The sequence below is a fragment of the Pseudomonas sp. RC4D1 genome (assembly GCF_018390395.1).
GTDB lineage: Bacteria > Pseudomonadota > Gammaproteobacteria > Pseudomonadales > Pseudomonadaceae > Aquipseudomonas > Aquipseudomonas danubii.
Window position 1 is genome coordinate 1050001 of record NZ_JAHBAW010000002.1, and the last position, 57671, is coordinate 1107671.

Below are 57671 nucleotides of genomic sequence, written 5' to 3' on the forward strand. Positions count from 1 at the left end.
TCGACCTAGTGGGCGCAGGCTACGCACTCGGGGCTGGAGTCTGCTGGGCACTGTACATCCTGTTCGGGCAAAAGGCCGGGGCCGAAAACGGTATCCAGACCGCAGCCCTGGGAGTCATGATCGCGGCACTCTTCGTCGCCCCTATTGGCATCGTCCACGCCGGCTCCGCACTACTCACACCTTCCTTGATCCCCGTAGCCCTGGGCGTGGCCATCTTGTCTACCGCGCTTCCCTATAGTCTGGAGATGGTCGCCCTGACTCGCATGCCCGCGCGCACCTTTGGCACCCTGATGAGTATCGAACCCGCTTTCGGTGCACTTTCCGGCCTGCTATTCCTGCACGAATACCTTTCCCTCGCGCAATGGATGGCCATCGCCTGCATCATCCTAGCTTCCGTAGGGGCAACCCTGACCATGCGCCGCGAGTCCAAACCATTAGTTGCGGTTGATTGAGATTCAACTCTGGTAATTGCCGTTCAATTAGGCCATGTTTAGTCGGCTACTCAACGTCAGCCATGGAGTTGTCAGACAGGGATATCGCAAACGCAAAAGACCATAGCTAATGCAGTCACACTCGGGCGTTAGATCCGGGGCTAGCGATAAGGACGGGGATGAAACGATTTTTGATAATGTTGGCCGTACTTGCCATTGCAGGCTGCGCTGCGACCGCGAAAACTGAAGTCAAACGGGGTAAGAAAGGACTCCACATCAACTGCTCGGGTTTGTCTTCTTCCTGGGACAAGTGCTACACCAAGGCCACCCAGTCCTGCGGCCCCAAAGGCTACAAGGTGATCGCCAAATCTGGTGATGCCGTGGAGGACCCGGGGGATTACCCCTTCGGCCTGAACCCAGCCGGTTACACCAGCCGCAGCATGATCATCATCTGCAAATAGTGGCACCGTTCAATCTTCGGGCAGCCCTTCCAGCTGCCCAATGATCTGTTCATGGCTCGACGCCAGCACCTGCTGCTGGATACTCGGGCTCACCAGCATTCGCGCCACCACCAACGCGCCGACACACTGCGACAGAATCGACCAGGCCAGGCTTTCGCTACCTAAAGTCTGCGCCCAAGCCTGATGCAAACGGCAGATCCAGTCTTGCGCCTCCTGTCGGACTTCGACACTGCCCCGAGCAATCTCCGCACCCAACGCTGGCAACGCACAGCCCGCTCCCGGCTGCTGCAGATGCGCCACACTCAAATACTGCTTCAGACAGCGCCGCAGCTTTGCCTGATTCTGCCGCCCCTCCCCGCCCAGGCGCTCCAGGCTCTGGCTCAACTCGCGCTCGACGATGGAACCGAACAACTCATCCTTGGACGTGAAGTGCGTATAAAAAGCCCCGCCACTGAGGCCGATGGCCTTCATCAACGCATCCACACCGACAGTAGAAAAACCGTTGTTCTTGGCCTGGGTGGCACTGCTCTGTAGCAGGCGTTCACGGGTTTCCTGCTTATGGCCGACTGAATAACGCATTCCTGATGGACTCCCCTGCTCGCTTGACGACAGAAAAATCATAGCATAACGTTCGTTTAGTTAACGATCGTTTACCCAATAGCGAGCCTCCCATGACTACAGCCTCGAACAAGAACAAAGTCGTACTGGTGGTCGGTGCCGGTGATGCCACCGGTGGTGCCATTGCCAAGCGTTTCGCCGCAGAAGGCTTTACTGCCTGCGTGACCCGACGCAGCGCGGACAAACTGCAGCCGCTGGTGGAGGCCATCCAGCAAACCGGTAGCCAAGCCCATGGCTTTGCCTGCGATGCGCGCAAAGAAGAAGACGTGGTGGCACTGATCGAACAGATCGAAACCCAGATCGGTCCGATCGAAGCCTTCGTCTTCAACATCGGCGCCAACGTGCCCTGCAGCATCCTTGAGGAAACCGCACGCAAATACTTCAAGATCTGGGAGATGGCCTGTTTTTCGGGCTTCCTCAATGCCCGCGAGGTGGCCAAGCGCATGGTCACCCGCAAGCGCGGCACCATCCTGTTCACCGGCGCTACCGCCGGGGTCCGCGGCGCCGCAGGCTTTGCCGCCTTTGCCGGCGCCAAGCACGGTATCCGCGCCCTGGCCCAGAGCATGGCCCGGGAGCTGGGGCCCTTGAACATCCACGTCGGCCACATCATCGTCGACGGCGCCATCGACACCGACTTCATCCGCACCAGCTTTCCCGAGAAATATGCCCTCAAGGATCAGGACGGCATCCTCAACCCCGAGCATATCGCCGAGAACTACTGGTACCTGCACAGCCAGCCCCGTGATGCCTGGACCTTCGAACTGGACCTGCGCCCCTGGAACGAACGCTGGTAATCCCCTTCCATAACAACAATCAGGGAATCTGCATCATGAATAAAAAGGTGGAGTTCTTCTTCGACCTGGGCAGCCCGACTTCATACCTGGCTTACACCCAACTGCCGAAGATCTGTGCCCAGACCGGCAGTCAACTGGTCTACCAACCCATGCTGCTGGGCGGCGTCTTCAAGACCACCGGCAACGCGTCCCCCATCAGCGTCCCCGCCAAAGGCCGCTACATGCTGCAGGACTTGGCGCGCTTCGCCCAGCGCTACCAGGTGGAGCTCAATTTCAACCCGCAATTCCCCATCAACACCCTGCTGCTGATGCGCGCCACGACCGGAGTGCAGATGCATTTACCGGAACGCTTCATCGATTTCATCGACTGCCTGTTCCGCGCACTCTGGGTCGACAAACGCAACCTCAACGACGCCGCCAGCGTCGCCCAGGTCCTGGAGCAAGGCGGTTTCGCCCCACAGCAGATCCTCGATTTGAGCAATGCCGAGGACGTCAAGACCGCTCTCAGGAACAACACCGAACAGGCGTTGCAGCGGGGAGTATTCGGTGCTCCCAGCATGTTCGTGGGTGAGGAATTGTTTTTCGGTCAGGATCGGCTCGACTTCGTCCGGGAAGCCTTGAGCAAGTGACCACCGGCATCTGCGGCGACGCTTGAGTCGCCGCAGCCACCTCACCCGCGTTGCGCGGGTGAGGCCTTGCATCAGATCGCCGCAGTGCGCGCCTGCAACCACTCCAGCGCCGCCCCTTCCAACAGTGGACTGAGACGCCGGCGAACATCACCGTGATAAGCGTTGAGCCACTCGCGCTCATCCTGAGTCAGCAACGACGGTTCCAGGCAACGGCTGTCGATCGGGCACAACGTCAGGGTTTCAAACTTCAGGAACTCACCAAACTCGGTCGTACCTGCCTCACGGTTCAACACCAGATTCTCGATCCGCACCCCCCAACGCCCGGGACGATAAGTCCCCGGTTCGATGGAGGTAATCATCCCCGGCTGCATCGCGGTTTGCGGCGCCGGTGCGGCCTGATAGGCAATCACCTGCGGCCCCTCATGCACATTCAGGAAGTAGCCGACACCATGCCCGGTGCCATGTCCGTAATCCACGCCTTCGGCCCAGATCGGCGCACGGGCGATGGCATCCAGCAGCGGCGAAAGAATGCCCCGAGGGAACTGCGCCCGGGACAAGGCGATAACCCCCTTGAGCACTCGGGTGCAATCGCGCTTCTGCTCGGCACTTGGTTTACCGATCGGCACCATGCGGGTGATATCGGTGGTGCCGCCCAGGTACTGGCCGCCGGAGTCGATCAGCAACAGGCCATCGCCCTCGATCACCGCGTGTTCTTCAGGTGTGGCGTGGTAATGAGGCATCGCCCCATTGGCATTGAATGCGGCAATGGTATTGAAACTCAGGGAGACATAACCCGGACGCCGCTCACGGGCGGCGGTCAGGTGTTCATCAATGGTCAGCTCGGTGACTCGTTCACGCCCCAGGGCACTCTCCAACCAGGCGAAGAATTCACAGAGGGCCGCGCCATCCTGCTCCATGGCCTGACGAATGTGCTCGGCGTCCGCCAGGCTCTTGCGCGACTTGGCCAAGGTAGTGGGATTGAGCCCTTCCAGCAGCTTCACCCCGGGAAGCAGATTGTCCAGCAGGCCGCTGGTGACCCGTGCCGGATCAATCTGCAAGGTCGCGTCTTCAGGCACTGCGCGCAGCGCCGCCGCCACTTCCGAATAGTCCCGCAGGCTCACGCCATCCGCCTCAAGCACCCCACGCAGGTGGTCATCGACCTTGCTCAAGGCCACGAACAAAGTGGCCTGCTGCTGGCTGATCAAGGCGAAGGACACAAACACCGGGTTGAACGAAACGTCCGCCCCACGCAGGTTGAACAGCCAGGCGATGTCGTCGAGGGTGGCGATGAAATGCCAATCCGCGCCACGCTCCTTCAGGGTTTCCCGCAGCTTGCCGAGCTTCTCCACCCGGCTCTGCGTCGCCTGTGGCGGCAAGTGTTGATACACCGGCTGATCCGGCAACGCGGGACGATCACTCCACACTTCCTGGAGCAGATCGATGTCGGTCCGCAGACGGGCTCCGCGCTCCTGCAACTTGGCGCTCAGGGTGCGGGCCGAGGCCACAGCCATCACCGCGCCATCCACCGCCACCACCGCGCCTTGCGGAGTCTGCTCCGCCAGCCAGTCCAGGGGGCCAGGCTGGCCCGGCTGCAACTTCACCAGTTCGATACCACTGCCCTTGAGCTCCTTGCTGGCCTGTTCCCAGTAACGGCTGTCGGCCCAGACTCCGGCAAAATCCGCGGTCACGATCAGCGTGCCCACCGAGCCATGGAAGCCCGACAGCCACTGGCGCCCCTGCCAGTAACCCGGCAGGTATTCCGACAGATGCGGGTCGGCCGACGGCACCAACAAGGCATGAATGCCCTCGCGGCTCATCAACTGACGGACGTGCGCCAAGCGCTGGGGGACCACTCCCTGGGTCGAAGGCTGGGTACTCATTGTGTCTCCTTAACCGGCTTATTCATTGTTATGGAAGATCGAGATCACTCGACCCTCAAGACTGGGCTCCGGCCCAGAACGCCGGAGCAGTGGCGCATGACGCCTTGATCAATTGTGCGGCGCGATCCACATCCTCCTCGGTGGTAAAACGCCCGAGGCTCAAGCGAATGGTACGACTGGCCTGCAGTGCATCGTGCCCCAGGGCCAGCAGCACATGGGAAGGCGCATTGCTCGCCGAATTGCAGGCCGAGGTCGCGGAAAACGCCAGGGACGCACTCAGAGCTGCCGAGTCGAAGCCCCCCTCGCTGAAAGTCAGGCTCAAGGTATGGGGAATGCGCTGGCTGACACTGCCATTCAAGCGCAGGCCGGCAATGCCCGCCAGTTGCTCCAGCAGTCGCTGGCGCAAGCGGACGATGGCCGCGGTTTCTTCCTCGAACAACTCACCCGCCAGGGCAAAGGCCGCGCCCATGGCGGCGATCTGATGGGTGGCCAGGGTCCCGGAACGCAATCCGCCTTCGTGACCTCCGCCATGAATCTGTGCCAGCAGCCGCTGCTGCGCCCGCGGCCCGACATACAACGCGCCGATGCCCTTGGGGCCATACAATTTGTGCGCGGAAAACGACATCAGGTCCACCGGCCAGTGCCCAAGATCAATCGCCACCTTGCCGGCACCCTGGGCCGCATCCACATGCAGCAGCGCACCTCGCTCACGCACCACCCGGCCAATCGCCGGGATGTCGTTGAGGGTGCCCAGTTCGTTGTTGACCAGCATCAACGACACCAGAAAAGTGTCGTCGCGCAAGGCTTCACTGACCGCCTGGGCCGTGATCAACCCGTCCGCATCCGGCACCAGATAGGTCACCGCCACGCCGGCTTCCTGCAACTGGCGGGCGGTGTCGAGCACCGCCTTGTGTTCGATCTGGCTGGTGATGATGTGCCCACCGCTCAGGCCCCGGGCCTGCATCACGCCCTTGAGCGCCAGGTTGTTGGACTCAGTGGCGCCGGAGGTCCAGACGATCTGCTCCGGCTGCGCGCCCACCAACTGTGCGACTTGCTGCCGGGCGCGCTCGACACTGCGCCGCGCCTCCTGGCCAAAAGCATGGGAACTGGACGCCGGGTTGCCGAAATTGGCGTTGAAACCCAGACATTCCAGCATGACCTGGATGACCCGCTCATCCACCGGCGTGGTGGCGGCGTAGTCGAAATAAAGAGGACGTTTGTTCATGACTAAAGACCCGCAGAGCTTGTTCCAGGATCGGCATTGGCTCAGAGAAGATGATGCACAAGCGCGCCGTACAAGAACGGCGCGTCAACAGCGGGCACTGAGCAATACGCGATCGGATGCAGTTAAAGAAGAACACCTTCGTTTAAAAGTGCGTAGGAACGCTCCTGGGACGCAGCTTAACAGGCTCGGGGCAACGCGTTGAAGCGCCGCTTAACTGATGTTCTCCAGCAGCAAGGGCGCCAGGGAAATCACCAGCAATCCGGCCATTCCCAGATTGAACAGGCGCAGCCAGCGAGGGTTGCGCAGCACATTGCGCAACAGGCTGCCGCATGCGGCCCAGAGGCTGACCGTAGGGGCGTTGATCAAAGCGAACACCGCCGCGATCACCAGCACATTGGTGAAGTAGCCCTGCAACGGGGTGTAAGTGCTGATGGCCCCCACCGCCATCACCCAGGCCTTGGGATTGACCCACTGAAACGCCGCAGCCCCCCAATACCCCAAAGGTTGCCCCTGGCCCTGTTGCTCCTCTGACATGGGCCCGGAACGGGCGATCTTCCATGCCAGGTACAGCAGGTATGCCGCTCCGACATATCGCAGCACGCTGTACAGCAACGGATAAGCCTCGAACACCGCCCCCAGGCCCAGGCCAACCGCCAGCACCAGAACGAAAAAACCGCAGCTGATGCCCAGGATATGAGGAATGGAACGGTTGAAGCCGAAGTTCACCCCCGAGGCCAGCAACAGGGTGTTGTTAGGGCCGGGCGTGATGGAAGTGACCAGGGCAAACAGGGCGAACGCCAACAGCAGGTCAACGGAAAGGGTCATGAATGCAAGGTCCTGGGCAAGGGCGATCAGGCCTCGACCCTAACTCAGGGCCTGCCTGAAACCCACGGACAGTTACGCAAAACTTCGACCCGTACAGTTCTCTTCAACTGGCCGGATGGTGTCGACTGATATTGCGCTGGGCGCTCATCTCGCCCTGGCGGTCGAACGCCGCAGGACGGCCAAGCAACTCGGCCTTTTTCTGCTGGTACTCATCGAACGACAAGCCGCGGCGATTCAAGGCTTCCAGCGCCAGTTCGCGGGTTTCCTCGGCCGTGTAGGGACGCAGCTCAGGAGTGCCCGGGCTGGCGCAGCCGGCAAGCACGCTAAAAACCAACATCGACAGAACAACGGAGGAAGCCTTCATGGCGAGCACCTGGAGCGGGTTGCGAACAATGAACAAAGGCTACTCGCGCACCGGCACTGGCAAAAATCATCCCGCTCGATAGTCGCTATTGACCGTTCCAAGGCCTTGGCAGTCGCTCCTTATATTCCATAAAGACCTATAAATATGGAAACAAGCTCTTTTGAGGAATAACAGCAAGCCTTTATAACAGCTGCATTGCGTTGCCCAACTGTTGCCCTGGCAACTGTTCGTCCGGCAACAGTCGATCAACAAAACAGTGCCTGCGCAACAGCAGCCAATACGCACCGGATCGCCGGAAAGCCCCGTAATACAAGGCTTTAACGGATTGGTACAGCTCTTGCTCCCGATCCAGGACACCTGCCATTGCTCGTAGAGCCACTGTTTAAAAAGGAACCGATCATGTCCCGTCCCTTGAACGTCGTTGCCCTCTCCGGTGGAACCTGGCGCCCGTCCCGCACCTTGGTGCTGACCCAGGCCCTGCTGGACGAACTGTCCGGGCACCTGCCGATCAACAGCCACCTCATCGAACTGGGCGATATTGCCCGTCCGCTAGGCGCAGCCCTGTCGCGCCAGGAACTGCCGGCCGAGGTCGAGGCCGAGCTCCAGGCCATCGAAAACGCCGACCTGTTGATCGTTGCCGCCCCGGTCTATCGCGGCTCCTACCCCGGGCTGCTCAAGCACCTGTTCGACCTCATCGACCTGAACGCCTTGATCGATACCCCGGTGCTGCTGGCCGCCACCGGAGGCAGCGAACGCCACGCCCTGGTGCTGGATCACCAGTTGCGTCCGCTGTTCAGTTTCTTCCAGGCCCTGACCCTGCCGATTGGCGTGTACGCCACCGAAGCCGACTTCAGCCATTACCAGATCACCAGCGAACTGTTGAAAGCCCGCATCCAGCTGGCCGCCGAACGGGCCGCGCCGCTGTTTGGCGCTCACCCGAAAAACCTGCTGAAAATCGCTTAAGGACCTGTCATGGATGTGTTCTGGTTTCTTCCGACCCACGGCGACGGCCACTTCCTGGGCACTGCCCAGGGCGCCCGCCCGGTCACCCTCAACTACCTCAAGCAAGTCGCCCAGGCTGCAGACAGCCTGGGCTACCACGGCGTGCTGATTCCCACCGGACGCTCCTGCGAAGACTCCTGGGTCATCGCCTCGGCCCTGGTGCCGCTGACCGAGCGCCTGCGCTATCTGGTGGCGATTCGCCCGGGGATCATCTCCCCCACTGTTTCCGCGCGCATGGCCGCCACCCTGGACCGGCTGTCCAACGGCCGCCTGCTGATCAATGTGGTCACCGGTGGCGACCCGGACGAAAACCGTGGCGACGGCAGCTTCCTCAGCCACAGCGAACGCTACGAAGTGACTGACGAATTCCTGCAGATCTGGCGCCGGGTGCTGCAAGGCGAAGCCGTGGACTTCGAGGGCAAGCACCTGCATGTGCAGAACGCCAAGGCCCTGTATCCACCGGTGCAGAAACCCTACCCCCCGCTGTACTTCGGCGGCTCCTCCGAGGCCGCCCACGAATTGGCCGCCGATCAGGTGGACGTGTACCTGACCTGGGGCGAGCCTCCGGCGGCGGTGGCCCAAAAGCTGGCCGACGTGCGCGAACGCGCCGCGCGCAAGGGCCGCACGGTGAAGTTCGGCATTCGCCTGCACGTGATCGTCCGCGAAACCGAGGACGAAGCCTGGAAAGCCGCAGATAAACTGATCGAACACATCAGTGACGACACCATCGCCGCCGCCCAGCAATCCTTCGCGCGCTTCGACTCCGAAGGTCAGCGGCGCATGGCCGCCTTGCACGGCGGTCGCCGCGATCAACTGCAGATTGCTCCCAACCTCTGGGCCGGGGTCGGCCTGGTGCGTGGTGGCGCCGGCACCGCCCTGGTGGGCAACCCGCAACAAGTGGCCGAGCGCATCAAGGAATACGCCGACCTGGGGATCGAGAGCTTTATCTTCTCCGGCTACCCGCACCTGGAAGAGGCCTATCGCTTCGCCGAACTGGTGTTCCCACTGCTGCCGGAACCCTATGCCAGCCTGGCCGGCCGCGGTGTGACCAACCTCACCGGGCCGTTCGGCGAAATGATCGCCAATGACGTGTTGCCCAACAGCCGCTGAAATCCCCAAAGCTGTTGTAGGAGCCGGCTTGCCGGCGAAGGCGATCTTCCGGCCCTCTTCGCTGGCAAGCCAGCGCCTACAGCTCGCAGCACCTTTTCCCGGCCGCCGCAACGGCCACGAACGAGGAACACCGCGTGACTGCCAAACCGCAAAGCGCCCTGTTGTCCCCCTTGCAGACCGCCCGCCAACTGGCCGCCGAGTTTGCCCTCACCGCCGTCGAACGCGATGAACGTGGCGGCACCCCCAAAGCCGAGCGTGATGCCCTGCGCCACAGTGGCCTGCTGGCCCTGAGCATCCCCACCCAGTTCGGCGGGCTCGGCGCGCCCTGGAGCGAAACCCTGAACATCGTCCGCGAGTTCGCTCGGGTCGACAGCTCCATCGCCCACGTCTTCGGCTTCCATCACCTGATGCTGGCCACCGTGCGCCTGTTCGCCAAGCCTGAGCAATGGCAACCCTGGTTCGAACAGACCGCGCGCAAGAACTGGTTCTGGGGCAACGCCCTCAATCCACTGGACACCCGCACCCTGGTGAAGAACCTCGGCGGCTGGCGCGAGTTCTCCGGCAAGAAGAGCTTCTGCTCGGGGGCCAGCGATTCGGAAATGCTCATCGCCTCGGCGGTGGATGAAAGCAACGGCGGCAAATTGCTGATCGCCGCCATCCCCAGTGGTCGCAGCGGCATCACCCTGCACAACGACTGGAACAACATGGGCCAGCGCCAGACCGACAGCGGCAGCGCCACCTTTGAACGGGTCAGGGTGGAAGAGTCGGAACTGCTGCTGGACCCGGGCCCGCTGAGCACCCCGTTCGCCTGCCTGCGCCCGCTGATCGCTCAGCTGACCTTTACCCACATGTTCCTCGGCATTGCCGAAGGCGCCTTCGAGGAAGCCCGGCAATACACCCTGAGCGAGACCCGGGTCTGGCATAAGTCCAGCGCCCAGGATGTGCGCCAGGACCCTTACATCCTCAGCCACTACGGCGAATTCTGGGTGGCCCTGGAAGGCATCCGCCTGCTGGTGGAACGGGCCGCCGGGCTGCTGGACCAGGCCTGGGCCAAAGGCCCGAACCTCAGTGCCGAGGAGCGCGGGCACCTGGCCACGGCGATCGCCACCGCCAAGGTTGCCGCCAGCCGCCAGGGCCTGGACCTGTGCAGCCGGCTGTTCGAAGTCACCGGCGCACGTTCGACCCACGCCTCCCTGCGCCTGGACCGCCATTGGCGCAACCTGCGCACCCAGACCCTGCACGACCCGCTGGATTACAAGCTCCACGAACTGGGTGACTGGGCACTGAACCAGTCCCTGCCGACCCCGACTTTTTACTCCTAGCCCTTTTGTTCACGGAGAGTGCCGATGCAGCTGCTGACCCTACCCCCTTCGCCTGCCCTGGCGACCTCGATCCGCGCCACCGCCCAGGTGTTCGAGGACCCGAAATCCCAGGCCCTGCTGGCGCACCTGCAACAGGTGGCACCCAGTGAAGCCAGCGTGCTGATCATCGGTGAAACCGGGACCGGCAAGGAACTGGTGGCACGCCATATCCACAACCTCAGCGCCCGGCGCAACCGGCCGTTCGTGGCGGTGAACTGCGGCGCCTTCTCCGAATCCCTGGTGGAGGCCGAACTGTTCGGCCATGAAAAAGGCGCTTTCACCGGCGCCCTCAGCGCCAAGGCCGGCTGGTTCGAAGAGGCCGACGGCGGCACCCTGTTCCTCGACGAGATCGGCGATTTGCCCATGGCCATCCAGGTCAAGCTGCTGCGGGTGCTGCAGGAGCGCGAAGTGGTGCGCCTGGGCTCGCGCAAAAGCATTCCCATCGATGTGCGGGTCCTGGCGGCCACCAACGTGCAACTGGAAAAGGCCATCAATGCCGGGCACTTTCGCGAGGACCTGTATTACCGCCTGGACGTGGTCAGCCTGGAACTGAGCCCGCTGCGCGAACGCCCCGGCGACATCCTGCCCCTGACCCGGCACTTCATCGAGGCCTACAGCCAGCGCCTGGGCTACGGCAGCATCAGCATCAGCAAAGAGGCCGAACACAAACTCAAGAGCTACAGCTGGCCGGGCAACATCCGCGAACTGGAAAACGTCATCCACCACACCCTGTTGATCTGCCGCAACGGCGTAATCGAGCGCGATGACCTGCGCCTGTCGAACATGCGCATCGAGCGTGCCGACGACAGCCATCCCAGCCACGACGACTCCGCCGAAGCGCTGCTGGACCGCGCCTTCCAGAAACTCTTCGCCGAGCAGGCCGGCGCCTTGCATGAAAAGGTCGAGGACGCCCTGCTGCGCGCGGCCTATCGCTTCAGCCACTACAACCAGGTGCACACCGCCAACCTGTTGGGCCTGAGCCGCAACGTCACCCGCACCCGGCTGATCAAGATCGGCGAACTGGCGGTCAACAAGCGGCGCCCGGTGGACGCCCACAGCGAACGCACCCTGCAGTTGTCGATCTAGAGCAGGTTGCAGTGCAAGGCATTGTCCTGGCTGCGGGCAATACTGCTCAGCACCTGGAACGAACCGAAGGTCACGGTCTTGGCCTGATGGGTCAGGATCAACTGCCAGAAATCCTGCTCGCCGCTCTCGAAACGCTCGAAGGCCGCCTCGCCGGCTTCCCGGGATTGCCATTGCAGGTAATTGAGCACCCGCCGACCGTCGTCGCTGGCCTGCACACTGGCACTGAGAAAGCCGTCATAGCCCTGGGCCAGGCGCTCGGTCTGCGCGGACAAGGCCGACACCAGAGCCTCCTGCTGGTGCGGTTCGATCTCGAACTCGATCAACTGGGTGAAACTGCGGTTTCTCTCAAATGCGGTCATGAACAGCTCCTTACAGCGGTCGGACAGAATCTTGCGATTGAATGCGCTGCAGGGTAAAACCTCTAGTTAAGTCAAGGTCAAGCCTGTTTTTCATCCTGGTGCCCTTTAATGATCGAACCCGACGCCCTCCACAAAGAACTGACGGTGGGCCAGCTCTCGGCTCGCAGCGGCGTGGCCGTGACCGCGCTGCACTTCTACGAAAGCAAAGGACTGATCAAGAGCAACCGCAACGCCGGCAACCAGCGGCGCTATCCGCGCTCGGTGCTGCGTCGCGTGTCCCTGATCAAGGTGGCCCAGCGCCTGGGCATTCCCCTGGCGGAGATTGGCCAGGCCCTGGCGACCCTGCCCGCCGACCGCGCGCCCACTGCCGCGGACTGGCAGCGCCTGTCGGAACAGTGGAGCCGCGAACTGGACGAACGCATCCGCCAACTGAGCCTGCTGCGCGAGCGGCTGAACCAGTGCATTGGTTGCGGCTGCCTGTCCATGGAAGGGTGTCCGCTGCGCAACCATGGGGATGCCCTGGGAGACGCCGGCCCGGGCGCCCGCCTGCTGGAGCCCGACGCCACCACCCCGTAGCCGGCTTCCCTCGAAGGAGCCGGCTTGCCGGCGAAAGCGATCTCGCGGGCCCCTTCGCTGGCAAGCCAGCTCCTACGGCCGGGGACGGGGCGATGCTCAGAAGCCGGGGGCGATCTGGCCTTTGTAGCGGGTCAGGATGAATTGGCGCACAGCGTCGGAGTTCAGCGCCTTGGCCAGTTTCTGAATCCGCGGGTCGTTGCGGTTGTCCGGGCGGGCCACCAGGAACTCGATGTACAGGTCCTTGCCCTTCTCTACGATCAAGGCGCTGTTGGTGTCGATCCCGGCCTCCAGGGCGTAGTTGGCGAACACGAACGCCAGGTCCACCTGGCTCACCGAACGGGCCAGCAAGGCGCCTTCCAGTTCACGGATCTTCAGGTGCTTGGGGTTGTCGACAATGTCACGCGGGGTGGCCAGGGTGTTGCTCGGGTCCTTGAGCTTGATCAGCCCCGCCTCATGCAGCAGCACCAGGGCACGGCCGGTGTTCACCGGGTCGTTGGGAATCGACACCGTGGCGCCGTCCTTGAGCTCGGCAATGTGCTTGATCCGGGTGGAATAGGCACCGAAGGGCTCGATGTGCACCCCCACCACCGGCACCAGGTCGGTGTGCCGGGTCTTGTTGAAGTCGTCGAGGAACGGCCGGTACTGGTAGTAGTTGGCGTCGAGGTTCTTCAACGCCAATTGCTGGTTGGGCTGGATGAAGTCGGTGAAGACCTTGATGTCCAGGTCCACGCCCTCCCTGGCCAACTCGGGTTTGACGAATTCGAGGATCTCGGCGTGAGGAACCGGGGTGGCGCCCACCACCAGTTTCTCGTTGGCATGCACGCTCAAGGACAGCACAGCGGCCAATACGGCCAGGGTCTTTTTCATGGAGTTGCTCCTAAGGCAGATGACTGACAGCCGTCGTGAGGCGCACGTGGGCCGTGTGTTTTGGGGATTTGTTATTCACGGGTTTGATTCAACGTCGGCTGTAGCGCGCCACCAGGCGGTCGCCGGTCATCTGCAGGGCCTGCACCAGCACCAGCAGCAAGACCACGGTGACCAGCATCACGTCGGTCTGGAAACGCTGGTAGCCGTAGCGAATGGCCAGGTCCCCCAGCCCGCCAGCGCCGATCACCCCGGCCATGGCGGTGTAGTCCACCAGCACGATGGCGGTCACCGTGACCGCTGCCAGCAGGCCGCCTCGGGCTTCGGGCAACAACGTGTAGCGGATGATCTGCCAGGTGCTGCCGCCCATGGCCTGGGTCGCCTCCACCACTCCACGGTCCACCTCCCTCAGGGCGGTTTCCACCAGCCGGGCAAAGAACGGTGTACAGCCCACCACCAGCGGCGGGATGGTGCCCGGCACGCCGAGGGAGGTGCCCACCAGCAGGGTGGTCAGCGGAATCAGCACGATCAGCAGGATGATGAAGGGCAAGGAGCGCAGCACGTTGACCAACACCGACAGCACTCGATAGATCCCCTGGGCTTCATGCAACTGGCGCTGGCCGGTGAGAAACAGCAGCACCCCCAGCGGCAGCCCCAATAGCACGGTAAAGCCCAGGGCCGCACCGAGCATGCTCAGGGTGTCGAGACAGGCCTGGGCGATATCGGCCCAATAAATGTTCTTGAACCACTCGGCCATGGCATCAGGACCAATCGTGGCGCGGTGGCTTGATGTCGTTGAGCAGCCAGTTGCCCACCACGTGGTACTTCCAGCGCACCGGGTCGTGCAGGGTGTGCACCCGGGCATTGCGCCAGTGGCGGTCGAAGTTGTGGCGCTTGAGGGTCGAGCGGGTGCCACCCAACTCGAACAGCTTGTTGCTGGCCTCGATGGCGATTTCGGTGGTCAGCACCTTGGCCTTGGCCACCGCCAGGGAAGCCCGGGCGACACTGTCTTCATCAGGTGCCGGACGCGCCGCATCCAGGGCCAGGCCGGCCCGTTCCAGAAGGGCTTCGGCGGCCTCCAGGCGGATCTCCAGGGCCCCCACCTGGATGATGGTCAGCGGATCTTCACTGGCCTTTTCCACCCCGGCATCGATCCACGGCCGGGCGTGCTGACGAACAAAGGCGATGGTGTCCCGTAGCGCCGCCCGGGCGATGCCGGCGTCGATGGCCGCCGTGGTCAGCTGGGCGAAGGGCCCGGCCAGGGTCGGGCTTTCATAGGAGCGATAGGTGGGGAACAGGTTGAAGGTCGGCACCAGCAGGTTTTGCGCCAGCACCGTGCCGCTGGACGTGGTGCGCTGGCCGATGCTGTCCCAGTCATCGATCACCACCAGCCCTTCGCTGCCCCGGGGCACAAAGGCCAGTTGCCCGCGGCCCTGCTCGTCCAGGGCCAACACCGCCAGCCAGTGGGCGTACAGCGAACCGGTGCAGTAACCCTTGCGGCCGTTGATCACGTAACCGTCACCTGAGCGCCGGATGCTGGCCTGAATGTCCTGAACGTTCTTGCCGCCGGTTTCCGACAGCGCATTGGCAAAACGGTGGCCTTGCAGGGCCAGGGCAAAAAAATGCGCCTGCTGCTCCGGGGTGCCTTGCAGGCGGATGTCTTCCAGCAGGCAGTAGTGATTCTGCGGGATCTGCCCCAGGGACGGATCGGCGGCGGAAATGATGGCGATCACCTCGGCCAGCACCGCGTAGGACACCTGTGCACCGCCATATTCCCGGGGCACGCTGATGCCCCACAGGCCACTGTTGGAATACAGGTCGACCACCTGCGACGGCACCTCACGAGTGCGGTCGCGCTCGGCGTCCTGCTCCAGCAGGACAGCAGCCACGCGCCGGGCCACGATCAACGCTTCGGCGCCATCGCGGATCACATGGGCGGCCGGGGTATGCAGGGGATAAAAGGCAGATTCAGGCAATGAAGACATACAGCACTCTCGGGCGAATGAAGGTTCCACCCCGCCATTGCAGCTTCTGTGCCGAAAGATCAGCCCTGTGAAATCAAGGACTTACAGGCCGTTCCTGGCGGTTGCCCAGCGGGCCGCCAGACAAATTGCTGGAGGGCTGTTGTTGGGCCAACAGTGAGTCGCTGTTGCCTGGACGACACCTCGTCAGCCCACACCGGTACCGAAGGTTCCCGGGTATAGAGTGAAAGCTGCTCGATCCAGCGACGGACCCATTTCCAACAACATCAAGGAGAAACCCAGATGAGCGTCAAACCCATTCCCGAAGGCTTCAACGGCGTCACTCCCTACTTGGGCATCAAGCGCGCCGCCGAGGCCATCGAGTTCTACAAGCAGGCCTTCGGCGCGGTGGAAACCATGCGCCTGGAGATGCCCGACGGCAGCGTGGGCCATGCCGAACTGCGCATCGGCGGCTCGGCCATCATGCTCGGCAGCCCCTGTGAAGAAACCCCGATGGAAAGCCCGGACAGCCACAAGACATCGGTTGGGCTGCATCTGTATGTGGAAGATGTCGATCGCAGCTTCGCCCGGGCATTGGCCGTCGGCGGCACCGAGGTGTCGGCAGTCAAGGACCAGTTTTACGGCGACCGCAGCGGCAGCCTGCGTGACCCGTTCGGCCATGTGTGGTTCCTGGCCAGCCGCAAGGAAGACCTGAGTACCGAGGAAATCAGCCGGCGGGCGCAGGAAATGTTCCAGCAACAACCCCATTGACCCGCCCTGACGCCCAGCCGGCGAAGGCGATCTCACGGTCCCCTTCGCTGGCAAGCCAGCTCCTACACTGGTCAGCCGCCCCTGATGCACAAATCGAACGACCAGGAATCCCCGTTTCACGGGGCTTTCCTGGCTTCGTAACATTTACTTTCATATCGCCTTTCAGGATTTACGATTCTCATTCGTCTTAATTAGATGCAGCAGGCCGCGTTGGCCAAGGCTATGCCCGGCACCTTTGCGCCGGGCTCGGCCCAGGGTTCCAGTGCCGCTCCATTCCTCGAATCAAGACGCCCACTCCATGTCGAAGAAGTCCCGTTCAAAAATCTGGTTTCTGGTGCACAGCTGGCTGGCCCTGCCCATCTGGTTCTTCGTGCTGATCGTCTGTGTCACCGGCACCCTGGCGGTGGTCAGCCAGGAGATCGTATGGCTGGCCAATCCGGATATCCGAGCCAGTAAACCCAGCGATGATGCCCAGCCGCTCAATTACGACCAGATCGTGGCGGCCATCCAGCAGGCCGACCCCAGCACCCGCATCGATACCATCGTGACCCCGGACGAAAGCCATTTCGCCCTGAGTGTCAGCGTCAGCTACCCGGACGGCCGTTCCCCAACGCTGTACGTCAACCCCTACACCGGGGCGATCCAGGGCACCAGCCCAGTGTTCGACTTCCAGGGCTTCACCCGGGCCCTGCATGGCTGGTGGCTGGTGCCCTTCACCAACGGCTACAGCTGGGGTTGGTACCTGGTGTCGTTCCTCGGCCTGCCGCTGCTGATCTCGTTGATCACCGGGCTGGTGGTCTACAAGAAGTTCTGGAAGGGCTTTCTCAAGCCGACCCTGCGCCTGCGCCATGGGGCACGGATCTTCTGGGGCGACTTCCACCGCCTGAGCGGCATCTGGTCCATCTGGTTTATCACGGTGATCTCGATCACCGGTATCTGGTTCCTGATCGAGGCCGTGCTCGCCGACAACCACATCAGCATTTCCAGCCAACCCATTGTTCCGGTCATCGCCCGGGAGCAGGTGCCGACCACCACCGACGGCAGCCCCGCGCCGATGATCGGCCTGGACCAGGCCATCGGCATCGCCACCCAGAAGATCCCCGGTTTCGACATCAGCTTCGTCAGCCTGCCAAGCAATGCCTACAGCCACCTGTACGTAGGCGGTCGTGGCTGGTACCCGCTGATGTACCAGACCGCCAACATCAACCCCTACACCGGCTCCCTGGACACCTCTCACCTGCTGGGGGACCGCAGCACCCTGGAGTTCGTCACCGAGTCCATGCGCCCGCTGCACACCGGAGATTTTGGCGGGATCTGGGTCAAGCTGATCTGGTTCTTCTTCGGTCTGGTGCTGAGCATGATGGTCCTCAGCGGGCTGTTGATCTGGACCAAGCGCACCGCCCTGGCCACCGCCAACGCCCTCAAGCGTGAGGAGAAGGCCGCCCGGGCGCGTCCCGCGAGCAAACCCGTGCCGACGCCCACCCCGGCCATGAGCATCGAAACTTCGGAGAGCCACCCGTGAGCCAGACCCACAGCGCAACCGCGCCTTCGCAGCTGAGCCGGCTTTGGCATAAATGGCGCTTTCACCTGAACATCCTGCTGTTGCTGATCCCCCTGGGCTTCATGCCCAAATACCTCGCCGATGCCTCGTTGTTTCGCGGCGACAGCGGCCTGGGGGAACGGGAGATCGGTGAAATCCAGGTCGGCCCCTGGAGCCTGCGCCTGGCCGAGATGCGCAACGAAGCGCCGCGCAGCGATGGCCCCGCCGGCTACCTGAAAAGCTTCAACGCCGCCCTGTGCCAGGCCTGCATCGAACCGGTCAAGGCGACCTACCTGCGCATCGGCAAACCCCGCAGCCTGCGGGCCGCCGGGGTGATCTTCTTCGGTAGCCCGTACCGCATGGGGGCCAGCCTGCCGATTCCGCAAAAGACCAAAGCCGACGCTGAGCTGTGGATCACCCTGGAAGGCTGGGACGGCAGCATGCACCAGGCATCCATTCCCCTGAGCCAGGCGTCCCCCGCCACCGTGGCCTGGCTCGAAAAACAAGGAGGCAAATGATGATTCGCGCAGTATCTACCCGGCGCCTCGGCGCCGCTGCCCTGTTGCTGCTGAGTGCCGCCTTCAGCCACAGCGCCCTGGCCCACAACCCGATGTGCGAGTGCAAGGCCATCGACGCCGAGCAGATCCGCTGCACCGGCGGTTTTTCCGATGGCAGCGGCGCTCCGGGGGTGACCCTGGACGTGATCGGCTACGACGAAACCATCCTCGTGCCGGGCAAGCTCGGCAGCGATTCGACCCTGACCTTCAAGAAACCCTCCAGCGAGTTCTACGTGCTGTTCGATGCCGGCCCCGGTCACGTGGTCGAGATCGACCAAGCGGATATCGAGACCCCATGACTCCTGCCACCACCCAGGTCGTGCGCCCCGCCGGCGCCGGTCACGAAACCCTCTACGTCCTGTTGCTGTGCCTGCTGATTCTGTGTGTCGCCGGCAGCGTGGTGCTGTGGCGCGGCGAAACAGTCGAAACCGCCAGCGTCGCCAGCCACCAGCTCGACGCCCGCCGCGATCTGAGTGCCGGCGAACAAGGCATCTACGCCGACCTGCGAGTGACCCTCGACGAGATCCATCTGCTGCAGGCCGAAAGCCAGACGCTGCCGAGCCCGGAGCAACTGGCCGAGGAAGGCTTCGCCCCCTTTGCCCAGGACGCCAGCTCGGTGAGCCGTGGTGGCCATGCCTGGCAATTGCAGGACCAGGCCTACCTGGGCCTGAGCCAGAACCCGCAAGTGGCCGGCTCCTTCCTGATGCGCCTGGACACCGAAGATCAGGCCAAAGTGGACATCTGGCTCAACCGCGCCCCGTCCGTCGCCGTGCCGGTCGATCTCAGCGACGCGACGCTGGCCGCCGCCGGCTGGCAACAGGTGGTCGCGCAATTCGATGCCGGGGTGACTCGCCAGCATCGTCACTGATCTTTTTGCATTCACCCGAGAGAAGAACGCTAGCCATGCCCATTTCATCGCAACGCCGCCCATTCCTGCGGGTGCTGCTGGTCAGCCTGCTGGCCCTGGTGCTCAGCCCCCTGGTCAGCGCCGACCCGGCCAAGCGCCTGCGCATCGGTATCACCCTGCACCCTTATTACAGCTACGTGGCGAACATTGTCGGCGACAAGGCCGAGGTGGTGCCGCTGATTCCCGCCGGCTTCAACCCCCACGCCTACGAGCCCCGGGCCGAGGACATCAAGCGCATCGGCAGCCTGGACGTGATCGTGCTCAACGGCGTGGGCCACGATGACTTCGCCGACCGCATGATCGCCGCCAGCGAGCGCCCGGACATCCCGGTGATCGAAGCCAACGAGAACGTGCCGCTGCTGGCCGCCACCGGCGTCGCCGCCCGGGGCGCCGGCAAAGTGGTCAACCCGCACACCTTCCTGTCCATCAGCGCCTCCATCGCCCAGGTCAACAACATCGCCCGGGAGCTGGGCAAGATGGACCCGACCAACGCCAAGACCTACACCCAGAACGCCCGGGCCTACGGCAAGCGCCTGCGGCAGATGCGCGCCGACGCCCTGGCCAAGCTGACCCAGGCGCCCAACGCCGACCTGCGGGTGGCCACGGTACACGCGGCCTACGACTACCTGCTGCGCGAGTTCGGCCTGCAAGTCACCGCGGTGGTGGAACCGGCCCACGGCATCGAGCCCAGCCCAAGCCAGTTGAAGAAGACCATCGACCAACTGCGCGAGCTAGACGTCAAGGTGATCTTCTCGGAGATGGACTTCCCCTCCACCTACGTCGAGACCATCCAGCGCGAATCCGGGGTCAAGCTCTACCCGCTGTCGCACATTTCCTACGGCGACTACAGCGCCGAGAAATACGAGAAGGAAATGAAAGGCAACCTCGACACCGTGGTCCGGGCCATCCAGGAGGCCGGGGCATGACCGCCATCGAGACCCTGCTGCGGGGCCCGGCCATCGAGTTCGACCAGGTCAGCCTGACCCTGGGCCGCACCACCATCCTCGACCGCGTGACCTTCCAGGTGCAGCCCGGCAGCGTGCACGCACTGGTGGGGCCCAACGGCGGCGGCAAGAGTTCGCTGATCAAGACCCTGCTAGGGCAGATGCCGCACCAGGGCCAACTGCGCCTGCAATGGCCCGGCGCGGCCGGCACCATCGGCTACGTGCCCCAGGCCCTGGAGTTCGACCGTGGCCTGCCGATGACCGTGGACGATTTCATGGCTGCCATGTGCCAGCGCCGCCCGGCCTTCCTTGGCCTGAGCCGGCATTACGCCCAGGCCATAGGCGAGGCCCTGGAACGGGTCGGCATGCAAGACAAGCGCAAACGGCGCATGGGCGCCCTGTCCGGGGGTGAACGCCAGCGCGTGCTGCTGGCCCAGGGCCTGATCCCGGCCCCGCAACTGCTGGTGCTGGACGAACCGATGTCGGCCCTGGACGAAGCCGGGATCCAAGTCTTCGAACGCCTGCTCCACGATTGGCGCCAGAGCGGCATCACCCTGCTGTGGATCGAGCACGACCTTGAGGCGGTGGGCCGCCTGGCGGACCGAGTCACCGGCCTCAACCGCCGGGTGCTGTTCGACGGTCCGGCGCAACAGACCCTGACCCCGGAGCGCCTGCTCAGTCTGTTCTCCACCCATCCACGAGCCGCCGGGAGCGCTGCCTGATGACCTATGAAGCATTTCGCCTGATGGTCCAGGGTTGGGCCTCGGCCGGCTACCTGCCCGAAGCCCTGGCCTACGGCTTTGTGGTCAATGCGTTGCTGGCCGGCCTGCTGATCGGACCGGTCCTGGGCGGCCTGGGCACACTTGTCGTAGTCAAGCGCTTCGCCTTCTTCTCCGAAGCCGTGGGCCATGCGGCGCTGACCGGTGTGGCCATCGGTATCCTGCTGGGCGAACCCTACACCGGCCCCTACGGCAGCCTGTTCGGCTATTGCCTGCTGTTCGGCATCCTCCTCAACTACCTGCGCAACCGCACCGGGCTGGCTCCGGACACCCTGATCGGGGTGTTCCTCTCGGTGTCCCTGGCCCTGGGCGCCAGCCTGCTGCTGATCCTGGCCGGCAAGATCAACGTGCACATCCTGGAAAACGTACTGTTCGGCTCGGTGCTCACGGTCAACGGCAACGACCTCTTGGTGCTGTTGATCGTCGGCGCCCTGGTGCTGGGCCTGAGCCTGCCGCTGTACAACCGCATCATGCTGGCCAGCTTCAACCCGCAGCTGGCGGCCGTGCGCGGAGTGGCGGTGAAGACCCTGGACTACCTGTTCGTGGTCCTGGTGACCCTGATCACCGTGGCCGCGGTGAAGGTCATCGGCGCGATCCTGGTGGGCGCGCTGCTGGTGATTCCGGCCGCAGCGGCCCGCCTGCTCAGTCAGTCGCTCAAGGGCTTCTTCTGGATCTCGGTGAGCATCGCCACCGTCAGCACCTTGTGCGGCATCTTGCTGCCCATCGTCTTCGACCTGCCGGTGCCTTCCGGCGCGGCCATCATCCTGGTAGCCGGCGTGGCCTTCGCCCTGGCCGCCATCGCCCGCGGCACCGTCCCCAGCCTGAAAGGGAATATCGGATAAATGCACAGTTCACTGCGTCACTTGTCATTGCCTCAACTGAGCCTGGCCCTGATCCTCGGCGGCCTGATCAGCAGCCCGGCCCTGGCCGAGCGCGACCACTTCGAACCGATGCGCGTGGTGGCCAGCCACGGCATGGGCAATACCGCGCTGCACAGCGCCGCCTCGCAGAAACCGCTGACGGTGCTGGCCTCGCTGCCGGTGACCTTCGGCCTGGGGCAGGTCCTGCTGCAGGGCACCCACGTCAAGCTGGAACGGGCGGCCCCGGCCAATCTTCCCGGCTCGCGGCAGACCGCCTATTTCACCGGGCGCGGCGCTGCGGCCCTGAGCAAGCTGGCGCTGGATGCCGACGCGGTGATCGGCCTGCGCTCGATCTGGCCGGACGACCCGCTGTACCCCAATGCCCGGCGCAGCAATATTCGTATCGTCGAGATCGATGCCGCGCGCCCGGTGGATGGCGCCCTGGCCGGGGTGGCCCTGCAACCGGGCCAGAGCGACGGGCTCAATGCCCAGCCCTGGCTGTCCAGCAACAACCTGGGACGCATGGCCGACGTGCTCGCGGCCGACCTGGTACGCCTGGCCCCCGAAGCCAAACCGCAGATCGAGCGCAACCTGGCGGGAATCAAACAACGCCTGCTCAAACTCAGCGCCGACAGCGAAGCGCGCCTGGCCGAGGCCGACAACCTCAGCGTGCTGAGCCTCTCCGAGCACTTTGGCTATCTGGTCAGTGGCCTGAACCTGGAACTGGTGGGAGTCGACGCCCGCGCCGACAACGAATGGACGCCCGAAGCGCTGCAGAAGCTGCAAGCCCGGCTCAAGGACAACGACGTGGCCCTGGTCCTGCACCACCGCCAGCCGTCCGAGGCACTGAAAGCCGCCATCAGCGCCGGTGGCAGCCAGTTGCTGGTCCTTGAAACCGACGGCGCCGACCCGCTCAGCGAACTGGAAGGCAACCTGCAAAAAGTCACCCAGGCCCTAACCCTGTAGCCGCTGCCGCAGGCTGCGAACGGCCTGGGCGGTACTCCGGCGCAGGGACGCGGTGCTCGACAGACAATCGCCAGGCAAGGTCCTGCGGACCTTTGCGCAGCTTCGCCATGGCTCAGCAGCGGCTACAGCACCCATCTCGATCCGGGCTTTTGTAGCCGCTGCCGCAGGCTGCGAACGGCCTGGGCGGCACTCCGGCGCAGAGACGCGGTGCTCGACAGACAATCGCCAAGCAAGGTCCTGCGGACCTTTGCGCAGCTTCGCCATGGCTCAGCAGCGGCTACAGCCGGGGTCGGGGGACCGGGGCCGCTTACATATTTGCTCAAGATCGCGGTCATTTCCCGGTGCTAGTCTGCGCGTCGCAACAATGCCCAGACAGGAAGACCACGCCATGAGCGAATACCTGACACTCAACAAGACCAATTGGGACGAACGCGCGCCCTTGCACGCCGCCTCGGCGGATTACGCGGTGCAGCGCTTTGTCGACGACCCGCAGTTTCTCTCCGACGTGGTGCAGTTCGACCGCCCTCTCTTGGGCGACATCCAGGGCCTGCGCGGCGTGCATCTGCAATGCCATATCGGCACCGACACCTTGTCCCTGGCGCGCCTCGGCGCGCGGATGAGCGGGTTGGATTTTTCCTCGGCCTCCCTGGCTGAAGCCCGGACCCTGGCCCAACGCTGCAATACGCCTATCGACTACCACGAGTCGGACGTGTTCCTGGCCGCCGAGGTGCTGCCCAAGGGCAGCTTTGATCTGGTCTACACCGGCATCGGCGCGCTGTGCTGGCTGCCGAGCATCGAGCGCTGGGCACAGACCGTCGGCGCCCTGCTCAAGCCCGGTGGCCGGCTGTTTATCCGCGAGGGGCATCCAATGCTCTGGGCCCTGGATGAAGAACAGCGCGATTCGCTGCAAGTGGCGTTTCCCTACTTCGAACGCAGCGAGCCGCTGGTCTGGGACGAGGACACCACCTACGTGGAAACCGAGAGCAGCCTCAAGGCCACGGTGACCCACGAGTGGAATCACGGCCTGGGCGAAATCATCAGCGCCTTGCTGGCCCAAGGCCTGGAAATCACCGGACTGGTGGAACACCAGAGTATTCCCTGGGAGGCCCTGCCCGGGCAAATGGTGGTGGATGAACGCGGCGAATGGCGACTCAAGGAAGCGCCATGGCGCCTGCCACTGAGCTACACCCTGCAGGCCGTCAAGCGCCTGGCCTGATCGCCGGGCATGAAAAACCCGCCAAGCTCAAGACGCCAGCGCCCTTGTAGCCGCTGCCGCAGGCTGCGAACGACTCCGCAGGAGGCGCTGCTCTTGAGAACGCAAAAGGGCCTGCGGCCCTTTGCGCAGCTTCGCCGTGGCTCAGCAGCGGCTACACAACAATCTCGATCTGGTTTTTTGTAGCCGCTGCCGCAGGCTGCGAACGGCTCCGCAGGAGGCGCTGCTCTTGAGATCGCAAAAGGGCCTGCGGCCCTTTGCGCAGCTTCGCCGTGGCTCAGCAGCGGCTACACAACAATCTCGACCCGGTTTTTTGTAGCCGCTGCCGCAGGCTGCGAACGGCTCCGCAGGAGGCGCTGCTCTTGAGAACGCTGAAGGGACTGCGGCCCTTTGCGCAGCCTCGCAGGCTCGGCAGCGGCTACAGGTCTTGCAGATCAGCCGGCCACGGCCTGCTGGTCCATCTTCTGGCGCAGGCTCAGGGGCCGCATGTCGGTCCAGACTTCTTCGATGTAGGCCAGGCACTCTTTCTTGAAGCCGCTCTTGCCCACGGTGCGCCAGCCCTGGGGCACGGCCTTGTAGTCGGGCCAGATCGAGTATTGCTCTTCGTGGTTGACCACTACCTGGAACAGGATGTCCTCACGGTCGAATACTGAAGTCATTGCTTGTCTCCGTCGTTAATAAGGTGTGCCGCGCCCCAGGCGTGGCAGTTGTGTAGAAGGAACGAACCAGGGCCGCGAAAAATTAAAGACTGGCCACCGCGGCGGCCACTGCCTTGCTGAAGATGTCCGCCACCTGATCGATCTGCGCCGCGCTGATGATCAGCGGCGGCAGGAAGCGCACTACGCTGCCATGGCGCCCGCCCAGTTCGAGGATCAGGCCGCGCTTGAGGCATTCACGCTGCACCAGCGGCGCCAGGCGCAAATGTTGCGGCGGATGGCCCTGGGCATCCGGGGCGCCGGCAGGGTCCACCAGCTCGACGCCAAGCATCAGGCCACGGCCACGGACATCCCCCAGTTGCGGGAAGTCCCGCTGCAGGATCAGCAGGTGCTCGCGCAAGCGCTCGCCCATCGCCGCCGCATGCTCGGGCAGCCGGTGCTGCTTGAGGTAGCGCATCACCGCGGAACCGGTGGCCATGGCCATCTGATTGCCACGGAAGGTCCCGGCGTGTGCCCCCGGCTGCCAGGTGTCGAGCCAGTCGCGATAGACCATCACCGCCAGCGGCAGGCTGCCGCCGATGGCCTTGGACATCACCACCACATCGGGAATGATCCCGGCGTGCTCGAAGGCGAACATCTTGCCGGTGCGACCGAAGCCGCTCTGGATTTCATCGACGATCAGCGCCACCCCGGCCTGCTCGGTGATGCGCCGCAACCCTCGCAGCCAGTCCAGGTCCGCCGGGATCACCCCGCCCTCGCCCTGCACCGCCTCGACGATGACCGCCGCCGGCAGGGCCACGCCCGCTTCAGGATCGCTTAGCAGGTTTTCCAGGTAATGCAGGTTGACCTTGACCCCCTCGGCGCCCCCCAGCCCGAACGGGCAGCGGTAGTCATAGGGAAAGGGCAGGAACTGCACACCATTGTTCAAGAGTCCCGCCAACGCACGCTTGGGCCCCAGGCTGCCCATCAGGCTCAGGGCGCCCTGGCTCATGCCGTGGTAACCGCCTTGGAACGACAGCACGGTGCTGCGTCCGGTGGCGGTGCGCACCAGTTTCAGCGCGGCTTCCACGGCATCAGTGCCGGTGGGGCCGCAGAACTGGATCTTGGCTTCGGCGGCCAGGGCCTCGGGCAACAGGCCGAACAGGTCCTGGACGAACTGATCCTTGACCGGGGTGGTCAGGTCCAGGGTCAACAGCGGCAGTTCATCGGCCAGCACCTGCTGGATCGCGGCGATCACCACCGGGTGGTTGTGGCCCAGGGCCAGGGTCCCGGCCCCGGCCAGGCAATCGATGAAACGCCGGCCTTCAACATCCTCGACATGAATGCCACTGGCCCGCTTCAGGGCCAGGGGAATGCGCCGCGGATAGCTGCGGGCATTGGATTCCTGACGGCTCTGACGGGCCAGCAGGGGCGACTCCTCGAACTGGTAAAGCGCCTCGGCCGGGGCGGGAGCAAGGCCCACCGGCTGATCGTCCATAAGGCTGGTAACGGCTGACATGTCTCGAACCCTCGCGCTGCAATTTGAGCAAAACGACCACCGGCCGGATGCGCAGCCCAAGCGCGGGTGCGCACTGACAGGTTTTCCTGTTCTAAAAACGCATCAGCGCGGTCGGGATTTACACCCCAGGACGAGGAAATTGCACATACCGCCCCGTGGGAGCCAACTTGCTGGCGAAGGCGATCTCAAGAGCCTCTTCGCTGGAAAGCCAGCTCCTGCGGCGGGCGGTGATGGGTCAGGCGCGGTGGGCAGGCAGGGTCAGCTCGACCCGCAGGCCATCAGGAAGACTGTCGAAGTGCAGCTCGCAAGCGCAACGCTGGACAATGGCCTGGACAATCGCCAGGCCCAGGCCGCACCCGGTGCTCTGGCTGTTGCGCCAGAAACGCTGGGTCAGGTGTTGCAGGTCTTCCTGGGCAATCCCCGGGCCATGGTCACGCACCTGGAAACGCAGGCGACCGGCCACCAGCTCCAGGTTCAACTCCACCGGGCAGTCTTGCGGGGTATGGCGCAGGGCGTTGTCCAGCAGGTTGCGCAAGGCGGCAATCGCCAAGGTCGAGGGCATGGCCACCGGGGCCTCGGCGGTGTGCTCTCCCAGGTGCACCTTGACCCGCTGCCGGGCGCCCACGGCGGCATCCTGGATTGCCAGGCGAACCACTTGCTCGGCATTGCAGTGCACGCCGTCATCGAACGACAGACTGCCCTCGACCCGAGCCAGTAACAGCAGTTGCTCCAGGGTCCGGTGCAGGCGGTCGGCGCCCTCCTCCGCCCGGGCCAGGGATTGATCACGGGCCGCGCCGTCGGTCATGCGCGCCACCTGCAGGTGGGTCTTGATCGCGGTCAGCGGGCTGCGCAATTCATGGGCGGCGTCGCCAGTCAGGCGGCGTTCGCGTTCGATGGTCTTGGCGATGCGCTGGAACAGCTGGTTCTGGGTGTCCACCAGCGGCCGCAATTCGCTGGGCATGGGCCGGATCTGCAACGGTTCCAGGGAATCGGCGCTGCGGCGCATCAGCGCGTCGCGAATCCGGTTCAGCGGCGCCAGGCTCTGGCCGATGCCCAGCCACAACAGCCACAGACAGCCCAGCAAGGCCACCCCCACCGGCACCGAGGCAGCCAGCAGAACCGACATGTTCAGCGCCTCGCGCTCCACCTGGCGGTCGGCGGTGGTGATGCGCAGATCACCGCGCACCAGGGTGAAGGTGCGCCAGGGCGCGCCGTCGATCATCTGGTCATGAAAGCCCAGTTTCTCGGCTTCCAGGGTGTGCTCCGGAGTGCTGTGGCTGCGGGCCAGGACCTGCCCGCGCAGGGAGCTGACCTGACAGGCCATGCCCCCGGGAATGGTCAAGGCCGCGCTGGCAATCGGATGGGCATGGGTATCGGAGGGCAGCGCCGGCATCTGTTCCAGCAGACCGGCCACCATGCGCGCCGAAGCCACCAGCCGCTGATCCAGGGAAAACATCATCTGATTGCGCAGATCGCTGAGCATCCAGGCCGCGGCCAGGGTCCAGATCAGAATGAAGGCGGCGCCCAGGGTCACGCTCAGGCGCAGGCGCAGGCTCCTCACTTACGACTGCTCCTGGCCATCGGCCGGCCCCAGGCGATAACCCAGGCCGCGCACCGTCTCGACGATGCCGTTGCCCAGTTTGCGCCGCAGGTGGTGGATGTGCACGTTGAGGGCGTTGCTTTCCAGTTCGTCGTTGAACCCGTAGACGCTGTCCTTGAGCTGTTCGCTGGACAGCACCCGGCCGCGGTTGTGCAGCAGGGCCTGAAGCAGCGCCTGCTCGCGCCGGGACAGATCCACCGGCTCGCCGCCCAGGCGGGTTTCCCGGGTGCTGGGGTCGTAGGTCAGGCGTCCGTGCTCGATCAGGTTGACGCTGCGCCCCGCCACCCGGCGCAACAGGGTATGCAGACGCGCCGCCAACTCCCGCAGGTCGAACGGCTTGAGCAGGTAATCGTCGGCCCCGGCCTGCAGGCCGTCGACCCGATCGGTCACCGAATCGCGGGCGGTGAGGATCAGCACCGGAATCTCCAGGCCCTGCTGGCGCTGTTGCTTGAGCAACTTCAAACCATCTTCATCCGGCAGGCCCAAGTCCAGTACCATCACGTCGAAATCGGCCACGCCGAGCATGGCCCGCGCCGCCGAGGCGGAGGCCACATGCTCGACCGTCAGGCCCTGGGCCGTGAGGCCGGCGACTATTCCGCTGGCAATCAGCTCATCATCTTCACAGACAAGTACGTGCATGGTCGGTCCTGTAACAAAGGCGTTGATTAGACAGGCGGCGGATTAAGCGGACATTATGCCCGCCACCGCCGTGCAACAACCCAAGTATGGTTAATCATCGGTTAATCAGGACCCGCCATTGTGCATCCCACTTGCACCGGTTTAAGGCTTGACCATGCGTCGATTGCTCATTTTGCTGTTTATGCTGTTCACCACCCTGGCAGAAGCCAGCAACAATCCGTTCGAGGTCAAGCCCGACTTCCTGCCGGTGGACAAGGCCTTCACCTTCACCTCCGAGCGCCTGCCTTCCGGAGAAACCCAGCTGTTCTGGCAGATTGCCGACGGCTACTACCTGTACCAGAAACGCCTGAAGTTCGATGGCCTGGCCCAGGAGCATCAGCCGACGCTGCCGGACGGCGAACACCACAGCGACGAATTCTTCGGCGAGCAGACCGTGTATCGCCAGGGCCTGGAAGTGAAGCTGCCGCCCGCCGCCAGCGGCAAGGTCAAGCTGGGCTGGCAGGGCTGCGCCGACGCCGGCCTGTGCTACCCGCCGCAAACCCTGGAACTCGACCTGGGTGGTGCACCCTCCGTCGCCGCCAGCAGCCCAGTCGCCGCCGGCCCTGGCACGGCCCAGGACCAACTGCTGGCCAACGACCTGCAACAAAAATCCTGGGGCCTGGGCCTGCTGGCCTTCTTCGGTTTCGGCCTGCTGCTGGCCTTCGCCCCTTGCTCACTGCCGATGCTGCCGATCCTCGCGGGGATCGTTGTCGGCAGCGGCGCCAGCCCGCGCCGGGGCTTGGCCCTGGCCTCCAGCTACGTGCTGTGCATGGCCCTGGTGTATGCCGGCATGGGGGTGATCGCCGCCCTGCTGGGCAGCAACCTGCAGGCCTGGTTGCAACAGCCCTGGGTGCTGGGCAGCTTTGCCGCGTTGTTCGTGCTGCTGGCGCTGCCGATGTTCGGCTTCTTTGAATTGCAAATGCCCGCGTTTCTGCGCGACCGCCTGGAAGGCGCCAGCCGCCAGCGCCAGGGCGGCAGCCTGATCGGCTGTGGCGCTCTCGGCGCCCTGTCGGCGCTGTTGGTAGGTCCGTGCATGACCGCGCCCCTGGCCGGTGGCCTGCTGTACATCGCCCAGACCGGCAATGCCCTGTTTGGCGGCCTGGCGCTGTTCGCCCTGGGCCTGGGCATTGGCCTGCCGCTGCTGTTGCTGGTGACCGTGGGCAACCGCTTCCTGCCCAAGCCGGGGCCGTGGATGAACCTGCTCAAGGGCGTGTTCGGCTTCCTGTTCCTGGGCACCGCTATCTATATGTTGCGCCCGGTGCTCGACACCAGCCTGTGGATCGGTCTGTGGGGCGCCCTGGCCCTGGTACTGGCCTATTGCGCCTGGCAGCAACGCGCCATCGCCGGGCGCCTGCTGCACCTGTTTGGCGCCGCCGCCGTGCTGTTTGGCCTGTGGGGCAGCGTGCTGCTGGTGGGCGCCGCTGGTGGCAGCGATGACCTGTGGCGACCGCTGAAGGTCTACAGCGGTGGCAGCGTGGCCAGCAGCGCCACGGCCCACGATGCCTTCACCACCGTCAAGTCGCCTGCGGAACTGCAACGTGCCCTGGACAGCGCCCAGGCCCAGGGCCAATGGGTGCTGCTGGACTACTACGCCGACTGGTGCGTGTCCTGCAAGATCATGGAGAAAACCGTGTTCGGCCAGCTCCAAGTCCTCGACGCCCTGAAGGACGTGCGCCTGCTGCGCCTGGACGTCACCCATGACAACGCCGACGGCCGCGAACTGCTCAGCCGCTACAAAGTGCCCGGCCCACCCAGCTTCCTGTGGATCGGCCCGGACGGCAGCGAGCGCCGCAGCCAGCGCATCACCGGCGAAGTCGATGCCACGGCCTTCCTGCAACGCTGGACTCAGACCCGGGAAGCCCGTTGATGCTGACCTTTACCATCGGCACCTTCGCCATCGCCCTCAACCACCTGCTGCTGATCAGTGCCCTGGCCCTGGCCACCCTGGTGGGCTGGCGGGTGGCCAAGCGCGGCGGCGACAACCCGGAATCGGTGCTGTTCATGCTGTTCCTGCTGGGCATGCTCGCGGCGCGGATCTGCTTTGTCATCGCTTACTGGAAGCACTACCAGCACAACCTGTGGCTGATCATCGACCTGCGCGACGGCGGCTTCCTGGCCTGGCCGGGGGTCATCATCATGCTTCTGGCAGCCCTGGCCTGGGGCTGGAAACGCCCACCGCTGCGCCGTCCGCTGGGCGCCGGTATCGCCAGCGGCCTGGCCTTCTGGCTGCTGGCCAGCCTGTCCCTGACGCTCTACGACCAGGGCACCCGCCTGCCGGAAATGCCCCTGCGCAATGCCACCGGCGACACCGTGCAGCTCACCGACTACCAGGGTGGGCCACTGGTGATCAACCTCTGGGCCACCTGGTGCCCGCCGTGCCGGCGAGAAATGCCGGTCCTGGAGCGCGCCCAGCAGCAACGTCCGGACCTGACCTTCCTGTTCGTCAACCAGGGTGAAAGCATGCAAAGCGTGGCCACCTTCCTCGCCACCCAGGAACTGAACCTGAACAACGTGCTGTTCGACAGCGGCGGCCGCCTGGGCCAGGCCGTGGGCTCCATGGCCCTGCCCACTACACTGTTCTACAGCGCCGACGGCCGTCTGCTGAGCAGTCACCTGGGTGAACTCTCGGAAGCCAGCCTGGCCCGTGCCCTGGAAAACTTCGACGACGCCCATCCGACCCCGGTCGCCCCTGCAAGGAAACTGCCATGCCCTTCATCCGCCACCTGCTGAGCCTGTCCTTGGGCGCAGCCCTGCTCAGCGCGCCGCTGCTGCACGCCGAAGAACTGCCCGCACCGATCCGCAAGATCGAAGAAAAAGGCGCCAAGATCCTCGGCAGCTTCGATGCCCCGGATGGCCTCAAGGGCTACGCCGCGCAGTACCAGAACCGAGGGATGGCCCTGTACCTGACCCCGGACGGCAAGCACGTGCTGCTGGGCAACCTGTACGACGCCGACGGCAAGGACCTCAGCGCCGAGCCGCTGCAGAAACTGGTCTACGCACCGATGGCCAAGGAAGTCTGGAACAACCTGGACAAGAGCAACTGGATCGGCGACGGCAAGGCCGATGCGCCACGCATCGTCTACCTGTTCAGCGACCCCAACTGCCCCTACTGCAACATGTTCTGGCAACAGGCGCGGCCCTGGGTGAACGCCGGCAAGGTGCAACTGCGGCACATCATGGTGGGCATCATCCGCGAAGACAGCCCGGGCAAATCCGCCGCCCTGCTGGCCGCCAAGGACCCGCAACAGGCCCTGCAGGACCACGAGAAAGCCGGCAAGGCCAGCGCCCTGAAACCCCTGGGAAGCATTCCAGCGGCGGTGCAGGCCAAGCTCGACGCCAACATGAAACTGATGGAAGAGCTGGAGCTGTCGGCGACCCCGGCGATCTTCTACCTCGACGACAAGGGCGAACTGCAACAACAGCAAGGCGCCCCGGCCCCGGGCAAGCTGACGCAGATTCTCGGCCCGAAATAAGCGAGATGCACCCATCCCTGAACCAGTAATGGCCTTTAGCCTTATCGACAGCGTTACACTATTGTCTTTTTTACACTGACAGGGATGTGACGCTTTGACAGCTCAAGGACAAGCCAGGCTTCTAGAGATTCTCGACTACTGGCATAAGGTGGAATTCTTTTTACCTTATGCCCTTGAGAAATATGTCGAGGACTTAAAAAAATGGGAGACCCGATGGCTCTCACGGGAAGATCTCCAGCACAGTCATTGGCGCACTTTCTCCATACCCGATGACCTAAAAATCACAGGCTTCAACCTCTATATTGGGGTTTTTGACGCCTCCGTCATTGCTACCCTTTGCGAACCGCACCTGGCCGCCTGCTCAATCGACGAAAACACGTTCTACGAAGAACAGGAACGAGTGGAGCTTGAAGGGCTGACCTGCTTCGCCAAGATCAAGCTCAATGCTCAAGCGGTTCCTCAACTCGATGCATTCTCACTGTCCACCGCTCCTTGGGCGTTGGGGCAAACAATCACCAAAGGGCTTGATGCCCTGGGCCACCAAGCCTTCGAGGAAGCCAAGGAGCAGTTGACAAAACTGCTGCACAACTTCCATGGACAGCGCCAGCAAAATGATGACCCCGCCTTGACGGCCGACGAGGTCATTTATTTGCATCAACTGCTGTGCAACTGGGCCCGTTTTACCCCGGACCAGGACGGCCGCGCCCCTCTTGCGCTGCTTCAGGTGCTGACTCAGCCCAAGGTCGAAAAGCCGCTCACTCAACCTTCAGCAGCACAGGTCGCGAAAGTCGAGGACGAAGAAGAAGCCGATACCGAGATCGACATACTCAACAGCTTTTTCATAAAAGATATCGAGCGTGCGATCGCCAGCTTGCAGCGTGGAGAACAGCCCCCTGCTCTGTTGCAGTACCTGGCTGAAGCCGATCCAAGCAAACGAATTGACCTGTATACCGAGAATGGACGCAAGGCCATCTATCAGGCCTTGCAACCGCAATGCATCAACCCAGGACACTGGCCGGATGAACCGGGCCACGCCATGAGCCTGATGCAACAGTTCGCGATCAACAGCGCACTTGGCACGTTGGAAGACAGCGGTGTGTTCACCGTCAACGGCCCGCCGGGGACCGGTAAAACGACTTTATTGCGTGATATGTTCGCAGAGAACATTGTTCGTCGGGCCCGGGTCCTGGCGGGATACAGCGACGCAGCGGATGCATTCGTTGGCGGAAAAAAGCCTCAGGTCACCTTCAAGGGCATGGCAAATACCTACACCCTCCGCGCGCTCAAACCCGAGTTGACCGGCTATGAAATGGTGGTGGCCTCCTCCAACAATGCCGCCGTAGAAAACATTTCCCGAGACTTGCCCAAACGCAAGTCGCTGGGAAAAGGCTGGAGCAACGTTCAGTACCTGCAACCGGTTGCCCATAAAGTTGCCGCACAGAACAGTGATGGCAGCATCAGCGAACTGTCTGATGAGGACAAACCCTGGGGACTGATCTGCGCCGCACTGGGCAACAGTGGCAACCGTAAAGCGTTGCAGGAGCGCATGTTCTTCAACCCGGTAGATTCCACCGCCCCCCATAAACCACTGACGATTCGTCAATGGGTGGATGAATACAAAGGGCCCAGCTTCAAGGAGGCCCGCGCAGCATTCAAAAAAGCCGATGAGGCTGTCAGCAAAGCGCTGGAGGAACGGGCCCGTTATGCCAGCCTGCTGAGTGAGATGTCGGCTACCGATGAGCAAACCTTCCTGGGCCTTCAACAACAGGCCTTCCATCAGGCCGAACAGCTCAAGGCATCTGCCCAGCAAGCGCTGGACCAACACCAGCAGAAACTCCAGGCGTCCAAGCAACATCTGGGCAGCCTTCAGGAACTGGAACGCCTGATAGATCGCGGTCGCCCGGCATGGTGGAAGCGCTTGTTCAACACGCCAGCAGCTAGGACGCATCGAGATGAACAACAGGAAAATGCCCGGTTGCAGCGTCAGGCGCACGAAGAGATCAACAGCGCAAAAAGCCTGCTCGACAATAGCCTGATCCCGAAACTTGAAGAGGCGCAAACCTCATTGCTGTTCTGTGAGAGCGAACTCGACACGCGTAGAACACAGTGGCAGGGCAAGTGCCAATCCCTGGATGATTTCGCCGTCCGCCTGGGGCGTCCGAACTTGCCAGGTCATCTGAGTGAACTGGAAGACCGTGACTTCCAGATAAACGGGCTTTGGCACGATGCCGCACTCAATCACTTGCGTTCGACGTTATTCGCCGCGGCCTTGACCCTGCATGAAGCCTGGCTTGCCGAGGTTGCCCCCTCGGGCTCGAACGGCAAGGGCTTTAGCGCCAACCTCACCGCCATCAGCCTATTGCTGAGCAACAAGACGCCCGAGGATGAGCGACTCACACAGGTGCTCTGGCAAAGTCTGTTCATGGTGATACCGGTGGTTTCAAGTACTTTTGCCTCCTTTGCCAACCAGTTCCGCGGGATGGGGGCCGGCTCGCTGGGCTGGCTGTACATCGACGAAGCGGGACAAGCCGTGCCTCAGGCAGCCGTCGGCGCATTGTGGCGGGCTAAACGAGCCATGATCGTGGGCGACCCTCTGCAAATCGAACCGGTCTTCACCTTGCCGCAACGCCTGGTCAAGGCACTCGGCCAGCTGTCAGTACACACCGCCAACCAAGCCTTCGCCCCCAATCGCGTGTCGGTGCAGAGCCTGGCGGACCAGAACAATCGCTATGGAAGCGTTTTCAGGAACGATACCGACGAAGAACTGTGGATCGGCAGCCCGTTGAGGGTCCACAGACGCTGCATCGAACCCATGTTCAGCCTGTCGAATCAAATCGCCTACGGCAACAAGATGGTCTTTGGTCTGCCCAATGCCCATGCCGAACAGGGCGCCCCTGTCTACAGCTCCAGTTGCTGGGTCGACATCCCTGGCCATGTCGAACACAAACAAGTCGTGCCTAAACAGATCGAGTTCATGGTCGATCTTCTCGGGCAACTCTACTTACGCGACGGAGAACTGCCGCAGCTGTACGTGATTTCACCGTTCAAGGCCGTGCGCCTGGCCCTGCAAAAAGCCATACGCGCGGCTGCTTGGGCCAGCCCCAACCATCGTCCGAAATTGCCCTCGGGGGAATTGAAGCAATGGTTGAAATCCTCCATCGGTACCGTGCATACCTTCCAGGGTAAAGAACAAGACACCGTCTTCATGCTGCTGGGGGCCGACCTTGATCATGCTGGAGCTGCGCAGTGGGCCGCATCCAAACCCAATCTGCTGAATGTTGCACTCACCCGGGCCAAACGTCGGGTCTATCTGGTGGGGGATTTTGAACTCTGGGGGTCACTGCGGTATTTCGAAGCCGTGAGCCGTGGCAAATACCCCTTGAAAAGAATGGGCGCGGCTTCATTTCTGGCGCAACTGAACCCTCTGGAAGAACAGATTTCAAGCTGAACACCGTCACTCCATTCCAGCGACCTTTCAGTGTGTTAGCTGGCGACGGCCTCCGTCAGCTTGGCGCATGGCTTGCGGGCCTTTTGGTCGGCAAGCCAGCTCGGAAGAATCGGGCCTCAACCGTGGCGCTGTAAAAACGCCAACAAGGCCCGGGTCACGAACTCCGGGTTCTCACGGCTGGAGATATGCCCCGCCTCAGGCACCAACTGATAAGGGCAGCCGATGCGCTCGGCCATCTCGATGGTTTCCGCAGGTGGCCGCGGCTGGTCCTGATCACCACACAGCAGCAAGGTGCTCTGTCGATCCAGGCGCGCCAGCTGATCCAGCACATCCGCCCGGCTGAAGGTGATGCGCCCCATGGGGATCACGCTCGCGCGCAGGCGCTCGGTCGGCAGCGCCGCGAGGCTGGAACGAAAATCCTGGAACAGCGCCGACTGCCGGTCGATGCCCGGACGGAAGAAGATCGGCACCACGATGTCCAGCAGCGGCTCGGCGATCAGGCCGCTGTCCTCGATCTGCTGGAACAGGGAAAAGTAGTACTGCCGGGTCGGCTCAGGCTCGGCGCCCAGGTAAGTGTCCATCAGCACCAGACCGTCGATGCGCTGCGGCGCCGCCAGGGCCATACGGGCGCCCCACATGCCGCCCACCGACAAGCCCACCAACGTCACCCGCTCAATCTGCAAATGGTCGAGCAAGGCCAGCATCTGCCGCGCCACATCGTCCAGCGACGCGGTGCCTTGCGGCAACGGCCCGGACTGGCCATGGCCCCACAGGTCCACGGCAATCACCCGGTACTGCGCCGACAACGCCTCGATCTGCGGCGCCCACATGCTGGTGTCCCATAAATAACTGCCGGCCAGGAACACCACCGGCCCCTGGCCCTGGTCAAGGTAGTGCAACGGTTGTCCATCGATGGTCGCGAAAGGCATTGGCTAGCTCCTGCAGGAAATGACGAAAAAGGTCCGACAGACTGTGCCGTGAAAAAAGCTCAGTCAATCGGACCGGGGCGACAAAAACGTATCAGGAAATGCCCGGATTCAGGGCCCGCGCTGGCCGTCGAGCAAGGCTTCGACCACCGCCCGCGCCATCTCCACCGAATGCACCATGGACCAGATCAGCCCGCGCTCCAGGCCGCTGCCCTGCTGGGTGATTTCATCGCAGACCTCTTCGGCGCATTTGAGCAACAGCGCCACGTGCACCAAGGCCTCTTCGGCGCTGACGCCTTCGCGCACGCTGAACAGCGAGTCGGGGGAAACGGGTTTGGCTTGGGTTGTGAGCTGGAACAGCGCGGGGTCCAGCGGTTGCTGAGCCAGGGCCACGCGCAGGGTGGCATTGGCGGCCTTGAGTTCGGGATCGCGATAGGACGTGGGGGGATCGGGGACGAGCTTTTTCATGGTCAAACTCCTGGTAATGACAAGGAGCCGACACCGTTCGCTTGCACACGAATAAGGTGGCAGCCGTACGCGGGTGTGCAAGACCGAGTTACCAGAACCCCGGCAGATCCGAAGATCTCCCGCGCACGGCCGCCATAACACGGCGAACATGAAATCGCTCAGGCATGACTGAGCGCTTATGCGTCTGGTAACAGTCGGACTTGCACATCCGAGCCATCGATTGGGCGATGGCTCCGGAACCCTAGCCCGCCCACCAGGCGCATTCAAGCGGCCCGCAGTTTCTCGGATTTGCCTTACAAAAGAAAGCGACTAAACGCCATTCCAGCGACCTTCCAGCCCGTTTCCGAAACCACCTTGCCCCAATCGGCATTGGCCTATGGACCTATGGAACTGTGGCCCTGTAGCCGCTGCTGAGCCTTGGCGAAGCTGCGAAAAGGTCCGCAGGACCTTGCTTGGCGATCTCCCGTCAAAGAGCGCTGGCGGCCTTGAAATCGCCGCGTCTGCTGCGCAGCCGTACGCAGCCTGCGGCAGCGGCTACAAAAAACCGATTGGCATCAGCCGCAAGCATGACTCAGCGGTATTCTTCCGGCGCCTCGCGCTCGAGGATTTCTTCAAGATCGCTCAGGTCACCGCGTTCCTTGAGGATGCCGCTGACCTGGTCGATCCACGTCTGCTCCGAGGCAATCCCCGCCCAGGACTGGCTGCCGAAGCCGTGATACGGCCGGTCGTCGAAGGTGCTGATCAGCAACTGGTTGAAGCGCCCGGTGTCCAGTTTTTTGCGCTGGATTTGCACTTGCAGCGCCCCCAGCACCTTCTGCTGCTCTTGCGGGTTGGGGCGATAGCGGTAGAGCCGCGGCGAGCTGAGCACCAGAAACTCCGGCGGCAGGTTTTCATCGATGGCCGCCTGCAGGCGGTAATGGCCATCGAGAATCAGATAGCAGCTCAGACCGGTGACGTACCACAGCAGGATCGGCGGCAAGCTGCCTTCGCGGGCTTTTTTGCGCCACCACTTCAAGCGCCCGGAATGCGGGTCCACGGCATGCAGGCCGACTACTGCGCCACCGTACTCCCCCAACCCGACCCAGCGCGCCGTACCGGCCTGTTGGTTGTCGAGGATGTTGCGGCCATAGATCGCCCACTGCGGCATATGGCTCAGGGCATCTTCACCGCCCTTGAAGTACCAGGCTTCGGTGCCACTGAGCAGCGGCCGCAGCGGCTTCTGCGATGCCGGGCGCAGGGCCCGCACCAGCCAGTAGCCGGGGTAGAAGAAGTCCGGCTGGTGCTGCATCAGTTGCTCGACGAAGAAGCGGCTCCAAGCCTTGAGGCGCAGCGCCGGGTCGAGGCGCGCCTGTTGTTCCACCTGAGGCGAGTCGATGGGGCCCACCAGGGTTTGCGGCAGTTGCTCCGGCAGGTGATTGCGCACCAGCCATACGCCATACAGGCAGCGGGACATGGTGCCCCAGAGCAGGGTCTGGTCGCCCAGCACCAACTGCATACGGCAGTTGTTGCCACTGAGCAGGCACAGGTTGGGTTTGCCGTTGGCCGGGCGTTTGACGTCCACGCCGAGGCCGTTCCAGTGGCCGGCCAAATCCTCGATGTCACGCCAGAAAATCTGTTCCACGATTGTCCCTAATCCTTGATCAATGACCGGCCCAGCGGCAGGCGGGCGCGACTATAGCAGAGGGCTGGAGGGCGCATTCGCCTGTAGGAGCTGGCTTGCCAGCGAAGGCGGCCGGCGCTTTACCCATGGCGCGCAATGACCGCGTCCACTTCGTCTGCCAACCCTTGCCCACCCAGGCACTGACGCACCTCGTCGCACCACTGCGACTCCGGTTCATTGCCGGCCCAGGCCGGGGTAGCGCTGCGGTACTGCGGCCGGTCATCGAACGCCTGGATCAGCACCCGGTTGAGGTTCTCGGTGCTCAGGGCCGGGTTGCGCGGCACCGCGTCGCCGCGCTTACGCAGTGAATCCATGACCCGTTGCTGATGCTCCAGGCTCGGTGCGAAGCCGCGCTCGCGGGTGGCGCTGAGGACGATGAATGATGGCGCGAGGTTTTCCGCGATGGCCGCCTGCAAACGGTAATGGCCGTCGATCACCACATAGGACGCCAGCCCGCCGACATACCACAGCAGCACCGGCGGCAGGCTGCCTTCGCGGGCCTTCTTGCGCCACCACTTCAAGCGCCCAGCCTCGGGGTCGACACGGTGCAGGCCGATGAGCTTGCCGCCGCCGTGCCACCAGTCGATCCACTCCAGGGTCTGGGGTTGCAGGTTGTCGAGAAAATCCTCGCCGTACAGCCGCCAGTTGGGCACGTGGGTCAGGGCATCTTCGCGGGAGCTGAAGCGCCAGTTGTCCAGGCCGCGCGCGGTGCTCTCAGGCTCCGGCAGCAGGCCCTGGGCCAGCCAGAAACCGGGGGTGAGGAAGTGCCGGGCGCTTTCACTGAGATGGCTGACGAAATAGCGGCTCCAGGCCTTGATCCGCCGCTCGGGCGCCAGCGCCGCGTGCTGCTCCACCGTGGGTGAGTCGATGGGTGCCAGCAACCGGCATTCGGCGCCGTCCGCCAGCGGGTTGCGCACCAGCCAGACGCCGCCGTGGTCGCGGGCCAGGGTGGCCCAGAACAACGGCATGTCGTGGTGCATCAGCTTGATCCGGGCATTGGCGCCGGTGCGCAGGTACAGCGGCGGTTTGTCCGTGGCACCCGGCTGCACGTCGACACCCAGGCCACTCCAGTTGCCCAGGGTGTCTTCGATGTCGTGCCAGTAAAGCGGCTCTGCCATGGTTCCGGTCCTTGAATGAAAACGCCCGGCGCAGGTGCTTGGACCTGGGCCGGGCGCGATCATAGCAGAGGGTCCAAGGGCCTATGTACCGTCAACCCGACTCCTGTAGGAGCTGGCTTGCCAGCGAAGCCGACACCTGGGTTACAAGCCCTCCAACTCAGCCATCAGATCACTCAGCCGGTCGACCTTCTCCTCGCTGATCTCGCTCCCGGCCAAGCCGTCGATGTACGCGGCCAACTCCTGCACCGTGCTGCATTCGAACATGGCCCGCAGCGGTACGTTGCGTTGCAGGGTCTTCTGTACCCGCGAGGCAATCTGCGTGGCCAGCAGGGAATGCCCGCCCAATTCGAAGAAGTTATCGCGCACGCCCACCCGTTCGACCTTGAGCACCTCGGCCCAGATATCGGCCAGGGTTTGCTCCAGCTCACTGCTCGGGGCTTGATAGTCCTGGCTCTGCAACTGGCCGATCTCCAGGGCCGGCAGGGCCTTGCGATCAAGCTTGCCGTTAGCATTGAGGGGCAGGCGCTGTAGCCACAGCCAGTGCAGCGGCACCATGTATTCCGGCAGCTCGGCGCGCAGACGCGGTTTGATCCGCTCCAGGCATTCGCTCGGGCTCAGGCTTGAGTCACTGGCCACCAGATAGCCCACCAGATGCTTGCCGTTGACCCCTTCCTGCACCCCCACGGCGGCATCGCGCAGTTCCGGCTGTTCGTGCAGGCGCGCTTCGATTTCCCCCAGTTCAATGCGATAGCCACGGATCTTCACCTGATGGTCGATCCGGCCGACGTATTCCAGTACGCCGTCGCTGCGCCGGCGTGCCAGATCGCCGGTGCGGTACAGGCGTTCGCCCGCCGCACCGAACGGATGGGGCACGAAGGCCTGCGCGGTACGCAACGGGTCGCTGACGTAGCCACGGCCGACACCGGTGCCCGCTACGCACAGCTCGCCGACGGCGCCCAGGGGTACCAGCTCCAGGGCTTCGTCCATCAGGTACAGCTGGTTGTTGTCGGTGGGCGTACCGATGGGCAGGTAGGCGCCCCGGGTCGAAGCCAGGTCCACCCGGAAGAAGGCCACGTCATCGGAACATTCCGCCGGACCGTAGGCGTTGACCAAACCGATCTGTGGATAACGCAGCAGCCATTGGTGCGCCAACTCCGGTGGCATGGCCTCGCCGGTGGGCAGCATCCAGCGCAGGCCATCCAGGGCAATGGCGTCCTGGGCGAGCATGCCCTGGATCAGCGACGGCACGCTCTCCAGCACGGTGATGCCCTGCTCCTGGACGTGAGCCAACAGGCCCTGGGGATCGTGGGCGATGGCGTTGGGCACGATGTCGACCCGGGCGCCGAACAGCGGTGCGGCAAGGAACTGCCAGACCGAAATGTCGAAGCTCTGGGACGCGGTCTGGGCGATCACGTCGGCTTCGCTTAAGTGCAGGTACGGCACCTTGCTCAGCTGGTTGTTGAGCATGCCGCGCTGCTCCACCATCACGCCCTTGGGCAGGCCGGTGGAACCGGAGGTGTAGATCACGTAGGCCAGGTTGTCCGGCGCGCTGTAGCGGCCCGGATTGTGCTCGGCATGCCCGGCGCCTTGCAGCTCTTCCCAGACCAGCAACCGTGGCCGCCCGGCACAGGCGAACTCGTCCAGCAGGGCCTGGGCCTGTTCGCGGCAGGCCGCGCTGCAGACCAGGATCGGCGTGCGGCTGAGCTCGATAATGCGCCCCAGGCGCTGGCTTGGCAGGCCCGGGTCCAGGGGCAGGTAGCCGGCCCCGGCCTTGAAGCTGCCGATGATCATGCCCAAGAGTTCCAGGCCGCGCTCGGCCAGCAAGGCCACCGGTTGGTCAAAGCCCACGCCGTTGGCAATCAAGGCATGGCCCAGGCGGTTGCTGCAGCGGTTCAACTCGGCGTAGCTGTAGCGCTGGTCCAGGCAACTGGCGGCAATGCGTTGCGGATGGGCCGCCACCTGGGCCTCGAACAGCTCCACGTAGCTGCGCTGCAGCGGGTACTCATGCTGGCTCTGGTTGCAGCCGGCCAGCAGGAAGTCCTGCTCCTCTTCACCCAGCAGCGGCAGTTCGGCCATGTCGCCGTGGAAACCCTGCATCAGGGCCAGCAGCAGGCGCTTGAACTCGCCGAGCAGGCGCTCGATGGTCGCCTGTTCGAAGTAGCGCTGGTCGTAGGACAGGTGCAGGCCCAGGTCATCCCCCGGGTAGCACACGGCGGTGATCGGGAAGTTGGTGTGGGTACGGCCGGAATCCGAACTGGCGTTCAAACTCTGGGCGCGGTCCAGCACCGAGACTTCCACCGGGGCGTTTTCGAACACGAACAGGCTGTCGAACAGCGGCTGGCCCTTGGGCAGTTCGCTGGTTTCCTGGATCGCCACCAGCGGCAGGTACTCGTATTCACGCAGCTGCATGTTGCGGTCGAGCAGGTCGCCGAGCCACTGGCGCACGCTGTAACGCTGGCCCTCCTCGGGCAGCTTGACCCGCAGGGCGATGCTGTTAATGAACAGGCCGACGGTGCGTTGCATCTCCGGCATTTCCACCGGGCGCCCGGCCACGGTGACGCCGAACAATACATCGCGATCGCCGCTCATGCGCCGCAGCACCAGGGCCCAGGCCGCCTGGGCGAAGGTGTTGACGGTCAGCTGATGCTGCTGCGCCAGCTCGCGCAGTTGCGCGCCGTCCCGGGCATCCAGGCGGGTGTAGCAGTCGCCGACGATCATGCCGCCGCTGTCACCGGCGTGTTCCCGCAGGAACGGCCGGTCGCTGGGGATCGGCGTGGTGCGTTCAAAGCCTTCAAGGTTCTGCCGCCACCACTGCCGCGCCTCGGACAGGCTCTGGTGTTGCAACCAGCCGATGTAGTCGCGGTAACGCGGTGGCACCGCCAGCTGTGCCTCGCGGCCTTCACCGAGGGCGGTGTAGATCTCGAAGAAGTCGTTCATCAGCAGCGAGCGGCACCAGGCATCGATGAGGATGTGGTGGTTGCTCATCATGAACCAGTAACGGGCCGCGCCGACGCGGATCAGCCGCAGATGGAACGGCGCCTGATTGAGCAGATCGAAACCGGCCTCGCGCTCCTTTTTGTGCAGGGCTTGCAGCTTGGGTTCCTGCTCGGCTTCGGGCACCGCGCTCCAGTCGAGGAACTCGATCGGGGTGCGGCCCGGCTTGTGGATAACCTGCAGCATGTCTTCGCCGACGTTCCAGCAAAAAGACGCGCGCAAGGCTTCGTGGCGCGCCACCACCGCCTGCCAGGCCTGAGCGAAACGCTCGGGGTCCAGTTCGCTGTTGATGCGGTAGCGATCCTGCATGTAATACAAGCCGGTGCCCGGCTCCAGCAGGGTGTGCAGCAGCATGCCTTCCTGCATCGGGGTCAGCGGGTAGACGTCTTCGAGCTGCACAGCCGGCACCGGCAGGCCATCGAGCTGGGCCTGGGTCAGGCGCGCCAGGGGGAAGTCCGACGGCGTCAGGCCACCGGCATCGTCGCGCAGGCAATGGGCAATCAGACTCTGCAGCTCGCCCAGGTAGGCGTCCGCCAGTTCGCCGATCAGCTCGGCGTCGAAACGTTCGCCGCTGTAAGTCCAGCGCAGCACCAGCTCGCCGCCATAGACCTGACTGTCGATGCTCAGCTCGTTGGGCAACGGTGCTTCAGGTGCATGGGTCGGACCGACGGATTCATCCAGCGGACGCAGCAATGCGTCGGCGCCGAAGCTCTGGTCGAACTGGCCCAGGTAGTTGAAGGTCACCGGCGCCAGCGGCAGCGCCGCCAAAGCCTCGCGGCAGGCGTCATCGGCCAGGTAGCGCAGCACGCCATAACCCAGGCCCTTATGCGGCACCGCTCGCAGTTGTTCCTTGATGGCCTTGATCGAGGCGCCCTGCCCGGCCGCTTCTTCCACTTGCAACGGGGTCAGGCGCAGCGGATAGGCGCTGGTGAACCAGCCGACGCTGCGGGTCAGGTCGATCTCGTCGAACAGCGCCTCGCGACCGTGGCCTTCCAGTTGCACCAGGGCCGAAGGCTGCCCGCTCCAGCGGCACAGCACCCGGGCCAGGGCGGTCAGCAGCAGGTCGTTGACCTGGGTGCGGTAGGCCGCCGGGGCCTGTTGCAGCAGCTGGCGGGTGCGTTCGGCATCCAGGGTCACGCTGTGGCTGCGGGCCTGCTGATGCTGCTGGCGGCCGGCGGCATTCAAGCCCGGCAATTGCGCGGCCGGGCCGGCCAGTTGCTGCTGCCACCAGCCGAGTTCTTCACGCAGGGATTCGCTGCCGGCATAGGCCTGCAGGCGGCTCGACCAGTCCCGCAGGGCACTGGTCTTGGCCGGCAGGTTCAGAGCCTGCCCGGCTTGCAACTGGCGATAGGCGTTCTGCAAATCCTCCAGCAGCACACGCCAGGACACACCGTCCACCACCAGGTGGTGGATGGCCAACAACAAGCGTTGCTCGCCTTCCGGCCCGTCCACCAACACCGCCCGCAACAGCGGTCCGTGTTCCAGGTCGAGGCTGCGTTGAGCGTCGGCGAACAGCGCCTCGCAGGTGGCCATGGACGGCACCCGCACTTGCCACAGCACAGGCGCGTCGGACAGCGGCAGGTACTCGGCGCGCCACTGCCCGTCCGCTTGAGAGAAACGCAGGCGCAGGGCGTCGTGCTGCTCCAGCACCGCCAGCAGCGCTTGCTCCAGCCGTTGAGCATCGAGCACGCCCAGCGGCTCCAGCAGCAGCGCCTGGTTCCAGTGCTGCGGCTGGGGAATGCGGCTGTCGAAGAACCAGTGCTGGATCGGCGTCAGCGGCGCTTCGCCACTGAGCTGACCCTGCTCGGCGCTGACGCGCTGAGTGTGGCTGGCGACCCGGGCCAGGGTCTGCACGGTCTGGTGCTGGAACAGGTCCCGCGGGGTGAAGTGAATCCCCAACTGGCGGGCACGGCTGACCACCTGGATCGACAGGATCGAGTCGCCCCCCAGTTCGAAGAAATTGTCGTTGAGGCCCACGCGCTGCACGTTCAGCACTTCGCCCCAGACACTGGCCAAGGTCTGCTCCAGATCATTGCTCGGCGCCACGTACTGCTGGCGATTGAGCTCTGGGTCCGGCATCGGCAGGGCCCGGCGGTCAAGCTTGCCGTTGGCGGTCAAGGGCATGCTCTCCAGCAGGATCAGGTGGGTCGGCACCATGTAGTCCGGCAGCTGGGTTTTCAGCTGCTGCTTGAGGGCTTCACGCAGGTTGGCCTGCTGCGCCTCATTGTGCCCGGCCACCTCGGTCACCAGATAAGCGGCCAGCTGTTTGCCGGCCGGGGTGTCCAGGGCCAGCACCACCGCTTCACGCACGGCCGGATGATCCAGCAGACGGGTTTCGATTTCCCCCAGCTCGATGCGGAAACCGCGAATCTTCACCTGATGGTCGACCCGGCCGATGTACTCCAACTGGCCATCGGCGCACTGGCGCACCAGGTCGCCGGTGCGGTACAGGCGCCCGCCATCGCCGGAGAACGGATCGGCCACGAAACGCTCGGCGCTCATCCCCGGACGACGGTGATAACCCTGGGCCAGGCCGGCGCCGCCGACATACAGCTCACCGGTGGCTCCGGGCGGCACCAGCGCCAGATCGGCATCGAGAATGTAAGCCACCCGCGCCCCGACAATACGGCCGATGGGCACACTGGCCACGCCTTCGGCCAAGTGCTGCGGCGCCAGGCTGGCCAAAGGCATGACCACGGTTTCGGTGGGGCCGTAGGCGTTGAAGAACAGGCTCGGCTGGAACGCCGCGCGAATGCGCTGCAGGTGTTCGCCGGTCAGAGCCTCGCCGCCAGTGATGCACATGCGCACCGGTAGAGTCTGCTGCTGGGTGGCCAGATGCTGGGCCAACTGGCTGCCGTAGCTCGGGGTGAAACCGAGGATGCTGATGCGATGCTGACGGATCAGTTGGCAGATTTCCTCGGCGTCCCACTGGCCCTGGGCCCGCAGTACCACCTGGGCGCCGCTGAGCAGCGGCACCAGCAGGCGCTCGGTGGCAGCGTCGAAGTTGATGGAATAGAAGTGCAGCTCGCAATCGTCCGCGCGCATGCCGAAACGACGGATCACCGCCTGGCAGTGCATGGCGATTTCCCCGTGGGACACCACCACGCCCTTGGGCTGGCCGGTGGAGCCGGAGGTGTAGATCAGGTACGCCTGATGCTGGGGCAGGCTGATCAAGGGCAGCTCGCTGGCCGGGTAGTTGGCCAGCAACGCGCCGTCCTCCTCCAGGCACCAACGACCGACACTCGCCGGCAACTCACCCAGGGCGGCGAACATTCGCGCATCGCTGAGCAGCAGGCCGAGGCCGCTGTCTTCGATCATGTAGTGCAGGCGGTCCAGGGGGTATTCCGGGTCCAGGGGCACGTAGGCGCCACCGGCCTTGAGGATCGCCAGCAGGCCGACGACCATTTCCAGGGAACGCTCCAGGGCCAGGCCGACCCGCACTTGCGGGCCCACGCCACGCTCGCGGAGCATCCAGGCCAGGCGGTTGGCGCGGCTATCCAGTTCGCTGTAGCTCAGGGTCTGCCCGGCGAAGGTCAGGGCCGGGGCGTCGCGACGGGCCAGGGCCTGCTCGCTGAACAGGTGGTGGATGCACTGGTCCAGACGGTGCTCGCCGGGCTCGACGCTCAGGCTGTCCAGCAGTTGCTGCTGTTCCTCGGCGTGCAGCAGCGGCAGTTCGCACAAGCGTCGTTGCGGATCGTCAATCAGGGCCTGCAGCAGGTTGCGCCAATGGGCGGCCATGCGCGCAATGCGTGGTTCATCGAACAGGTCGGTGCTGTAGGTCAGGCAGCAACCCAGACGCTGATCCAGATCGGTGACTTCCAGGTTGAGGTCGAACTTGGTGGCCCGGGCATCGTTGACCAGGTAGTCCACGGTCATGCCCGCCAGTTGCCGGCTTTGCTGGAACTCCCAGCGCTGGACGTTGCACATCACCTGGAACAGCGGGTTGTAGGCGGTGCTGCGCGGCGGTTGCAAGGCTTCCACCAGCTGGTCGAAGGGCAGGTCCTGGTGCGACTGGCCCTCGATCACGGTGTGGCGCACCTGCTCCAGCAACTGGCCGACGCTCATCTGCCCGTCGAGCTGGCAACGCAGCACCTGGGTGTTGAGGAAGGCGCCGATCAGCCCTTCGCTTTCCGGGCGGATGCGGTTGGCCACCGGCGCGCCGATGCGCAGGTCGGTCTGGCCGCTGTAGCGATAGAGCAGCAGCGACAACGCCGCGGTCATGGTCATGAACAGGGTCAGGCCGTGCTCGGCATTGAAGGCCCGCACCCGGGCCGCCAGCTCGTCGCTCAAGTCGAAGCGGTAGAGCTCGCCCTGGTGGCTTTGCACCGCCGGCCGTGGCCGGTCGCTGGGCAGTTCCAGCAGCGGGTGTTCGCGGCCCAGTTGCCCGGTCCAGTAGTCCAGCTGGCGCTGGCGCTCGCCGGATTCCAGCCACTGGCGCTGCCACACGCTGTAGTCCAGGTACTGCACCGGCAGCGGTTCCAGGGGCGATTCGCGGTCGTCGAGGAAGGCTTCGTACAGCGCGCCCAGCTCGCGGGCGAAGATGTCCATGGCCCAGCCTTCGGTGACGATGTGGTGCAGGGTCAGGACGAAGTAGTGCTCCTGCTCGCCGGCCTTGACCAGGCAGGCGCGCAGCAAGGGGCCGGTTTCCAGGTCGAAGGGCTGGTGCGCTTCGCTGTCCGCCAGTTGTTGCAGGCGTTGTTGCCGGGCATCCGGAGCCAGGGCCGAGAAGTCCTTCCAGGCCATGCGCAGGCCGGTGTCGGCATGCACCTGCTGGTGGGCCACGCCATTAACGCTGGGGAAGGTGGTGCGCAGGGTTTCGTGGCGCAGGATCAACGCCTGCAACGCGGCCTCGAAGCGGCCCACGTCCAGCACCCCGGACAGCCGCGCCATGCCGCCGACGTTGTAGGCCGGGCTGTCGGGCTCCATCTGCCAGAGGAACCACATGCGCTGCTGGGAATAGGACAGCGGCACCGGCTGGCTGCGGTCGACCCGGGCAATCGGCGGCTGCTGGTTGCGCGCGCCGGACTGCTGGATCAGCAGCACCTGTTCGGCAAAGTCTCCCAGCTCGCTGGCTTCGAACAGCGCCCGCAGCGGCAGCTCGACATCGCAGGCCTGGCGGGTGCGGGAAATGATCTGGGTGGCCAGCAGCGAATGCCCGCCCAGGGCGAAGAAGTCGTCCTTGAGGCCGATCCGTGGCTGACCCAGCACTTCGCGCCAGATCTGGGCGATCTGCCGTTCCAGATCGGTGCTCGGTTCAACGTGTTCGCGTACCTGCCATTGCGGTTCCGGCAGGGCCCGGCGATCGAGCTTGCCGCTGGGGCTCAGGGGCATGGCCTCCAGGCGCAGCAGTTGCGCCGGCACCATGTACTCCGGCAGTTCGGCGGCCAGGGCAGTGGTCAGCCGAGCGCGTTGCTCGGTTTCATCTTCGTCGCTGGCCTGGGCGGTGTAGTAGCCGATCAACTGCGGGCCGGCGACGGTGTCGCGCACCAGCACCGCGGCCTGGGCCACGCCATCCTGGGCCAGCAGCCGCGCTTCGATTTCCTGCGGCTCGACCCGAAAGCCCCGCAGCTTGACCTGCTGGTCGAGGCGGCCGAGGTACTCCAGCACGCCGTCAGCGCACCAGCGCACCCGATCGCCGGTGCGGTACAGGCGCGCGCCCTCCTCACTCAGCGGGTCGACCACAAAGCGCTCGGCGGTCAGAGCCGGGCGTCCCAGGTAACCCCGGGCCAGGCCCTGGCCACTGATGCACAGCTCGCCGGGCACCCCGGCGGGCAGCAGGTTGAGCTCGGCATCCAGCACCCGGCACAGCACATTGCCCAGCGGCCGGCCAATGGGCGAGCGCTCGCCGTCATCCACCGAGCACTGCCAGTGGGTGACGTTGATCGCGGTTTCGGTAGGGCCGTAGCGGTTGTGCAGTTGCGCGTTCGGCAACTGCTCCAACAGCCGGTTGCGCAGTTCGGCGGGCAAGGCTTCGCCACCGGAGAACACCCGGCGCAGGCTGTGGCATTCGGCGCTCAGCGGTTCATCGACGAACAGCTGCAACAGCGGCGGCACGAAGTGCAGCGTGGTCACGCCGTACTCCTGAACCAGCTGGGCGATGCGATGCGGGTCGCGGTGCTCGCCGGGGGCGGCAAGCAGCAGGCGGCAACCGCTGATCAGCGGCCAGAAGCACTCCCACACCGACACGTCGAAGCTGATGGGAGCCTTCTGCATCAGCACATCGTCGGCCTGCAATTGATAGCTGTCCTGCATCCATTGCAGGCGCTCCATCAAGGCGCGATGGGTGTTGCCCACGCCCTTGGGCTGGCCGGTGGAGCCGGAGGTGTAGATCACATAGGCCAGGTGCTCGCCGTCCAAGTGCAGGCCCGGAGCCTGGCTCGGCCAGCTGTCGAGCTTGAGACTGTCCATGGCGATGGCGCTGACGCCTGGGGCCTCGGGCATCTGGCCGAGCAAATGGGTTTGGGTCAGCAGCAGTTGCACGCCACTGTCTTCGAGCATGTAGGCCAGGCGCTCGGCGGGGTAATCCGGGTCCAGGGGTACGTAGGCGCCACCGGCCTTGATGATCGCCAACAGGCCGATCAGCAGTTGCGGCGAACGCTCGGCGGCGATGGCCACGCACACGTCCGGGCCGACGCCCTTGTCCCGCAGGTAATGGGCCAGGCGGTTGGCCTGGGCATGGAGTTCGGCAAAGCTCAGTTGGCCGCCGTTCCAGATCAGCGCGGTGCGCTCCGGGGTCTGCTGCAGTTGTTCATGCAGGCGTTCCGGCAGCCAGCGTTCAGCGCTCGCGCAAGGCGCCACGCTCCATTGTTGCAGTTGCGCCACTTCGACCTTGCCGAGCAACGGCAAGTCGCCCAGGGCGCTGTCCGGCTGCTGGCAGGCATGCTCCAGCAGGCTGATGAAGTGCTCGGCCAGACGTTCGATGGTCGCCGCGTCGAACAGCTCGTCGGCGTAGTCGAAGGCCAGGCTCAGGCGGCCGTTGCGGTCTTCCTCGGTGTGCAGTTGCAGGTCGAACTTGGCCTCGCGGCTGTGCCACGGCAGCTCTTCGGCCAGCAACCCCGGCAGGCGGCGCAAGGCACTGAGGTCGCGCTGCTGGTGGTTGAACATGACTTGGAACAGGCCTTGCTCGCGGGCGTCGGGGAAGGCTTCGAGCAACTGTTCGAAGGGCAGGTCCTGATGCGCCTGGGCTTCAAGGGCGATGCGGCGGGTCTGTTGCAGCAGCTCGGCGAAGGTCTGGCGCGCATCCAGCTGGCCGCGCAGTACCTGGGTGTTGATGAAGAAGCCCAGCAGGCCCTGGGTTTCCAGGCGTGGACGGTTGGCGTTGGGCACGCCGATGCGGATGTCGGTCTGCCCGCTGTAGCGGTGCAGCAGGGTCTGGAAGGTGGCCAGCAACAGCATGAACGGCGTCACTTGCTGGGCCTGGGCAGTCTGGCGGATCGCCTCGCTGAGGGTCACGCTCAAGCGCTGGCTGTGGCGCGCGGCGCTGTGGCGGACCTGGGCCGAACGCGGGTGGTCGGTGGCCAGGCTGAGCACCGGGGCTTCGTCGGCCAGTTGCTGCTTCCAGTAGTCCAGCTGGCGCTGGCCTTCGCCCTGGGCCAGCCATTGGCGCTGCCAGCTGCCGTAGTCGGCGTACTGCAAGCTCAGGGGCGCCAGCTCCAGGCTCTGGCCCTGGGCCGCGGCGGCGTAGAGCCGGGCGAACTCGTCGATCAGCACATTCAGCGACCAGCCGTCGGCGATGATGTGGTGCAGGGTCAGCAGCAGTTGATGTTCTTCATCGTCCAGGCGCACCAGGGTCGCCCAGTACAGCGGGCCTTGCTCCAGGTCGAACTGGGTGCGGGCTTCGTCTTCGCGAATCTGCTGCGCCCGGGCTTCGCGCTCGGCCACAGGCAGGTCGCTGATGTCGATCACCTGCAGGTTGAATTCACCGGCGGCGTCCACCTGTTGCAGGGCCTGGCCGTCGCGCTCGAAGAACCGCGTGCGCAGCGCTTCGTGGCGCTGGAGCAGGTGCTGGAAGCTGCTGCGCAGGGCGTCTTCGTCCAGTTCGCCACGCAGGCGCAGGCCGCCGGGAATGTTGTAGGCGCTGCTGTGCGGGTCCAGTTGCCAGGTGATCCACAGGCGGTTCTGCGCCAGGGATTGGGGCAGCGGCTGCTGGCGCGGCAGGGCCTGAATGCTGCCCTGGGCCACGCCGCCGTCCTGTTGCAGGCGCGCCACGGCGGCACTGAACTCACCCAGGGTCGGCGCTTCGAACAACAGGCGCAGGCTCAACTCCAGGCCCAGTTCCTGCCCCAGGCGGGCCATGACCTGGGTGGCCGCGATGGAGTTGCCCCCCAGGAGGAAGAAGTGATCGTCGGCGGCCACTGCCGCGCATTGCAGTTGCTCCTGCCAGATTCGCCCGATCAGTTTTTGCAGTTCATCGTCAGAACTGTCACCGACGCGGGCGGGGTCGCTGCCGGCCTGCGGGAACAGCGCGTAGTAATCCAGGCTGCCATCGGTCAACCGTGTGCGACAGGCGGAGCGCTGCAACTTGCCGCTGGAGGTTTTCGGCAGGGCCCCGGGGTTGAGCAATACCACCACGCTGGGCGCTTCCTGACAGGCTTCGGCCACGGCCTGGCGGATGGCCTTGATCAGCGCTTCGGGGGGCAGGATCTTCTGCACGCTGCGGCTGATCTCCGCAGCGATGCCGATGCCTTCCTGGCCCTGGTCGCTGACCGCAAACGCCGCCACCCGGCCCTTGCGCACCACTTCCACTTCGCGCTCGATGGTCTTTTCGATGTCCTGGGGGTACAGGTTGTGCCCGCGTACGATCAGCAGGTCTTTCAGGCGCCCGGTGATGAACAGCTCGCCGTCACGCATGAAACCCAGGTCGCCGGTGCGCAGCCAGGTGCGGCCGGCATGCTGGACGAAGCTCTTGGCGCTGGCTTCGGGATTGCGCCAGTAGCCGTGGGCAATGCTCGGCCCGGCGGCCCAGACTTCGCCGATGCGGTTGTCAGGCAGTTCGCTGAGCTGCTGTGGGTCCATCACCAGCACGGCGTGCTCCGGCTGGCTGAAGCCGCAACTCATCATGGCGCTGCCCTGCCCCGGCTCGGCACGGTTCTGCGCCAGGGCCTGGTCGTCCAGACGCAACGCCGGGATGCCGCGGCCGCGCACGCCGCCGGCGACGAACAGGGTGGCTTCGGCCAGGCCATAGGAAGCCAGGAAGTTGTCGCGACAAAAACCGCTGGCGCCGAACTTCTCGGCAAAGCCTTCCAGGGTGTCGAGGCGGATCGGCTCGGAACCGGAATAGGCCACGCGCCAGCGGCTGAGGTCGAGGCGCTCCAGGGCCGATTCACTGACTCGCTCGCTGCACAGGCGGTAGGCGAAATCCGGGCCGCCGCTGATGGTGCCGCCGTATTCGCTGATCGCTTCCAGCCAGCGTACGGGGCGGGCCAGGAAGTAGGCCGGCGACATCAGCACACAGGGCACGCCGCTGAAGATCGGTTGCAGCAGGCCACCGATCAGGCCCATGTCGTGGTACAGCGGCAGCCAGCTGACAATCACGTCGTCCGGATTGAGATCAATGCCGAAACCGCGGCGGATCAACAGCTCGTTGGCCACCAGGTTGCCGTGGCTGACCTGCACGCCCTTGGGCAGCGCGGTGGAACCGGAGGTGTATTGCAGGAAGGCGATGTCGTCGTCCTCAAGCTCAACCGCCTGCCAGTCTTCGGCCTGCCCGGCGTCCAGGGTGTCCACACAGAGCAGTTGCGGCGCGCCGGCGGCCTTGAGTTCGTCCATCTGCAACAGCGCATCGCGCAGCCCGGCGCTGGTCAGCAGCAGCCGTGGCTCGGCGTCGGCGAGGATCGAGATCAGGCGCTCCTGATGATGACGACGGGTCGATTCCGGCGGGTAGGCCGGCACCGCGATCACCCCGGCATACAGGCAACCGAAAAATGCCGCGACGTAGTCCGGACCACTGGGGAACAGCAGGACCGCCCGATCTCCCTGCCGGGCATTGGCTTGCAGGGCGGCCGCAATGGTCCGCGCGCGAAGGTCCAGATCCCGATAACTGAGGACCACGCTCTGCGCCTGCTCTTCGGCGAGGAAACGCAACGCCACTTGATCAGGTGCCAGGACTGCCCGGCGTTGAAGGGCTTGGGCCAGGGTACTGGGGAGTTCGAACGCGTCCGTCATGGGGTTTCCTGCCAGGATTATGCTTGCAATGGAGATCGGGCCCTGCTCTGCCATAAATTAAAAAACTATCTATAAATCAAATAGTTATAAGTAAATCATGGGCATCCGGAAGGCGCCGTGGCCGGGCTTGCTGCCCGGAATCTTTCTCCAATGAGAACGGATGACGTCTTGAAATAATTAGTCCGCATGCTGCCCTTCAAGGCCCTGATCCACCCCATGAACGAGCAGCCGTTCTCAATCTTCACCGGCAGAGAGCATTAGTTCTTTTTCTCAATTGACAATCATTATCATTCATCCTAATTTGTCGCTCGATGTGTAGGACAGGTCGGATTTTTCTGACGTCCCACTTACCTCTTTGCAACAAGGTGATTTCCATGACGGAACAAGTATCCACAAGCAGGTGCGATTCACCGTTACTCCAGGCTTTTGTCGACAACCGTCTGATCCTGGTCAAGATCGCAGCCCGTATTACCGGCTGCCGATCCCGGGCTGAAGATGTGGTCCAGGATGCCTTTTTCCGCCTGCAGTCGGCGCCGCAAATCACCTCCTCGTTCAAGGCCCAGCTCAGCTACCTGTTCCAGATCGTGCGCAACCTGGCCATCGATCACTACCGCAAGCAGGCCTTGGAGCAGAAGTATTCAGGCACTGAAGAGGAAGGCTTGAATGTGGTCATTCATGGCGCTTCACCTGAAACCTCCCACATGAACTTTTCCACCCTGGAAAACATCGCCGAAGCCCTGACCGAACTGCCCAGCCGCACGCGCTACGCCTTCGAGATGTACCGCCTGCATGGCGTTCCGCAAAAGGACATCGCCAAGGAACTGGGGGTCTCGCCGACCCTGGTGAACTTCATGATTCGCGATGCCCTGGTGCATTGCCGCAAAGTCTCGGGCAACCGACCCGACACCTTCGCCCGCCGCTGACCTGCGACCGGCACCCTGCAGCACCTGGCTTGAACCGTGTTCACACCTCAAGCAGGCCACTCTGGCCAAGCACCAGCAATGCCGCACGTTTGTGCAACAGATCGAACTCCTGCTGGCAGTACCGACAACGGTTATGCCCGGCACAGGCGGGGGCGTGGGCGAATGCCGGGGGCGCTTGCGTGCCCGGCGGGTCCAGGTACAGCGCGTGCACCTGCGCCGACAACCAGAATGCCAGCCGGTCCTGCCGGGCCGCTTCGACGGACTGGGCATCGGTGGGCGCCGCCCCTCGGGCACAGATCCATTCGAACAGCCGCTGCCGGCCGGCAACCTCGTCGATCACCGGCGCCCTGCCTGCGGACACAGCCTCGACACTCAGCGGATTCACAAGGGACATGGCAAGGCTCACCGTCAATGGGCATTCAACCAAGTGACGTGGGCCGCCGGGAGAAATTTAGCCGCGCTCCCCGCAGAAGCGGGAAAATCCGGGCCTCAGGCGTGGGGCACGGGCATCACGACGATGCGGTAGGGATCGAAGATTTTGCGCATCTGGCCGTTGTCCCGCAGTTTTTGCAGGAACCCGGCGAAGTCTTCGGCGCTGATGGGCGCCTTGGGCCGGATCAGGGTGTAGTGGTGGTAGACCTGATCGATGCGCTGGGACACCAGCAATTGGCCGCTGCTCTGGGCGTTGCGGGCCAGGAAGTCGCTGAGGTAGGAACGGGTCACCAGGGCCATGTCCGCCCTGCCCCGCAGCACCATCAGCAGGTTGCTGTCATGGGAATAGGTGAGCGTGGCGTTGTAGCTGTCGGCCAGGTACTTGGGGTCGGCATTGAACTGGGCGAAGGCGTAGTGATAGCCGCTGAACAGTGCCAGGCGCTTGCCCTTGAGCTCGGCAAAATACTCCTGGCCGCGACCGGGCTCACGCTGCGCAACGAAAATCTCCGCATCTTCCAGGCCCATGTCGACACTGGTATGGGCAATCTTCTCCCAGCCCCAGGCCGGATTCTCGAAGATCGCCAGGTCCACCCGACCTTGTTCGAAGTCTCGGAAGCGCCGGGGAATCGACGTGGGAACCAGGACGAACTGGTAGTCGTTCTGGGACTGGTTGAGCGCTTCCACCAACTGCGGCAGCAAACCGGTATCGGCACCGGTTTCAGGACGGACGGTATAGGGCGGAAAATGCGCCGCCGCGACCCGCACCAGCTGCGCCGAGAAGGCCGGACAGACCCAAAGTGTTGCCAGCGCCAGCAAGAGCATTCGCAAGGCTGACCGCAGCGGCAAGGACATCAAGGCAACACACCTCGGAGAAAAGAAAAGGAATGCCGTAAAGCTAGGCGTTTTCAGACGCTTCGACAATCTCGCGGCAGAGAATAAATCAGCGCCTCAATGATCCTTGAGCACCAACAGCAAGGCTTCCTGGGCCAATTGCTCCAGCGTCATGCTGCCCTGGGCGCGGAACCAGGTAGTGGTCCAGGACAAGGCGCCAGTGAGGAAGCGCCGGGTAATGAACACATCGCCCTTGATGAATCCGGCGTCCTTGGCCTCGCCCAGCACCTGCAGCCAGATCTGTTCGTAGATGTCCCGCAATGCCAGGACCGCGGCCTGACCTTCCGGGGACAGCGAACGCCACTCATAGACCAGCACCGCCATGGCTTCGCCGCTGCCGCCCATGATCGATTGCAGTTCGCAGCGGATCAGCGCCAGCACTCGCTCGCGCACGTTGCCGGCCTCGGCCAGTTCGGCGCGCATCAAGGCGGTGTTGTAGTGGATGGTTTCCTGCATCACCGCGCGCAGGATGTCGTCCTTGCTCTTGAAGTGGTGGAAGATGCTGCCGGATTGAATGCCCACCGCGCCGGCCAGATCGCGCACCGTGGTGCGTTCGTAACCCTTGTTGCGAAACAGGTGCGCGGCAGTCTGCAACAGCTTGCCCCGGGCGCTCTCGGGATCGGTCACTTGTCCGCTGGCGATCAGCTCGCGTACTACCTGCAAGGCTTTTTGCTCATCCACCGGTGTTCTCCTACCGTCACTTCGTCAAAAGCTCAGCCGGAAACCGGCTGTAGCGCGCGCAATTTAAGCCCCTCACTGCTACCAAGCAAGCGCTTGGGTCGAAGAATCCACTCGCCCATTTACAAACCAAGCGCTTGCTTGGTAGCCTCCTCGCAGTTCTTTTCTCGAGAGCCCTGCCATGACCAAGACCGTACGAATCGGCTGCGCCAGCGCCTTCTGGGGCGATACCAGCAGCGCCGCCGCGCAACTGGTGGAAGGTGGACGCCTGGATTACCTGGTGTTCGATTACCTGGCGGAGATCACCCTGTCGATCATGGCCGGGGCCCGCATGAAAGACCCGGACACGGGTTACGCCACGGATTTTGTCGAGGTGCTCAAGCCGCTGCTGGCGTCGATCCACGAACAGCAGATCCGCGTGATCAGCAATGCCGGCGGGGTCAATCCCCACGCCTGCGCCAGTGCCTTGCGCAGCGCCTGCGAGCAGGCCGGGGTGCCACTGAAGATCGCCGTGCTGCTGGGGGACGACCTGCAACCGCAGTTCAAGCAACTGGCCGGCGCCGGAATCAAGGAAATGTTCAGTGACGCCCCCTTGCCACCGATGTGCGTCTCCACCAATGCCTACCTCGGCGCCCCGGGCATCGTCGAGGCCCTGCGCCTGGGAGCGGATATCGTGATCACCGGTCGCGGCGTCGACAGCGCGGTGGTCAGCGGCGCCCTGGTCCACGAATTCGCCTGGTCCTGGCGGGACTACGACCGCCTGGCCCAGGCGGCCCTCGCCGGACACATCATCGAGTGTGGCGCCCAGTGCAGTGGCGGCAACTTCACCGATTGGCGCGAGGTGCCGGACTACGAGCACATCGGCTTTCCCATCGTCGAGGTTGACGCCGACGGCGGGTTCGTGGTCAGCAAGGCTCCGGGGACCGGTGGGCTCATCAGTCCGCTGACAGTCGGTGAGCAGTTGCTGTACGAAATCGGCAATCCACGGGCTTATCTGCTTCCCGATGTGGTGTGCGATTTCTCCCAGGTGCAGGTACAGCAGTCGGCACCGAATGAAGTCCGGGTCCAGGGCGCCAAGGGGCTGCCCCCGAGCCACCAGTACAAGGTCAGCGCCACCTACCCGGACGGCTTCCGTTGCACCGCCAGTTGCCTGATGGCCGGGATCGACGCGGTGGCCAAGGCACGCCGGGTCAGCCAGGCGATCATCGACAAGACCCGCGAAATGTTCAGCCAGCGCGGCTGGCCGGACTACAGCGAGGTCAACATTGAACTGTTGGGCAGCGAAGCCACCTACGGCCCCCATGGCCGTCGCCAGGACAGCCGCGAAGTGGTGATCAAGCTGGCGGTGCGCCATCCGCACAAGGCGGCGCTGGTGCTGTTCTCCAGGGAGATTGCCCAGGCCGCCACCGGCATGGCTCCAGGGCTGACCGGCATCGTCGGTGGACGACCCACGGTGTATCCGGTGATCCGGCTGTTTTCTTTCCTGCTGGACAAGGACGCCTGCCACCTGGAAATCGACCTCGCCGGCCAGCGTCATCCTTGCGCCCTGCCCGAAGTCGACCGCCTGGACGCCAGCGCCCTGCCCGCCCCGCATTCACTGCCCAAGCCCCAAGGCCGTCCCGATGCCAGCGTGCCTCTGGTCAAGTTGGCGGTGGCGCGCTCAGGCGACAAGGGCAACCACAGCAACATCGGTGTGCTGGCGCGCCATCCCGACTACCTGCCATGGATCGCCGAAGCCCTGACCCCCGAAGTGCTGGTGGACTGGATGGGGCATGTGCTGGACCCGGTCCACGGCCGGGTCCAGCGCTGGTACCTGCCGGGCATTCATGGCCTCAACTTCCTGCTGGAAAACGCCCTGGGCGGCGGCGGTGTCGCCAGCCTGCGCATCGACCCGCAAGGCAAGGCCTTCGCCCAGCAGTTGCTGGAAATCCAGATCCCGGTGCCGCAGAGCATTGCCGATGCCGTCAATTAAAGGAGCTGC

Annotated in this window: 46 protein-coding genes (1 of these 46 running past the window's edge); 25 read left to right on the forward strand and 21 right to left on the reverse strand. The window is 64.2% G+C overall.

The window, feature by feature from the left end; genetic code table 11:
- Positions 1-452, forward strand: the 3' portion of a protein-coding gene (rhtA, locus tag KHO49_RS20335) for a threonine/homoserine exporter RhtA (RefSeq protein ID WP_102880365.1). It extends 436 nt beyond the left edge of the window; 452 of the gene's 888 nt are visible here — the last part of the coding sequence; its start codon lies beyond the left edge, outside the window; it ends in the stop codon at positions 450-452.
- Positions 453-610: 158 nt separating this feature from the next.
- Positions 611-892, forward strand: coding sequence for a hypothetical protein (locus KHO49_RS20340; protein ID WP_102880366.1), 282 nt, complete (start codon positions 611-613; stop codon positions 890-892).
- A gap of 9 nt (positions 893-901) precedes the next feature.
- On the opposite strand, the gene KHO49_RS20345 is transcribed toward KHO49_RS20340, so the two are convergent.
- Positions 902-1471, reverse strand: coding sequence for a TetR/AcrR family transcriptional regulator (locus tag KHO49_RS20345; protein ID WP_102880367.1), 570 nt, complete (start codon positions 1469-1471; stop codon positions 902-904).
- Between the two features lie 92 nt (positions 1472-1563).
- Here KHO49_RS20345 and KHO49_RS20350 point away from each other — a divergent pair, with 92 nt between their 5' ends.
- Positions 1564-2304 (forward strand): SDR family oxidoreductase, encoded by a 741-nt coding sequence (locus KHO49_RS20350; protein WP_102860983.1) that lies wholly within the window; start codon positions 1564-1566, stop codon positions 2302-2304.
- Between the two features lie 35 nt (positions 2305-2339).
- Positions 2340-2933: a 2-hydroxychromene-2-carboxylate isomerase gene (locus KHO49_RS20355; protein ID WP_213665734.1), complete on the forward strand. Its 594-nt coding sequence runs from the start codon at positions 2340-2342 to the stop codon at positions 2931-2933.
- 71 nt (positions 2934-3004) lie between these two features.
- Here KHO49_RS20355 and KHO49_RS20360 read toward each other — a convergent pair whose 3' ends face one another.
- The 4 genes from KHO49_RS20360 to KHO49_RS20375 all read right to left on the reverse strand — a co-directional run bounded on the left by KHO49_RS20360 (position 3005) and on the right by KHO49_RS20375 (position 7227).
- Positions 3005-4813: an aminopeptidase P family protein gene (locus tag KHO49_RS20360; RefSeq protein ID WP_110597231.1), complete on the reverse strand. Its 1809-nt coding sequence runs from the start codon at positions 4811-4813 to the stop codon at positions 3005-3007.
- A gap of 55 nt (positions 4814-4868) precedes the next feature.
- Positions 4869-6038, reverse strand: coding sequence for a cysteine desulfurase family protein (locus KHO49_RS20365; RefSeq protein ID WP_102880369.1), 1170 nt, complete (start codon positions 6036-6038; stop codon positions 4869-4871).
- A 210-nt stretch (positions 6039-6248) separates the two neighbouring features.
- On the reverse strand, positions 6249-6863 hold the full coding sequence (locus KHO49_RS20370) for a LysE family translocator (protein WP_110597229.1): 615 nt from the start codon (positions 6861-6863) through the stop codon (positions 6249-6251).
- Positions 6864-6966: 103 nt separating this feature from the next.
- Positions 6967-7227 (reverse strand): hypothetical protein, encoded by a 261-nt coding sequence (locus KHO49_RS20375; RefSeq protein WP_102880371.1) that lies wholly within the window; start codon positions 7225-7227, stop codon positions 6967-6969.
- A 399-nt stretch (positions 7228-7626) separates the two neighbouring features.
- Between KHO49_RS20375 and msuE the strand changes: the two genes are divergently transcribed.
- From msuE to KHO49_RS20395, 4 genes are all read left to right on the forward strand, one after another.
- Entirely contained in the window at positions 7627-8190 is a 564-nt protein-coding gene (msuE, locus tag KHO49_RS20380) for an FMN reductase (RefSeq protein WP_102860977.1), read from the forward strand.
- A gap of 9 nt (positions 8191-8199) precedes the next feature.
- Positions 8200-9339, forward strand: coding sequence for an FMNH2-dependent alkanesulfonate monooxygenase (gene ssuD, locus KHO49_RS20385; protein WP_102880373.1), 1140 nt, complete (start codon positions 8200-8202; stop codon positions 9337-9339).
- 134 nt (positions 9340-9473) lie between these two features.
- Complete coding sequence (locus KHO49_RS20390) at positions 9474-10661, forward strand: acyl-CoA dehydrogenase family protein (RefSeq protein WP_110597227.1); 1188 nt, start codon at positions 9474-9476, stop codon at positions 10659-10661.
- A gap of 24 nt (positions 10662-10685) precedes the next feature.
- Positions 10686-11786 (forward strand): sigma-54 interaction domain-containing protein, encoded by a 1101-nt coding sequence (locus tag KHO49_RS20395; protein WP_102880375.1) that lies wholly within the window; start codon positions 10686-10688, stop codon positions 11784-11786.
- Here KHO49_RS20395 and KHO49_RS20400 read toward each other — a convergent pair.
- Entirely contained in the window at positions 11783-12145 is a 363-nt protein-coding gene (locus KHO49_RS20400) for an antibiotic biosynthesis monooxygenase (protein WP_102880376.1), read from the reverse strand. The two genes, KHO49_RS20395 and KHO49_RS20400, sit on opposite strands and share 4 nt — an antisense overlap.
- Positions 12146-12253: 108 nt before the next feature.
- Between KHO49_RS20400 and soxR the strand changes: the two genes are divergently transcribed.
- The gene (soxR, locus tag KHO49_RS20405; RefSeq protein ID WP_102880377.1) at positions 12254-12721 is read left to right on the forward strand and encodes a redox-sensitive transcriptional activator SoxR; all 468 of its coding nucleotides are present in this window, start codon (positions 12254-12256) and stop codon (positions 12719-12721) included.
- A gap of 96 nt (positions 12722-12817) precedes the next feature.
- Here the strand turns inward: soxR and KHO49_RS20410 are convergent, their stop codons facing one another.
- The 3 genes from KHO49_RS20410 to KHO49_RS20420 all read right to left on the reverse strand — a co-directional run bounded on the left by KHO49_RS20410 (position 12818) and on the right by KHO49_RS20420 (position 15570).
- Positions 12818-13588 (reverse strand): MetQ/NlpA family ABC transporter substrate-binding protein, encoded by a 771-nt coding sequence (locus tag KHO49_RS20410; protein WP_102880379.1) that lies wholly within the window; start codon positions 13586-13588, stop codon positions 12818-12820.
- Between the two features lie 88 nt (positions 13589-13676).
- Entirely contained in the window at positions 13677-14342 is a 666-nt protein-coding gene (locus KHO49_RS20415; protein ID WP_213665735.1) for a methionine ABC transporter permease, read from the reverse strand.
- Between the two features lie 4 nt (positions 14343-14346).
- The gene (locus KHO49_RS20420) at positions 14347-15570 is read right to left on the reverse strand and encodes an SfnB family sulfur acquisition oxidoreductase (protein ID WP_213665736.1); all 1224 of its coding nucleotides are present in this window, start codon (positions 15568-15570) and stop codon (positions 14347-14349) included.
- Between the two features lie 279 nt (positions 15571-15849).
- On the opposite strand from KHO49_RS20420, the gene KHO49_RS20425 reads away from it, so the two are divergent.
- The 10 genes from KHO49_RS20425 to KHO49_RS20470 all read left to right on the forward strand — a co-directional run bounded on the left by KHO49_RS20425 (position 15850) and on the right by KHO49_RS20470 (position 24086).
- A complete protein-coding gene (locus KHO49_RS20425) occupies positions 15850-16317 on the forward strand; it encodes a VOC family protein (protein WP_110597223.1) in 468 nt (155 codons plus the stop codon).
- Between the two features lie 298 nt (positions 16318-16615).
- On the forward strand, positions 16616-17839 hold the full coding sequence (locus KHO49_RS20430) for a PepSY-associated TM helix domain-containing protein (protein ID WP_213665737.1): 1224 nt from the start codon (positions 16616-16618) through the stop codon (positions 17837-17839).
- Complete coding sequence (locus KHO49_RS20435; RefSeq protein ID WP_102880384.1) at positions 17836-18375, forward strand: PA2404 family protein; 540 nt, start codon at positions 17836-17838, stop codon at positions 18373-18375. Before KHO49_RS20430 ends, KHO49_RS20435 begins: the two co-directional genes overlap by 4 nt.
- Complete coding sequence (locus KHO49_RS20440) at positions 18375-18713, forward strand: hypothetical protein (protein WP_102880385.1); 339 nt, start codon at positions 18375-18377, stop codon at positions 18711-18713. The genes KHO49_RS20435 and KHO49_RS20440 overlap by 1 nt, the downstream gene beginning before the upstream one ends.
- Positions 18710-19282 carry a DUF6162 family protein gene (locus tag KHO49_RS20445; RefSeq protein ID WP_102880386.1) on the forward strand — a complete coding sequence of 191 codons (573 nt, stop codon included), beginning with the start codon at positions 18710-18712 and terminating at the stop codon, positions 19280-19282. The genes KHO49_RS20440 and KHO49_RS20445 overlap by 4 nt, the downstream gene beginning before the upstream one ends.
- Before the next feature lie 35 nt (positions 19283-19317).
- A complete protein-coding gene (locus KHO49_RS20450) occupies positions 19318-20247 on the forward strand; it encodes a metal ABC transporter substrate-binding protein (RefSeq protein ID WP_102880387.1) in 930 nt (309 codons plus the stop codon).
- Positions 20244-20987: a metal ABC transporter ATP-binding protein gene (locus KHO49_RS20455; RefSeq protein WP_213665738.1), complete on the forward strand. Its 744-nt coding sequence runs from the start codon at positions 20244-20246 to the stop codon at positions 20985-20987. The genes KHO49_RS20450 and KHO49_RS20455 overlap by 4 nt, the downstream gene beginning before the upstream one ends.
- Positions 20987-21886, forward strand: a complete 900-nt coding sequence (locus KHO49_RS20460) for a metal ABC transporter permease (RefSeq protein ID WP_110597220.1) — start codon at positions 20987-20989, stop codon at positions 21884-21886. The genes KHO49_RS20455 and KHO49_RS20460 overlap by 1 nt, the downstream gene beginning before the upstream one ends.
- Entirely contained in the window at positions 21887-22870 is a 984-nt protein-coding gene (locus KHO49_RS20465; protein WP_213665739.1) for a metal ABC transporter solute-binding protein, Zn/Mn family, read from the forward strand.
- A 388-nt stretch (positions 22871-23258) separates the two neighbouring features.
- Entirely contained in the window at positions 23259-24086 is an 828-nt protein-coding gene (locus tag KHO49_RS20470) for a class I SAM-dependent methyltransferase (RefSeq protein WP_213665740.1), read from the forward strand.
- A 431-nt stretch (positions 24087-24517) separates the two neighbouring features.
- Here the strand turns inward: KHO49_RS20470 and KHO49_RS20475 are convergent, their stop codons facing one another.
- The 4 genes from KHO49_RS20475 to KHO49_RS20490 all read right to left on the reverse strand — a co-directional run bounded on the left by KHO49_RS20475 (position 24518) and on the right by KHO49_RS20490 (position 28476).
- The gene (locus KHO49_RS20475; protein WP_016965112.1) at positions 24518-24742 is read right to left on the reverse strand and encodes an MbtH family protein; all 225 of its coding nucleotides are present in this window, start codon (positions 24740-24742) and stop codon (positions 24518-24520) included.
- 82 nt (positions 24743-24824) lie between these two features.
- A complete protein-coding gene (locus KHO49_RS20480; protein WP_102880391.1) occupies positions 24825-26237 on the reverse strand; it encodes an aspartate aminotransferase family protein in 1413 nt (470 codons plus the stop codon).
- Positions 26238-26472: 235 nt separating this feature from the next.
- On the reverse strand, positions 26473-27798 hold the full coding sequence (locus KHO49_RS20485; RefSeq protein ID WP_102880392.1) for an ATP-binding protein: 1326 nt from the start codon (positions 27796-27798) through the stop codon (positions 26473-26475).
- Positions 27799-28476 (reverse strand): response regulator, encoded by a 678-nt coding sequence (locus KHO49_RS20490; protein WP_102880393.1) that lies wholly within the window; start codon positions 28474-28476, stop codon positions 27799-27801. It lies immediately after the preceding gene.
- A 154-nt stretch (positions 28477-28630) separates the two neighbouring features.
- Between KHO49_RS20490 and dsbD the strand changes: the two genes are divergently transcribed.
- From dsbD to KHO49_RS20510, 4 genes are all read left to right on the forward strand, one after another.
- The gene (dsbD, locus tag KHO49_RS20495) at positions 28631-30382 is read left to right on the forward strand and encodes a protein-disulfide reductase DsbD (RefSeq protein ID WP_213665741.1); all 1752 of its coding nucleotides are present in this window, start codon (positions 28631-28633) and stop codon (positions 30380-30382) included.
- Complete coding sequence (locus KHO49_RS20500; protein WP_102880395.1) at positions 30382-31245, forward strand: TlpA disulfide reductase family protein; 864 nt, start codon at positions 30382-30384, stop codon at positions 31243-31245. Before dsbD ends, KHO49_RS20500 begins: the two co-directional genes overlap by 1 nt.
- Positions 31221-31988: a thiol:disulfide interchange protein DsbG gene (gene dsbG, locus KHO49_RS20505; protein ID WP_213665742.1), complete on the forward strand. Its 768-nt coding sequence runs from the start codon at positions 31221-31223 to the stop codon at positions 31986-31988. Before KHO49_RS20500 ends, dsbG begins: the two co-directional genes overlap by 25 nt.
- A gap of 94 nt (positions 31989-32082) precedes the next feature.
- Positions 32083-35436, forward strand: a complete 3354-nt coding sequence (locus tag KHO49_RS20510; RefSeq protein WP_213665743.1) for a DEAD/DEAH box helicase — start codon at positions 32083-32085, stop codon at positions 35434-35436.
- 116 nt (positions 35437-35552) lie between these two features.
- On the opposite strand, the gene KHO49_RS20515 is transcribed toward KHO49_RS20510, so the two are convergent.
- The 5 genes from KHO49_RS20515 to KHO49_RS20535 form a co-directional block, all read right to left on the reverse strand.
- On the reverse strand, positions 35553-36365 hold the full coding sequence (locus KHO49_RS20515) for an alpha/beta fold hydrolase (RefSeq protein ID WP_213665744.1): 813 nt from the start codon (positions 36363-36365) through the stop codon (positions 35553-35555).
- Between the two features lie 108 nt (positions 36366-36473).
- Positions 36474-36830, reverse strand: coding sequence for a DUF6124 family protein (locus KHO49_RS20520; RefSeq protein ID WP_213665745.1), 357 nt, complete (start codon positions 36828-36830; stop codon positions 36474-36476).
- A gap of 571 nt (positions 36831-37401) precedes the next feature.
- On the reverse strand, positions 37402-38451 hold the full coding sequence (locus KHO49_RS20525) for a hypothetical protein (RefSeq protein ID WP_213665746.1): 1050 nt from the start codon (positions 38449-38451) through the stop codon (positions 37402-37404).
- A 119-nt stretch (positions 38452-38570) separates the two neighbouring features.
- The gene (locus tag KHO49_RS20530; protein ID WP_213665747.1) at positions 38571-39608 is read right to left on the reverse strand and encodes a hypothetical protein; all 1038 of its coding nucleotides are present in this window, start codon (positions 39606-39608) and stop codon (positions 38571-38573) included.
- Positions 39609-39749: 141 nt separating this feature from the next.
- Complete coding sequence (locus KHO49_RS20535; RefSeq protein ID WP_213665748.1) at positions 39750-52766, reverse strand: non-ribosomal peptide synthetase; 13017 nt, start codon at positions 52764-52766, stop codon at positions 39750-39752.
- Positions 52767-53140: 374 nt separating this feature from the next.
- Between KHO49_RS20535 and KHO49_RS20540 the strand changes: the two genes are divergently transcribed.
- The gene (locus KHO49_RS20540; RefSeq protein WP_011062465.1) at positions 53141-53689 is read left to right on the forward strand and encodes an RNA polymerase factor sigma-70; all 549 of its coding nucleotides are present in this window, start codon (positions 53141-53143) and stop codon (positions 53687-53689) included.
- A 40-nt stretch (positions 53690-53729) separates the two neighbouring features.
- On the opposite strand, the gene KHO49_RS20545 is transcribed toward KHO49_RS20540, so the two are convergent.
- The 3 genes from KHO49_RS20545 to KHO49_RS20555 form a co-directional block, all read right to left on the reverse strand.
- Positions 53730-54083, reverse strand: coding sequence for a pyoverdine biosynthesis protein (locus KHO49_RS20545; RefSeq protein WP_110594528.1), 354 nt, complete (start codon positions 54081-54083; stop codon positions 53730-53732).
- Between the two features lie 95 nt (positions 54084-54178).
- Complete coding sequence (locus KHO49_RS20550) at positions 54179-54973, reverse strand: substrate-binding periplasmic protein (protein WP_102880405.1); 795 nt, start codon at positions 54971-54973, stop codon at positions 54179-54181.
- Between the two features lie 96 nt (positions 54974-55069).
- Positions 55070-55693 (reverse strand): TetR/AcrR family transcriptional regulator, encoded by a 624-nt coding sequence (locus KHO49_RS20555; RefSeq protein WP_213665749.1) that lies wholly within the window; start codon positions 55691-55693, stop codon positions 55070-55072.
- A gap of 178 nt (positions 55694-55871) precedes the next feature.
- Here KHO49_RS20555 and KHO49_RS20560 point away from each other — a divergent pair, with 178 nt between their 5' ends.
- Positions 55872-57662, forward strand: a complete 1791-nt coding sequence (locus KHO49_RS20560; protein ID WP_102860946.1) for an acyclic terpene utilization AtuA family protein — start codon at positions 55872-55874, stop codon at positions 57660-57662.
- The last annotated feature ends 9 nt before the right edge of the window (positions 57663-57671 follow it).

Excerpts from the sequence above, each read along its gene's own strand:
- KHO49_RS20340 (WP_102880366.1), top strand. The coding sequence starts at position 611 with ATGAAACGATTTTTGATAATGTTGGCCGTACTTGCCATTGCAGGCTGC.
- KHO49_RS20345 (WP_102880367.1), bottom strand. The coding sequence starts at position 1,471 with ATGCGTTATTCAGTCGGCCATAAGCAGGAAACCCGTGAACGCCTGCTA.
- KHO49_RS20350 (WP_102860983.1), top strand. The coding sequence starts at position 1,564 with ATGACTACAGCCTCGAACAAGAACAAAGTCGTACTGGTGGTCGGTGCC.
- KHO49_RS20355 (WP_213665734.1), top strand. The coding sequence starts at position 2,340 with ATGAATAAAAAGGTGGAGTTCTTCTTCGACCTGGGCAGCCCGACTTCA.
- KHO49_RS20360 (WP_110597231.1), bottom strand. The coding sequence starts at position 4,813 with ATGAGTACCCAGCCTTCGACCCAGGGAGTGGTCCCCCAGCGCTTGGCG.
- KHO49_RS20365 (WP_102880369.1), bottom strand. The coding sequence starts at position 6,038 with ATGAACAAACGTCCTCTTTATTTCGACTACGCCGCCACCACGCCGGTG.
- KHO49_RS20370 (WP_110597229.1), bottom strand. The coding sequence starts at position 6,863 with ATGACCCTTTCCGTTGACCTGCTGTTGGCGTTCGCCCTGTTTGCCCTG.
- KHO49_RS20375 (WP_102880371.1), bottom strand. The coding sequence starts at position 7,227 with ATGAAGGCTTCCTCCGTTGTTCTGTCGATGTTGGTTTTTAGCGTGCTT.
- msuE (WP_102860977.1), top strand. The coding sequence starts at position 7,627 with ATGTCCCGTCCCTTGAACGTCGTTGCCCTCTCCGGTGGAACCTGGCGC.
- ssuD (WP_102880373.1), top strand. The coding sequence starts at position 8,200 with ATGGATGTGTTCTGGTTTCTTCCGACCCACGGCGACGGCCACTTCCTG.
- KHO49_RS20395 (WP_102880375.1), top strand. The coding sequence starts at position 10,686 with ATGCAGCTGCTGACCCTACCCCCTTCGCCTGCCCTGGCGACCTCGATC.
- KHO49_RS20400 (WP_102880376.1), bottom strand. The coding sequence starts at position 12,145 with ATGACCGCATTTGAGAGAAACCGCAGTTTCACCCAGTTGATCGAGTTC.
- soxR (WP_102880377.1), top strand. The coding sequence starts at position 12,254 with ATGATCGAACCCGACGCCCTCCACAAAGAACTGACGGTGGGCCAGCTC.
- KHO49_RS20410 (WP_102880379.1), bottom strand. The coding sequence starts at position 13,588 with ATGAAAAAGACCCTGGCCGTATTGGCCGCTGTGCTGTCCTTGAGCGTG.
- KHO49_RS20415 (WP_213665735.1), bottom strand. The coding sequence starts at position 14,342 with ATGGCCGAGTGGTTCAAGAACATTTATTGGGCCGATATCGCCCAGGCC.
- KHO49_RS20420 (WP_213665736.1), bottom strand. The coding sequence starts at position 15,570 with ATGTCTTCATTGCCTGAATCTGCCTTTTATCCCCTGCATACCCCGGCC.
- KHO49_RS20425 (WP_110597223.1), top strand. The coding sequence starts at position 15,850 with ATGAGCGTCAAACCCATTCCCGAAGGCTTCAACGGCGTCACTCCCTAC.
- KHO49_RS20430 (WP_213665737.1), top strand. The coding sequence starts at position 16,616 with ATGTCGAAGAAGTCCCGTTCAAAAATCTGGTTTCTGGTGCACAGCTGG.
- KHO49_RS20440 (WP_102880385.1), top strand. The coding sequence starts at position 18,375 with ATGATTCGCGCAGTATCTACCCGGCGCCTCGGCGCCGCTGCCCTGTTG.
- KHO49_RS20445 (WP_102880386.1), top strand. The coding sequence starts at position 18,710 with ATGACTCCTGCCACCACCCAGGTCGTGCGCCCCGCCGGCGCCGGTCAC.
- KHO49_RS20450 (WP_102880387.1), top strand. The coding sequence starts at position 19,318 with ATGCCCATTTCATCGCAACGCCGCCCATTCCTGCGGGTGCTGCTGGTC.
- KHO49_RS20455 (WP_213665738.1), top strand. The coding sequence starts at position 20,244 with ATGACCGCCATCGAGACCCTGCTGCGGGGCCCGGCCATCGAGTTCGAC.
- KHO49_RS20460 (WP_110597220.1), top strand. The coding sequence starts at position 20,987 with ATGACCTATGAAGCATTTCGCCTGATGGTCCAGGGTTGGGCCTCGGCC.
- KHO49_RS20465 (WP_213665739.1), top strand. The coding sequence starts at position 21,887 with ATGCACAGTTCACTGCGTCACTTGTCATTGCCTCAACTGAGCCTGGCC.
- KHO49_RS20470 (WP_213665740.1), top strand. The coding sequence starts at position 23,259 with ATGAGCGAATACCTGACACTCAACAAGACCAATTGGGACGAACGCGCG.
- KHO49_RS20475 (WP_016965112.1), bottom strand. The coding sequence starts at position 24,742 with ATGACTTCAGTATTCGACCGTGAGGACATCCTGTTCCAGGTAGTGGTC.
- KHO49_RS20480 (WP_102880391.1), bottom strand. The coding sequence starts at position 26,237 with ATGTCAGCCGTTACCAGCCTTATGGACGATCAGCCGGTGGGCCTTGCT.
- KHO49_RS20490 (WP_102880393.1), bottom strand. The coding sequence starts at position 28,476 with ATGCACGTACTTGTCTGTGAAGATGATGAGCTGATTGCCAGCGGAATA.
- dsbD (WP_213665741.1), top strand. The coding sequence starts at position 28,631 with ATGCGTCGATTGCTCATTTTGCTGTTTATGCTGTTCACCACCCTGGCA.
- KHO49_RS20500 (WP_102880395.1), top strand. The coding sequence starts at position 30,382 with ATGCTGACCTTTACCATCGGCACCTTCGCCATCGCCCTCAACCACCTG.
- dsbG (WP_213665742.1), top strand. The coding sequence starts at position 31,221 with ATGCCCTTCATCCGCCACCTGCTGAGCCTGTCCTTGGGCGCAGCCCTG.
- KHO49_RS20515 (WP_213665744.1), bottom strand. The coding sequence starts at position 36,365 with ATGCCTTTCGCGACCATCGATGGACAACCGTTGCACTACCTTGACCAG.
- KHO49_RS20520 (WP_213665745.1), bottom strand. The coding sequence starts at position 36,830 with ATGAAAAAGCTCGTCCCCGATCCCCCCACGTCCTATCGCGATCCCGAA.
- KHO49_RS20530 (WP_213665747.1), bottom strand. The coding sequence starts at position 39,608 with ATGGCAGAGCCGCTTTACTGGCACGACATCGAAGACACCCTGGGCAAC.
- KHO49_RS20535 (WP_213665748.1), bottom strand. The coding sequence starts at position 52,766 with ATGACGGACGCGTTCGAACTCCCCAGTACCCTGGCCCAAGCCCTTCAA.
- KHO49_RS20540 (WP_011062465.1), top strand. The coding sequence starts at position 53,141 with ATGACGGAACAAGTATCCACAAGCAGGTGCGATTCACCGTTACTCCAG.
- KHO49_RS20545 (WP_110594528.1), bottom strand. The coding sequence starts at position 54,083 with ATGTCCCTTGTGAATCCGCTGAGTGTCGAGGCTGTGTCCGCAGGCAGG.
- KHO49_RS20550 (WP_102880405.1), bottom strand. The coding sequence starts at position 54,973 with ATGTCCTTGCCGCTGCGGTCAGCCTTGCGAATGCTCTTGCTGGCGCTG.
- KHO49_RS20560 (WP_102860946.1), top strand. The coding sequence starts at position 55,872 with ATGACCAAGACCGTACGAATCGGCTGCGCCAGCGCCTTCTGGGGCGAT.